Genomic DNA, 55,979 nt, shown 5'->3' on the forward strand with positions numbered 1-55,979 from the left:
TTCAAAGCCCTGCGCCGGGTCAGCCTCTGCCCCCGCCGCATCGGCGCCATCACCGCCGCTGCGCTCGTCGTCCTGCACCACGAACACGACCGCACAACATGATCAACGGCCTACTGAGAAAGGCTCAATATCTGGCCGATCCTAAGCAATTCGAGTCTGTTCAGTACCAATGAGCTGGGGAATTGCGCGGCAACTGGCCCGGATGGCACACGAACCAATGCTGATGTCGCCGCCTTCTGCCGCAGATCGAAATACAAGGTGCGAGCAGCCATGGCAGTGGAACCGTTGATAGACCGAGACACTGCGATCGCCATCCAGAGCATTAACGCCCTCCTAACCAGTATCGGATCATCGAGCTGATGCTGACTCCGACCGCTAAGCAGATTCTGATCCGCGATCACCAAAGCCTCGCTCTTCTCGTGACCGCACCAGCCGGATGCGGCAAGACAGAGGCTCTAGCTCTTAGAGTTCTTGGACTAGTTTCTCGGCAAAATATCAAACACCCGCAGAAGATTCTAGTCACAACGTTCTCAAATCGCGCGCGTGACAACGTTAGAGAGCGACTTCGTGCCCATCTTAGCGGGGCGGCTTTGCGTGACCGTGTAACGGTCTGCAATTTTCATGGACTCAGCGCTAGGATATTTCGTGCACACGCGAATGTTATTGGACTGAACCCACACGCCACCCTCCCAGAGAACGACTGGGTGGCAGAGCAGTGTCGGGCCCCGGAAGTTGACCTTCGCTGAAGCTGCCTATACACAAGAGGTCCTGCGAACTACAAAACAGCAGGGCCTCAACGACGACAACGTTGAGTCCGCCCTGGAAAGCATCGGAAACCAGCACGCGATCGAAATCGAAGCCCTCCGAAAATCGGAAGGCAGGCTGACGTACGATGATTTGCCTCGACTATCGGAGCTGATCCTCCAGAATCAACACGTCGCAGATCTGTATCGAAGCCACTTCGCCGCAGTGATTGTCGACGAATTTCAGGACCTGACACCGCAACAATTGCGGATAGTCAACAGTATCGGCTTCGGGAAGACCACATATGCGGGCGACCTCGCTCAGGGAATCTACAGCTTCGCTGGATCAGATCCAGTTTTCGTCTACGAGCGAATCCAAGAAGAGTGCCAGGGTAACCGGATTGAACTTGCTGAGTCGCACCGTTCTTCGCCCGCAGTTCTTGGGTTAGTAAATTCACTAGCTCCTATGACCAAGGGCCTAGCGCTCACTAGCGCTGATCCGCTCGCATGGCCAGGTGGTGGACTCGCCGCAGTGTTTGGGTGCGAAAGCACGGACAGGGAGGCAGCGTGGGCTACGTCGTTCGCTCGGTACACCCTTGAGCGTTCACCCTCACAGCGAATCGCTATCATAGCGAGGCTAAAGTCTCGGCGCCGCTTTGTTGACGCCGCATTCTCCGAGACGGAGCTTCCAGTACATCGATGGGACAGCGCTGTCCTCGACACCCAGACTGCGAAGATCGTGAAGTCACTACTTGCGCGGATCGATCCAGTGAGCTTCGCGAAAGCAGACGATCCCATCGAGACGCTGAGGCGTGAAGCTGGCTTCGAAAATGTTCAGGACCCCGCTGACCGAGAGTCACTAGCGGAGGCACTCGCCTGGTGTTGCGACCTACTACTCGAAGGCGAGACACCCAGTCAGATTCGCTCGAAGGTCTCCGTCGGAGATAAGGATGCGCTACTTGAGGCCCCTGGCGTGCACCTGCTAACTGGCCACATCGGCAAGGGCCAGCAGTTTGATTGGGTATTCGTGGTTGGCGCTGAGGAAGGGTGCATTCCAGACTTCCGAGCAAGTACGGAAGAGCAAATCCTTGAAGAGGCGAGGATCCTGTCTGTGATGATTTCCCGTGCGCGACACGGAGCAATTGTTACACACTCGGCCAAAGTAGCCGCACAAAACGGGACTATTTACTCCAAGCAAGGGTCACGCTTCCTAGACCTCCTCGCGTCTGCATCACCCTGTGATGGAGACGCAACAGTGAATTGGATGAAGACGACACCCTGGGACCATGCATCGGGCTAGTACGGGGAGTTGCCGCTGTGAGCGCTCAGAGCCTTGTGGAGGACATTGAGTCGGGTGAGAGGACTTAGCGACCACGCAGAGCTTCGGCATGGCCCGGATTTGCGAGGCGCCATCCGAGCCGCGTCGATCAGCCGCTCGCCGGACGGGGACCGGCCGGAGGCCGCATGCCCCGGCCGGCGGGAAGCGGCGCAGCGGCGGAGCCGTCGCCTTGAACAGGTAGAGAAAGTCTGAACCCCTCGGCTCTCGCGCGGTGTTGATCGTGGTTCGCCGCGCAGGGCGCGTTAGTCGACGCCGGACAGCAGGCCGCGGAGGATCCGGCGGAGCGCGGTCGGCAGGGGGTCGCCGCCTGCCGGGTCGGGGTTGAGCGCCGCAAGATGTGGGTGGCCGCCCTGCGCGACGACATGGGCGATGAAGCGGGCGCTGCGCATCATGTCGACGGTGGACGCCTCGGCCCGCGCGGCCGACGCGACGACGGCGTGCAGCATCGCCAAGGCCACCAATTTCTCGCTGTCCGACGCGGGATGGTCTGCGAGAACGGCGAGTACGTACTCGGTGGCCTCTATGCCGTTGGGTCCGGTCACCGGTCTGGTGAGGGTCAGCTCGGGCAGCCAGGGGTGGCGCCGATGGATCTCGCGGGCCTGGAGCCCGACGTCGACGAGGTCGTCGAGCCAGTCGCCGGTGGCGTTGTCGAGCGCGAACTCGCCCGCGACGTGATCGGCCATCAGGTCGAGCAGGTCGTCTCGGTTGTCGACGTAGCGGTAGAGGGTGCCCGCCCCCGTGCCGAGCTCGGCGGCGACGTTGCGCATCGAGACGCCAGGTAGGCCGTCGCGATCCGCCACCCGCACGGCCACCTCGGTGATCTCTTCCCGCGAACGACTTGCCGGCCGCCCCACGCCGGCACCTTCGGGCCTGAGCCAGATCAGCTCCGACGACTCCATGACACCCCCGTTTGCGAACGCCGTGCGCATACCCTGCTCTTGGGTACCGCGTTCGCGAACATTGATTGCGAACTAGCAGCGAGGAGCAGGTGGTGACTGGATCGATCAGCGTGCTCGGCTTCGGGCTTACCGTCGTCGGAGTCGGAATCGGCGTGGGGCTGGTCTTCATGGCGTTCATCAACGGGGTGGCGCGCCAGCCGGAAGCCCGCAGCGCCTTGCAGTCGGTGGCCTTCCTCGGGTTCGCCGGGATCGAGGCACTCGCGATGCTGGGCCTCGTCCTCGTGTTCGCCACTCCGGTGTAGCGAGCACACCCGTGAAGATCCTGATCCTCGCGCCCGGCACACGAGGCGACGTCGCACCGGCTACCGGGCTCGCCGCAGCGTTCATCGACGACGGTCACGCGGTCAGCATCGTGGCGAACGCGGAGTACGAGCACCTCGTGACCGCTGTAGGCGCCAACCACACCCCGATCACCGCGCCCATCGCGCCTCCGACGGACGGAGCGACCGGGAAGCCCGGCGTGCGCGGGTATCTCGGCACACTGCGCGCTTATATGGACCAGGCAGCTACCGCCGCCCTCACGGCGAGCCCCGGCGTCGGAGTCGTGCTGGCCAACGCCATCTCCCCGTACGGCCACGACATCGCCGCGGCTCTCGGTGTGCCCTCTGCCGAGGCGCTCCTTCAGCCCGCGCAGCCGAGCAGCGCCTATCCCCCAATGATCTTCTCCGGACGAGACCTCGGCGGGCTCGGCAACCGGGTCGCCGGACACCTCGCCGCCCGCATCCCGGCCCCCTACGACGCCGCCTGCGCACGGATCCGAGCCGAGCTGGGCTTACCGAAGGAACCGCGGGCGAAGGCGCAGCGCCGCCGACGAGCGCAGGGGATACGCGTCCACCACGGGATCAGCCCAGCCGTCCTCCCACGCCCGGCGGACTGGCCCGCGAGGCTGTCCCTCGACGGGTTCTGGTGGACACCGGACAGCGGCGAGCTGTCGGCCGAGCTGGAGGACTTCCTCGCCGCGGGACCGCCGCCGATCGTCGTGTCGCTGGGCAGCCTGCCCTCCGGTCACGACGCCGTAGCCGAAGCGCTACAGCGGTCCGGGATCAGAGCAGTCGTGCAGGGCATGGGCGACCTCCTCGCCGACGACCCGAACATCCTCTCCGTCGAAGACGTCCCTCACCATCTGCTCTTCCCGCGGGCCGCCGCGGTCGTGCACCAGGCCGGGGCAGGGGTCACCGCGTCGGCGCTGCGGGCCGGTGTCCCGTCGGTCCCGATTCCGATGCACACCGACCAGCCTTTCTGGGGACGACGCCTGGCAGCACTCGGAGCCGGTACCGCACCCCTGCCCGCCAAGAAGCTCCAACCCGGTGCCCTCGTCGCCGCTATCGAGACAGCACGAACCAGCAAGCAACTGCGTGCCGGTGCCCGAGCGATCGCGGCCGCGGTGCGCGACGAGGACGGAACACGGCCGCTTCGAGACTGGGTCAAGAACATCAACCGCTGACATCGGAGACCTCGCAGCGTGACCGACAGAGGGCCCGATGATCACGATGCATAGGTGTGAGCCGTCTTCGGATCTCGAACGAGACTAGGAGGCACGGACGAGCTCGATCATCGACGTTATCAAGGCGTCGGGCTCGAACGAGCCGAGCGCTCGCTCCTTGCCGGGCTTGTTCGCGTAGGCGATGACAGCGACTCCGGCGGCTCGCGCTGCCTGGATGTCCGTGATCGAGTCTCCGACGAGCACTGCCTCGGACGGCTTCGCCGCGAGGTCGTCCAGGGCTCGATAAAGCAAGACCGGATCCGGCTTCAGATCGTCGGCCCGCGCCCGAGTCCGACCGACCACCCCGTCCACCCGGCCATCAGGTCGTGACCCTCGACGAACGCACCGATCGCCGCCTCGGAGTTGTTGCTGACGATCGTGATCGTGTGATCGCTGACACGAAGGGCGGCTACGGCCTCGGCCGCACCGGGAGTGGGCGGCGCAACACGCACCGCATCAACTTCGTAGGCGGCGAGAGCGCGTTCGCCTGCCTCGGCCTGCTCGGGCTGCAGTCTCGTCCAGGCGTACCGCAGCACGTCGAACGGGTCCTCGGAATAGCTGGCGGCGTGGTCGCCCATGCGACGCCACTCCGCGACCCCGAGTGCACGACGCACCGCGTCGGCGGCGTGCCGGCTCCCCCTGCGTGCCGAAGACGGCGCAGACCGGGCCGCCGAAGTCGAGCAGGACGTGTCGCGGCTCCTCGAGGAGCCGGGTCAGGTCACCGGGAGAAGGGACGCGCGACGCTGGCCCACACGCTGTCACGGTCTCGCGCCTCGACTGGCTCGTCGTCGAGGTCCACGATCGCTTCGGCACAGCAGCCGCGAAGACGACCCGCACTGTGCTCAGCAGAATGATCCGCCTGGCCGTCCGGCACGACGTCCTGGAGCGCGACTTGGTGCGAGACGTCGGCCGGATGGAGAGCGACACCTCGTCGGCCCGCGCCCTCACCATGGACGAGGCACGTGACCTGCCGGCGCAGCTGCACGCCGATCAGCTGCCAGGACTGGGACCTGTTCGACTTCACCGACTTCATGCTCGCGACACGGATCGGCGAGGCGTCCGCGATGACCTGGGCCGCGCTCGACCTCGATGCGGCAACGGCAGAGGTCCGGGGCACTGTGGTCCGGATCAACGGTGAGCGCCTGGTGATCAAGCCGCGGCCGAAGAGCAAGAGCGGCTTCTGGAAGCTGGAGCTGCCGACCTGGGCGGTGGGGATGCTCGTGCGCCGTCGGGCCGCCGCCGCTCCGAACCGGTGGGACGCCGTGTTCACCTCGCCGAACGGCTCCGCGACCCGAGCAACACTCAGTCCGATCTTCGGAAGGTGTTCACCGACGCCGGCTACGACTGGGTGACCTCGCACGTCTACCGCAAGACCGTGGCGACGCTGATGGACCAGGCCGGCCTCACCGCCCGCCAGGCGGCCGACCAGCTCGGCCACTCCAAGGTCTCGATGACGCAGGACAACTACTTCGGGCGGAAGGTCGCGCGGACCGGAGCGGCAGCCGTCTTGGAGATCTTCGGGCCCGACACGCAGTTTGTCCGGACGAGCAGGTCGAATCCCGGATCGGGTGAACTGTCGGGTTAGCGGTGCCTGCTGCTGATCTTGTTGGTTCAAAGTTTCTCAGATGAAGCGCCTGCTCGTCGCAAGCCTGCTGACCCTTGGATTGATAGCAGCAGTGGCAGCCTGCGGCTCCAGCTCCTTCGCCCTTCGTGGCGCTGTCAGCATCGATATCAACGGCCGCTCCGTCATCGGAGGGCCGGAGATGTGCAGTGGGTTCTTCGGTTACGGCGATATCACCGAGGGCGCAGCGGTCACTGTGTACGACTCGTCGGGCAAGATCATTGCGACTGGCAAACTGCAGAAGGGAACAGCGCCCGACCGGCAGGTCTGCAGGCTCCCGTTCGAGGTAGCCAACGTGCCCGGCGGAGAAGACTTCTATCAGATTGAGGTCGCCCAGCGCGGGCGTGCGACCTTCAGCGCTGAGGAAGCCAAGTCGGGCAACATCAACATGGGCGCCGGCTAGGTCTGCATGCTCCCAGTGAAGCCAATACTGGGGTATTCCGGGGGGCTGATCATGGCCCGGACCCGGGGCCGAAGCCCTGACCTGGCGTTGGGGTGGGCCCCCAGGGGATCGAACCCTGAACCCGCGGATTAAAAGTCCGCTGCTCTGCCGATTGAGCTAGAGGCCCCGGCCGGGCCCGGGCGCTGCCCAGGTGTCGACCGCGGTCGAGCCTACTGGACGCGCGGGCGGTGGCCGGGGAGCGAAGGGCACCTCATGCGCAGAGCGGGGTCGTGGCGGCGATGGGGCGGTAGTCCAGGACTGCGCCGCCGGTCGGGAAGCCGGCGAGGTCGTCGGCCACCAGGGGCCTCACGCCTGCCACGTAGCCGTGCGCGCCGCCGGCGCCGAACGGATCATGACCGGCGTCCCAGCAGCGCGAGTCGAAGGTCGTGAACTGCCCGCCGCAGTGGGTACACGCTGAGCTCGTCGGAGACGCCGAGCTCGGCCTCGTCGACACGGCCGGGCAGGACGGTCCTGTGGCCGGGTGCTCGATCACCTGCGAGGGCACCGGCATCACTGTGCGGGAGGGAGCCGCCGCTGGGCTGGGTGCGGCGAGTTCGGGCGGTGCAGGGGAGGCCGAACAGGCGGCCGACAGCGCCAGACCGAGCCCGACCACCGTCCTTCGGCAGGCCCTCACCCCCTCGTCCCACACCGCCGTGACGCGCACGTGGACAATGGGATCCCGTGACACTGCTGGACATCCCTGAGAGCATCACCCGCCCGGTGCTGCCGCCGCTGCGCATCGGCCGCCACGAGGTGGCCACGCCGGTCGTGCTGGCGCCCATGGCGGGTATCACGAACCCGGGGTTCCGGCGGCTGTGCCGCGAGCAGGGGGCGGGTTTCTACGTCTGCGAGATGATCACCTCGCGCGGGCTGGTCGAGAAGAACCCGCTGACCTTCCGGATGATCGCCTTCGACCCGGACGAGCAGCCGCGGTCCATGCAGCTCTACGGCGTGGACCCGGCGGCGATGGGGCAGGCCGTGCGGATGATCGTCGAGCGCGATCTCGCCGACCACATCGACATGAACTTCGGCTGCCCGGTCCCCAAGGTCACGCGGCGGGGCGGCGGGGCCGCGCTGCCGTTCAAACGGCGGCTGTTCGAGCGGATCGTGCGGGCCGCCGTCGACAACGCCGGGGACCTGCCCGTCACCGTCAAGATGCGGATCGGCATCGACGACGACCACCACACCTACCTCGAGGCCGGCCGGATCGCGGCCGAGGCCGGGGTGGCGGCCGTCGCGCTGCACGCGCGGACGGCGGCGCAGCGCTACTCGGGCCAGGCCGACTGGTCGGCGATCGCGCGCCTGCGCGACCACCTGCCCGCCGGGCTCCCCGTCCTGGGCAACGGCGACATCTTCAGCGCCGACGACGCGCTCGCCATGGTCCGCGAGACGGGGTGCGACGGCGTCGTCGTCGGGCGGGGATGCCTGGGCCGGCCGTGGCTGTTCGGGGACCTCGAGGCCGCCTTCGCCGGCCGGCCGCTGCCCACCCCGCCGAACCTGGCCCAGGTCGCGGCCACGCTCCGCAGGCACGCCTTGCTGCTGTGCGAGCACATGGGTGACCACAAGGGCATCCGGGACGTCCGCAAGCACATCGCCTGGTACCTCAAGGGCTTCGCGGTCGGCGGCGAGCTGCGGCGCAGCCTCGGCATGGTCGAGAGCATCGACCAGCTCGACGAGCTCCTCGCCCAGCTCGACCTCGACCAGGAGTTCCCGGCCGACGCCGAGGGTCCGCGCGGGCGCCAGGGCTCGCCGGGCAAGGTCGTGCTCCCCGAGCACTGGCTCGACGACGCCGACGACCCGTCCGTGCCCTTCGGCGCGGAGCTGGAGCACTCCGGCGGGTGACCTCACGGGCGGACGCGCTGTGGATCACCGCTCGCCCGGACGGGTGGAGTGGGACGCGAACGGGTAGGAACGTCCCGTCCGTCTCAAGAACCACACCCGTCACGACGACGATAGGGGCAGCAGGGGGGTGATCGCGATGGACGGCATGACGACGGTGCGGACCTTGGTGCACGACGCACCGACGGTCACGGACACCCCGCCGGCGTCCCCGCGCAACCGCGCCGCCCTGCACACCGCCGCCGCCGAGCGCCTGGCCGCCGAGGGTGAGTGGGAGCAGGCCTACGGCCACCTCCACGCCGCGCTGCAGCTCCTGCACGGCGACGAGCCCCTGCCCGACGCGCACGACGAGCTCGACCGCCTGCGCCGCGAGCACGCCGAGGCCCGCGAGCAGAGCCGCCGGGACAGCCTCACCGCCAGCTACAACCGCCGCTACCTCGACGAGCGGCTCGCCGCCCTGCTGGCCGACCTCGACGGCACGCCCTTCCGCACCACCGGGCTGTGCCTGGCCCTGGTCGACATCGACCACTTCAAGCTGGTCAACGACACCCACGGACACCTCTTCGGCGACCGCGTCCTGCAACGGATGGTGACCGAGCTGGACGCCGCGCTACCCGAGGGCGGCTTCTGCGCCCGGTACGGCGGCGAGGAGTTCGCGCTGGTCCTCCCCGGCCGCGACCTCGCCCAGGCGGTGGAGATCAGCGAGCAGGCGCGGGACCGGATCGCCCGGCACGACTGGTCGGACCTGCACCCCGACCTCCGGGTGACCGTGAGCATCGGGGTGGCGCACGCGGCAGGGCGGATCGCCGAGGTCGAACGCCTGATCGGTGAGGCGGACATGCTGCTCTACACGGCGAAGGAGGCGGGGCGGAACGCCGTCGCGTACCGGGCCTCGCGCGGCGGCCGGGTGCGGCTCGCCGGAGCGGCCGGGGCGCGCCGGTCCATACCCCAGCCGGTTCGCACGACCGGCTGACCCTCCGCCGGTCGGAGCATCACGACTCCGTAAACTCGACCGCGGGGCGGACACTGCCGGTGACGGCTACTCCGCCCTTCCCGCTGTCGGTGGGCCGGAGGTGACGTGCAGGACGAGGACGACCGGCGGTCGCGGGGTTCCCGCGCGGGCCGGCGCGCCCGGGGAGACGGGCCTCCCCCTGCGGACGACGTCCTCGCCCGGCTCGGCATCCGCGCCGCGGAGGAACCCGGACCCGACCCGTGGCGCGCGCAGGGCGACCTGCCGCGGCGCGCCCCCGAGGACTTCTCCAACGGCTCCGGGGAATCCGGTGGGTACGGCAGCGCGTCGCGGGGTGACGGCCGGAACCCGGGCACCCCGGGTGCCCCGTGGTCCACCGCGCAGGCCGACGCCGACGAGCGAACCCGGCACCGCGGCGCCGCCGGCGATCGCTCCGCGTCCGGCCGCGAGCGCAGCGGCGACGCCTCCGCGAACGGGTACGGCGCGAACGGGACGTCGCACAACGGCACCGGACGGAACGACGTCGGCCGGAACGGATACGGATCCGACGGGAACGGACCCGCCCCGAACGACCGGACCGGGTACGGGCCCGCGAATGGCAGCCAGGCCGGGGACCCGCAGTTCGGGAGCCGGCGGAACGGCGCCGGGCTCGACGGCTACGGGTCGGCCGGCGGCGGGCAGCTCGCCGGCGGGCAAGGAAACGGGAGCCGGGGCGAGCGCCGCCCGGGGGCTCCGAACGTGCAGCCGTCGCGCACCGGCGGCGCTCCGCGCGGTGGGTTCCCGCCCCGGCCCGGCACTCCCGACCCCGCCGCGACCACCGCGATCCGCCGGCCGGGAGCAGAGCCGCGGCGGCCCGCCGATCCCGCGGCCGGCACCGTCGGCATCCCCACGGGCGCTGCCGGGACACCGACCCGCCCCCGCAACGGCATGCCCATCGACTCCGCGACAGGCACCGTCGGAATTCCCGGCACACCGACCCGCCCCCGCAACGGCACGCCCGCCGACTCGGCGGCGAGCACCCTCGGCGTCCCCGCGGGCACTGTCGGGGCACCGACCCGCCCCCCGAACGGGGCGCCCGACCCCACCACCGGGCCCCGGCGTCGAGCGGCCGGTAGCCCACCGCCGCCGACCACCCCTCGCACCCCCGGCCGTCCCGGCACTCCGGATGCTCCCGGCGCCGGACAGCCGAGCCAGCCGGGCCTGCCGACCGGCACGGGACCCCAGGCTCCCCTGCCCCCCACCGGGAACCCCGAGCGCCCGGCATCCTCGACGAACCCCGGCGCGCCGTCCCAGCCGGGGGAATCGACCACCCGTCTGCGCGCGCGATCGGGACCGGACACGCCCGGCCACCCCCTCCGTCCGCCCCGCGGTGACGACACCGCCCTCGTCCCCCCGGTCGGCGACGACGACCCGGCCGACGGCGACGGCGACGACGCACTCGCCGACCGCACCCGCGCGATCGACGCGAGCCTCACCCGACTGACCGCCGCCCACGCCGGCGTCGACCTCGAGGACGACGACGGCGATGAGGACACCGACAGCGACACCGAGGAGGACGAGGCCCCCCGGACGCGGCGCGCCGACCGCCGGGCCGCGACGGACACCCCGACGACGCCCCCGTCCCGCCTCGCCCTCGCCGGCCGGATCACCGCGGCCGCGCTGGCGCTCCTGACCTTCCTCGGCGTCGCGCTGAGCTGGGGCGCCACCCGCTGGATGGACTCGACGATCCGCTCGGTCGCCGCGCTCGATCCCGAGGCCGGGGTGATCGACGCCAAGGGCCAGGCCGGCGACGACAACGTGCTGGTCCTCGGCACCGCCTCCGGCAGCTCGGGCACCCCGGCGGCCACGGGCGAGCGCACGGACACGTTGATGCTCGCGCACATGGCGGCGGGCGGGGACCGGGTCGTCGGCGTCTCCTTCCCGTTGGACCTGGAGATCAACCGGCCGCCCTGCCCGCGCTGGGACCCCGCGGCCGCGACCTACCTCGACGAGACCGTCCCCGCCGAGACCCGCACCGCACTGTCGTCGGCCTACGCCGTGGGCGGACCGCGGTGCCTCGTCCGCACGGTGCAGCAGCTGACCGGGATGTCCGTGACCCGCTTCGTCGCACTGGACCTGCCGGGCATCGCGGGCATGGTCGACGCGATCGGGGGCGTCGACGTCTGCGTCGAGCAGCCCGTCGACGACCGCACGCTCGGCACCGTGATCCCGCGGCCCGGCACCACCCGTCTCGACGGGGCGCAGGCCGTCCGGTTCGCCGAGGCGGCGTCCGTGCCGACCGACCCCTCCCCCGCGCTGGGCCAGCTGCAACGCCAGCAGCGGCTGCTCGCGGCCACCTTCCGCGAGGCCCTCTCCGCCACGACCCTGCTCTCCCCGAGCACGACCCGGGACTTCGCCGGTGCGCTCGGCCGCAGCATGCTGGCCGACGACGTCGGCGTGCACGAGATGGTCCGGCTGACCTCGGCGCTCGACCGGCCGAATGCCGACGGCGTGACCTTCCTGCCGCTGCCCGTCTCGGCGGTGCCGAACACGCGCGGGAACCTGGAGCTGCGCGACACCGAGTCGTCCCGGCTGTTCTCCGCGCTGCGCAAGGACCAACCGCTGCCCACCACCACGACACCGGTGGCGTCCGCCGAGGGGCCGAAGCCCGCCGACGTCACGGTCGGGGTGGTCAACGCCGCCGGCCGCGACGGGCTCGGCCGCCAGGTCGGCGACGCGCTGCGGTCGCTCGGCTTCGGCGTGGGCGAGGTCGGCAACGCCGCGCAGCCCGCCGCCGACACGGTCCTGCGCTTCTCCCCGGACCGCGCCGACGCCGCCGAGCTGCTCGGCGAGGTCGTCCCGGGCGCCCGGCTGGTCCAGGACCCGGGCAGCACGGGCACGCTGCAGCTCGTACTCGGCAGGTCCTTCGACGGCACCGTCCGCGCCCCGGTGACCGACACCGCCGCCCCGGCCGCGCAGGCCGCTCCGGCCGCGTCCTGCGGCTGAGCGCGCCCCGAGCGTTCATCGCCGGTTCACGTCCTGATGCTGTGCGCCCGATGGCACCCCTTTACCCTCGGACCATGCGCGACGCCTACACCGAACAGCTCGACGAGCTCGCCGACGCCCTCGCGGGGATGTGCGAGGACGTCGCGACGGCCATGGAGAAGGCGACCCGCGCACTCCTCGACGCGAACCTCCGGCTGGCGGAGGAGGTCATCGACGAGGACATCCGGATCGACGAGATCCGGCACTCCGCCGAGGAGCGGGCCTTCGCCCTGCTCGTCCTGCAGGCCCCGGTCGCGACGGACCTGCGGATCGTCGTCTCCGCGATCCACGGCGCCGGGGATATCGAGCGGATGGGCGACCTGGCGCTGCACGTCGCGCAGGCCGCGCGGCGCCGCCACCCCCAGCCGGTGCTGCCCGAGGAGATCGCGCCGTACTTCGCCGAGATGGGCCGGGTCGGGGTCGCGCTGGCCCGCAAGGCCGGCGCGGTCATCCGCAGCCGCGACCTCGCGGCCGCCGCCGAGCTCGAGTCGGACGACGACGCGATGGACGACCTGCACAAGCACATGTTCACGGTGCTGATGGACCGGAACTGGGACCACGGTGTGGAGGCGGCGGTCGACGTCACGCTGCTCGCCCGGTTCTACGAGCGCTACGCGGACCACGCCGTCGCCGTCGCGCGGCGGATCGTCTACGTCGTCACCGGACAGATGCCGGGGCCGCTCGCCGTCTGATCGCCGCCCCCGCGTTTGGGGCACCCCGTGATCGGGCTACACAGGTGCATGTCGGATCATGTGTACCGCGTCACCGAGATCGTCGGCACTTCCCCCGAGAGCGTCGAAGCGGCGATCTCCAACGGTGTGAGCCGTGCCCACGAGACACTCCGCGGGCTGGACTGGTTCGAGGTCACGGAGATCCGCGGGAACCTGCAGGACGGGACCGTCGACTACTTCCAGGTCGGCCTCAAGGTGGGCTTCCGCCTCGACGCGTAGGACGTCCGCCGTTCATCGGCCGTTCACGCGGACCCGGCCGTGGTCGTCCGTCCCGTTTCCTAGGCTGACCCGGTGGCACGGGAGACCCTGGACGGCAACACCGCCCAGCTACAGGCGCTGCTCGGCGAGATGGGCGACGCCGTCGTGGCCGCGTTCCGGGCGGCCTGCACCGCTCTTCTCGACCGGCACCCCCGGCTCGCCGAGCGGGTGATCGAGGGCGACCCCGCGATCGACGACCTGCGGGCGCGGATCGAGGTGCTCGCCACCGAGACGATCACGATCTTCGCGCCCGTCGGGCCGGACATGCGCGTGGTCGTGGCGGCGATCCAGTCGGCCCACGAGCTGGAGCGGGTGGGCGACCTCGCCCAGCACATCGCCGAGGCCGCGCGGCGTCGGCACCCGGACTCGTGCGTCCCGGAGGAGGCGCGGGACATCCTCGTGGAGCTCAGCACGCAGGTCGGCGCGATGATGAGCAAGGCCGTGACGGTGCTCCGCACCCGCAACGTCATCCTCGCCCTCGAGCTCGAGTCCGACGACGACCGGGTCGACGCGCTGCACCGCGACCTGTTCACGCTGATGTTCGGCGAGCGCTGGACCTGTGGCATCCCCGCCGCCGTGGACCTGACGCTGCTCGCGCGCTTCTACGAGCGCATCGCCGACCACGCGGTGTCGCTCGCCGAGCGCACCGTCTACGTCGTCACGGGCCGGCACCCCGAGGCGCTGCAGCTCTGACGCGCAGCCCCGAGAACGCCGGACGCCGGCGGTGGTGCACCGCCGGCGTCCGTTCGCGCAGGTCCTCGGTCGGCTCAGCCGAACCGGCCGGAGACGTAGTCCTCGGTCGCCTTCTGCTTCGGCTGCGAGAAGATCGTCTTGGTCTCGTCCATCTCCACGAGGTGCCCGGGCTTGCCGGTGCCCTCGATGTTGAAGAACCCGGTGAAGTCGCTGACCCGTGCCGCCTGCTGCATGTTGTGGGTCACGATGACGATCGTGTAGTCGGTCTTCAGCTCGTTGATCAGGTCCTCGATCGCGAGCGTGGAGATCGGGTCGAGCGCCGAGCAGGGCTCGTCCATGAGCAGCACGTCGGGCTGCACCGCGATCGCGCGCGCGATGCAGAGCCGCTGCTGCTGGCCACCGGACAGGCCCGAGCCGGGCTTGTCGAGGCGGTCCTTGACCTCGTTCCACAGGTTGGCGCCGCGCAGCGAGCGCTCGACGAGCTCGTCGGTCGCCTTCTTGCCGGCGCGCTTGTTGTTGAGCTTCTGCCCGGCGATGACGTTCTCGTAGATCGACATCGTCGGGAAGGGGTTCGGCCGCTGGAAGACCATGCCGATCTGCCGGCGCACCCCGACCGGGTCGACGCCCGGGCCGTACAGCTCCTTGCCGTCCAGGGTCAGGCTGCCCTCGACGCGAGCGCCCGGGATCACCTCGTGCATGCGGTTGATGGACCGCAGGAAGGTGGACTTGCCGCAGCCGGACGGGCCGATCAGCGCCGTCACCGTCTTGGGCTTGATCTCGATGTCGACGCCCTCGACGGCGAGGAACGAGCCGTAGTAGATGTTCAGGTTCTTGGCGTGGACCGCTTTGCTCACGTCGCTACCTCTGTCAACGGGTCTTGGGGGCGAACAGCTTGGCGACGAGCCGCGCCAGCAGGTTCAGGACGAGGACGATGATGATCAGCACGAGGGCCGAGGTCCACGCGCGGTCGACGAAGGGCTCGCGCGGGACGCCGGGGGCCGCGTAGGAGTTGTACGCGAACACCGGCAACGTGGTCATGCGGCCGCTGAACGGGTTGAGGTTCACCCCGGTCGTCAGGCCCGCGATGATCAGCAGCGGGGCCGTCTCGCCGATGACGCGGGCGATCGCCAGGGTCACGCCCGAGGCGATGCCGGCGATCGACGTCGGGATGACGACCTTGACGATCGTGCGCCACTTCGGCGTCCCGAGCGCGTAGGCCGCCTCGCGCAGCTCGTTCGGGACGATCTTGAGCATCTCCTCGGTCGAGCGCACGACCACCGGGATCATCAGGATCGACAGGGCGACCGCGCCGCCGAAGCCGAAGCGGATGCCCGGGCCGGCGAAGAGCGCGAAGAAGGCGAAGGCGAACAGGCCGGCGACGATCGACGGGATGCCCGTCATGACGTCGACGAAGAACGTGATGGCCCGCGCCAGCCGGCCCTTGCCGTACTCCACCAGGTAGACGGCGGTGAGGATGCCGATCGGGATGGACATGACGGCGGCCAGCGCCGTGATGATCAGCGTGCCCATGATCGCGTGGTAGCCGCCGCCACCCGCGCCGACGACGCCGCGCATCGAGTTGCCGAAGAAGGCCCCGTCGAAGCGGGCCAGCCCGTTCTGGATCACGGTGACGACCACCGAGATCAGCGGGATCAGGGCGATCAGGAAGGCGACGGTCACCACGATGGTGACGACGCGGTCCGTGGCCTTGCGACCGCCCTCGACGAAGCGCGAGACCACGTACGTCGCGCCGGCGTAGAGGAGCGCGCCGAGCACCAGCGTGAGCCCGATGCCGAAGTTGCCGGTGGCGGCCAGGATGCCGCCCACCACGACCAGGGAGGCGACGAGGATGCCCCACGGGGCCCAGCGCGGGAGCTCACCGCGCACGAGCGGCATCGGGACGACGGCCTGCTCGGTGAGCTCGCCGTCCGTCCGGGCGCGGTCGGTGTCGGTGCGGGTGTCGCTGGTCATCAGTTCGCCCCCGAGAACTCGCGCCGCCGGTTGATGATCCAGCGGGCGATGGAGTTGACGAGCAGGGTGATCACGAAGAGCACCAGGCCGGACGCGATCAGGGTGTTCACCGCGACGCCCGTGGAGTCGGGGAACTGCAGGGCGATGTTCGCCGCGATCGACGACGGGTTGCTCGAGCTGATCAGGTTGAAGGTGATGATGCCCGAGCCGGACAGGATGATCGCGACGGCCATCGTCTCGCCGAGCGCGCGGCCGAGGCCGAGCATGGCGCCGGAGATGATGCCGGAGCGGCCGAACGGCAGCACGGCCATCCGGATCATCTCCCAGCGCGTGGCGCCGAGGGCCAGGGCGGCCTCCTCGTGCAGCTTCGGCGTCTGGAGGAAGACCTCACGGGAGACGGCGGTGATGATCGGCAGGATCATCACCGCGAGCGTCACGCCGACGACGAGCATCGTGCGGCCGGTGGCCGACACCGGCCCGGCGAACAGCGGGATCCAGCCGAGGTAGTCCTGCAGCCAGGTCATGAACGGCAGGGAGGCGGGGGCGAGGACGGCCACGCCCCACAGGCCGTAGACGATGCTGGGCACCGCCGCGAGCAGGTCGACCACGTAGCCGAGCCCCTGGGCGAGGCGGCGCGGCGCGTAGTGGGTGATGAAGAGGGCGACGCACACCGCCAGCGGCGTCGCGATCACCAGCGCGATCAGGGCGGAGAGCAGCGTGCCGAAGACCAGCGGGCCGATGTAGACGGCCAGGTTGCGGCCGCCGGGCAGCTCCTCCGGCGAGGCGGTGAAGGCCGGGATCGCCTGGGCGATCAGGAAGACCGCCACGCCGGCGAGAACGATGAGGATCAGCACGCCGGCGCCCGTGGCGGACCCGGCGAAGATCCGGTCGCCGAGTTGACGGACGGGCCTGGTCGACGGGGTCACCGTCGTCGGGGTCGTGGTTGGGGCGCTCACGGCGTCCTCTCTGCGAACGGGTGGGGGGCACCGGCCGGGGCCGGGCGGTCGCGGTCAGACCCCCCGGCCCCGCCGGCTCACGTGCTCATCAGGCGATGGAGCTGACCGCCGGCGTGATCTGCTGGCGGATCGCGTCGGTCAGCGGGGCCGAACCGGCGGCCTGCTGCGCGGCCTGCTGCCCCTCCGGGCTGATCACGTAGCTCAGGTACGCCTTGACCAGCCCCGACTTGGCGGCGTCGGAGTACTTGCTGCACGCGATCGCGTACGAGACGAGCGAGACCGGGTAGGCGCTCGCGTCGGTCACGGTGCGGTTGAGCTTGAACGCGAAGGCGTTCGGGCCGCCGTCGGAGACCCGCTCGGAGGACTCGAGAAGCTTGGCCGCCCCGTCCGGGGTCGGGCCGACGTACTGGTCGCCGACCTTGATCTTCGCCTGGCCGAGTCCCTGGGCCTGGCTCTCGTCCGCGTAGCCGATGGTGCCCTGGCCCGCCTTGACCGCGCCGACGACCCCGGAGGTGCCCTGCGCGGCCTCGCCGCCCTGGACCGGCCAGCTGTCGCTGACGTCGTGCGGCCAGTCGGCGCCGGCCGCGGCCTTCAGGTAGTCGGTGAAGTTCTGCGTGGTGCCGGACTTGTCCGACCGGTTGACCGGCGCGATCGCGGTCGACGGGAGGGTCACGCCCGGGTTGTCCGCGGCGATGGCCGGGTCGTTCCAGGTGGTGATCTTCTTGTCGAAGATCTTCGCGAGGGTGGCCGGCGAGAGCTGCAGGTTGTCCACGCCCGGCAGGTTGTAGACGACCGCGATCGGCGAGACATAGACCGGGACCTCGACGATGTCGCCGCCGCAACGCTGCTGGGCCTTGGCCACCTCGTCGCCCTTGATGTAGGCGTCGCTGCCCGCCCAGTCCACGCCGCCGGCGATGAACTGGGTACGGCCCGCGCCCGAGCCGGACGGGTCGTAGTTGATCGTGGCGCCGGGGTTGCTGCCGGTGAAGCCTGCGACCCAGGCCTGGGTGGCGGCCTGCTGGGTGCTGGCGCCGGCGCCGGAGATCGTGCCCGACACGTTCGCCGACGGGGCGGCGGACGCCCCGCCCGACGACGAGCCCTCGTTCGCCGCGCCACAGCCGGCGAGCACGATGGCTCCACTGGCCGCCAGGCCGACGGCGGCGATCCGCGCGCGCTTCGGGCGCATGGTCTTCACTGCTGGTTCCTCCGTGTTCGGGTTGCCGGTCGGAACCGGCCGCACAGACGACCCGGGAGGGCCGCTCGGCGACGAACGCTAAGTGCGTCCGGTGGACGCTCGGCCCACTGCGAATGAACGGAGGATGAACAGGTAACCCGAACGGCACGGGCTTCATCCCGTGCCCGACTCCACGTGACCGGCCCGTGACCTGCGGCGTGACGTGCCGCACGGACCGGTGACACCCGGCTAGGTTCGGATCACGAGGAGTACATGACGTCCGAGGTGTGGACGGCGAAGCCGAGCTTCTCGTACACCCGCACGGCGGGCGCGTTGTCCGCTTCGACATAGAGCAGCACGGTGTCGAGCCCGCGCCCGGCGAGGTGGTGCAGGCCGGCCAGGGTGAGCACCCGGCCGAGGCCCCGGCCGTGCGCGGCCGGGTCGACGCCGAGCACGTAGACCTCGCCCATCGACGGCTCGGTCGCCGTCGGCGGGTGCACCTTGGTCCAGTGGTAGCCGAGCACCGTGCCCGCCGGGTCGTTCGCGTCGACCGCGAGCAGGAAGCCCTCGGCGTCGAACCACTCCTCGGCCTCGCGCTCGCGGACCTGGTCGACGGTCCAGCCGCCCTGCTCGGGGTGCCAGTCGAACGCGGCGTTGTTCACGCGCAGGAACTCGGCCTCGTCCTCGCCCACGACGAAGGGCCGGATCGTGACGCCTTCGGGCACGGTCAGCGCGGGCAACGGGCCGGCGTCGGGCGTGCGTCGCATCTGCCACAGCACCCGGGCGCGCTCGAGGCCCCGGGACGCGGCGAGAGCCGCGGCGGCCGGGAGGTCGCCGTGCGCCCAGACGTCGAGCTTCGCGGCCCGGGCGGTCAGCTCGGCGAGCAGCGCCGCGCCGATCCCGCGGCGGCGGTGGTCGGGGTGGACGGCCAGCTCGGCCGACGTGCCGTCGAGCTGGGCGTACCCGGCGACGACGTCCTCGGCGCCGGTGAACTCGCTGCCCGCCCGATCGGTCGCGGCGGCGGTCCCGACCACGAGGTGCACGACGCCCTCGCGCGCGCCCCCGCGAAGGTTGAGCAGGAACTGCTCGGAGAAGGGCTCGCGCCCGTCGGCCCGCTCCGCCGCCTCGGCCAGGGCGCGGACGCCGGCCGTGGTGACGGTGTCGATCTCGGACAGGACCCGGACGGCGCTCACCGGGACGACCCTACCCGCGGGCCGACGCGGCGCGCCCTGCGCGAAGGACCGGTGCCGACGATCGGTGGCGACGGTCAGCGCATCGGGTGGAGGCCACGGAGGGCGGCTCGGTCGCCGTCGTCGTCCGTGTCGGTGTCGCTCTCCTCCGGGATCCCGCCGGCCGGCACGCCCAGCCCGGCACGGCCGGGGCGGACGAACTTGTAGCCGACGTTGCGCACGGTGCCGATCATCTGCTCGTGCTCCGGGCCGAGCTTCGCTCGCAGCCGCCGCACGTGGACGTCGACGGTGCGGGTGCCTCCGAAGAAGTCGTAGCCCCAGACCTCCTGCAGCAGCTGGGCGCGGGTGAACACCCGGCCAGCGTGCTGCGCGAGGTACTTGAGCAGCTCGAACTCCTTGTAGGTCAGCTCGAGCAGGCGCCCGCGCAGCCGCGCCGCGTAGGTCGCCTCGTCGATCACGAGCTCGCCCAGGACCAGCGCGCCGCCCGCGTTCGCGGAGTCGGCGCCCGGGCGGGACTTGAGCAGCCGCAGGCGCGCGTCGACCTCCGCGGGTCCCGCGGACGGGAGCAGGATCTCGTCGACCACCCACTCACCGGAGACGGCCACGAGTCCGCCTTCGTTGAGCACGGCGATGACGGGAACGTCCGTGCCCGTGCTGCCCAGCAGCCGGCACAGGCTCCGGGCGGCGACCAGGTCGGACCGTGCGTCGACGAGGACCGCGTCGTGCGGGCCCGCGTCGAGCAGGGCCGCCACCTCGGGCGCCGCGGTGCGCACGCCGTGCGGGAGCAGGGTCAGCGCGGGGAGCACCGAACCGGGGTCCGTATCCGCTGTCAGCAGTAGCAGTTCCACCGCTGCCTCCTCTCCAACCGGGGATATCGACGGCGGACACCACGCCCGGCGTCCGTCGTTCGCATCACGGGGGGCGACGCCGACCTCCGTTCCGCACCGCGCGACCCGGCGGGTCCGTCACGCGGATCGGTCAAGAATAGGCGAGCGGCGGGCGCGGGCACGAGTTCCGCGAGCCAGCTCACCCCGTTCGACGGGCCCGTGCGCTGCGGAAATACCGGTGCATGAGCAATTCGCCCACCCGGACGCGGGTCTGGTTTCACCCGCGTTACGCCGCCGTCAAAGCGGTGTGACGGACGGCGGGTGGCAGGCCCGGCGTACGCGCCGTCGGCGGGGGTCTCTAGGTTGGCTCGCGCGACGCGTGCGAGCCGGAGGTCCGAGAGTGAAACGCCTGATCGTCGCGGTGCTGGTCCTCGCCGGGGTCCTGGTCGCCGCGGACTACGCCACCGCGGCGGCCGCGGAGTCGGTGGTGTCCCGCGAGCTGCGGGACCGCCTCGGCCTGGCCGACGACCCCTCCGTCCGGATCAACGGCTTCCCCTTCCTCACCCAGGCGGTGTCGGGTGAGTACCGCTCGGTCGAGGTCCGCGCGGACCGCCTCCAGGTCGGCGACCTGCACAACGTGCAGTTGCGCGCCGACCTGCGCGACGTCGAGGCGCCGCTGTCGGGCCTGCTCGGCTCCGGCACGCCCGGGCTGCGGGTGACCAGGGCGGAGGGCGCGGCCCGGGTCGGCGCCGACGACCTGCAGCGGATGCTCCCGGGCGTCGAGCGGTTCAGCGTCGGCAACATCGACGCCAACGGCATCGCCGACGTCGTGGACAAGGGCGGCGACCCCACGATGCGCCAGCTCGACCCGGACTCCGTCGCGCGGCTCTCCGGCACGGTGACGATCGCCGGGAAGGAGTACCAGCCCGTCGTCCTGGCCGAGCTCCAGGTCGCCGACGGCGTGATGCGGATCGTGCCGCGTGACGTCCGGGGCAGCGACGGCGACCCGCTGCCCGACGCGATCACCGAGCTGGCGAAGCAGACCTTCGCGCTGCGCATCGACCCGGGCGGTCTGCCGTTCGGCGTGGTGCCCACGAAGCTCCAGGCCCGCGACGGCACGCTCGAGATCTCCGGCGAGACGCGCGACGTCGTCATCGGGGCCCTCCCCGGATCGGGTGCGGCCGGCTGACCCGGGAACATCGCGGCGGGCGGCCGGGTTGGCCCGGGACATGAGCGGCACGGGACTCGTGGTCCTCCTCGCGGCGCTGGCCCTGGCAACCGCGGTGGGGCTGGTGCTGCGGGCCCGCAACGGCCGGGTGCGGACCACGACCGGCGCCGGCTCCCCGGACGGCTGGGCCCTCACCGGGGCGGCCCCCGACGGGGCGGAACAGGTGCTCCTGCTGCAGCTCTCGTCGCCGGTCTGCACGCCCTGCCGGCAGACGGCGGGCGTGCTCGGCGAGCTGGCCGCGACCGAACCGGGCGTGCGGCACGTCGAGATCGACGTCGCCGACCGGCCCGACGTGGCCCGGGCCCTCTCGGTCATGCGGACACCCACCACGATCGGCTTCGACCGCGCCGGCCGTGAGCTGCTGCGGGTGTCCGGTGTGCCCCGCCGTGCCGAGCTCGACGCGGCCCTGGCCCCCGAGCTGCGCGGACGTCCGGCGTGACGGGCGTCCATCTTCCGGGACGCCGCTCCCGCCGACCGGACGTTTCGGTTACCCTCGCTGCCGTGAACTGGCCGCTGACCCGACGCCGCGCAGTCGACCTGTGCCGCGTGGCCGGCTGCCTGTGTCGGCCCTCCTGAACCGACCACTCTCGTCGAGAACCTCAGGAGTACCCGCATGTCCGCACCGGACGGGTCCGGCGCGCCCGCGCGCTCGACCGACCCGCCCCTGGATCCCCGTGGCGTCCGCTTCGCCGCGGGACTGACCACCGTCGTCCTGGCGCTGGTCCTCGTCAGCGGCAGCGGCTGGCTCGCCGCCGCGCAGGCACTGGTGTTCGCGGCGGGCGCGTTCGCCGGCATGCGGTTCGCGCCCTACGGCGTGCTCTACCGGCTGGCGGTCGCGCCCCGCCTGGGCCCGCCGGCCGAGCGCGAGGCGGCCGCACCGGTCCGCTTCTCCCAGACCGTCGGCTTCGTCTTCGCCACGGTCGGCGCGGTCGGCTACCTCTCCGGGCTGACCGTGCTCGGGATCGTCGCCACGGCGTTCGCGCTGGTGGCGGCGTTCCTCAACGCCGCCTTCGGCTTCTGCCTGGGCTGCGAGATGTACGGCCTGCTCGCCCGGGCGCGCGCCGCACGCGCCTGACCCCACCACCGTTCACCATCGACACCGACACACAGGAGTGACACAACCATGAGCCGCGAGGACGTCCTGGTCACCGCCGACTGGGCGGAGAAGAACCTGGGCACCGAGGGCGTCGTGTTCCTCGAGGTCGACGAGGACACCACCGCCTACGACGGCGGCCACCTCCCCGGTGCCGTCAAGATCAACTGGACGACCGAGCTGCAGGACCCGGTCCGCCGCGACATCGTGTCGCAGGAGCAGTTCGCCGAGCTGCTGTCGAGCAAGGGCGTCGCCAACGACGACCTGGTCGTCCTCTACGGCGGCAACAACAACTGGTTCGCCGCCTACGCGTACTGGGAGTTCAAGCTCTACGGCCACGAGAAGGTCGTGCTGCTCGACGGCGGCCGCAAGAAGTGGGAGCTCGACGGCCGCACGCTGACCACGGACGTGCCCGAGCGTCCCGGCACGAGCTACACCGCCAAGCCGGCCGACGCCTCCATCCGCGCCCTGCGCGACGAGGTCGTCGAGGCGATCGGGACCAAGAACCTGGTCGACGTCCGCTCGCCCGACGAGTTCTCCGGCAAGATCCTCGCCCCGGCGCACCTGCCGCAGGAGCAGTCGCAGCGGCCGGGCCACATCCCGTCGGCCATCAACATCCCGTGGTCGAAGGCGGCCAACGAGGACGGCACCTTCAAGTCCGACGAGGAGCTCACCGCCCTGTACGGCGAGGCGGGCTTCGACGCCGGCAAGTCGACCATCGCCTACTGCCGCATCGGCGAGCGTTCCAGCCACACGTGGTTCGTGCTGCGCGAGCTGCTGGGGCACGCGGACGTGAAGAACTACGACGGCAGCTGGACCGAGTACGGCTCGCTCATCGGCGTGCCGATCGAGCTGGGGAGCAAGTGACCTATGTGTGGAGCACCTGACCAGGCGGCGCTGCTGCCCGCCGGGACCGACCTGACCAAGGAGACCGTGCTGGCCGGGCGTGTCGTGTCCGGCGACAAGCCGGTCGGCGGCGCGTTCGTGCGGCTGCTCGACGGGACCGGCGAGTTCACGGCCGAGGTCGTGTCGTCGGCCTCCGGCGACTTCCGGTTCTTCGCCGCGCCGGGCACCTGGACCGTCCGGGCGCTGTCCCGCAGCGGCAACGGCGAGGCCACGCTCTCGCCGGAGTCACCGGGCCTGCACCGCACGGAGATCGCCGTCGCCTGACGGACCCGCGACATCCACCGCCCCGGCCACCCCCGTGGTGACCGGGGCGGTGCCGTCTCCGCGAGTCGGGGTCCGGGCTTCCGCGAGTCGCGGTCAGACCGCCGGGGGCGCCGGGGCCAGGCGCGCGGCGGTCACGTGCGCGACGACGACCGCGACGATGACCAGCGGCATCACGACCAGCCCGTCCGTGCCGAGCAGCAGCGTCGCCAGCAGCACCGAGGTGAGCGGCAGGCGCAGCATCACCGTCGCCATCGCGCCGATGCCGATCGCCACCCCGGCCACGAGCGGCAGCCCGGGCAGGTGCGACAGCAGCAGACCGCCCGAACCACCGATGAAGAGCGCGGGGAAGATCGGGCCGCCGCGGAAGCTCGCGAGACAGAGCGCGTACGCCAGCGCCTTCGCGACGAGCACGACGGCCAACGCGGTGGGCGCCCAGCCGGCCTGGCCGGCCAACAGCCGGCCCAGGCCCTCCTGCCCCGAGAACAGCACGAACGACGCGTCGTGCCCGCTCAGGGCCGCCGCCAGCACCGCCAGCCCGGCCACGACCACCCCGATCACCGGGCCTGCCACCACGATCCGCGGCTCGGCCTGCCGCCGCACCACCGCGGTCAGGCGGTGGATGCCGGTGCCGACCAGGGCCGCCAGCAGGCCGGCCAGCACGGCCCACCCGAACTGGACGATGTCGGTCCGGCCGAAGGGCGGGAGGCCGGGGAGGGTCAACGAGGCCGTCCCGAGCCCCGTCAGCGAGTCCAGCCCGAGGAAGATCAGCGACCCGATCCCGGCCGCCAACAGCCCGGGCAGCAGGATCACGCCCAGAGCCGCGCCCGCGGCCAGGGACGCCTCCATCAGGAGGAACGCCCCCGGGATCGGCGAGCCCAGCAAGGTGCTGATCGCCGCGAAGCTGCCCGTGGCGGCGAGGACCGCGGCAGCGCGGCCGTCGGCGCCCTTGCGGGCGGCCTGCAGCGCCAGCACGCCCAGGCCGCCGCCCAGCGCGATCAGGGGCGCCTCCGGGCCCAGGACCACCCCGAGTCCCAGTCCGACGAGCGCCGCCAGCAGGATCCCGGGCAGCTCGCGCGGGACCGGCGTCGTGCCGGTGTGGAAGCCGTCGGCCGGAGAGTGACCGCCATGCCCCGGCAGGTAGCGGATGACGACGCCGACGGCCAGGCCCGCGACGGCCAGGAGCAGGAACGGCCACCACACCGGCGCGGCGGCGAAGCCGAGGGCGTGCGGTAGATCGGTGTACGTCCACCGCTGGAGCCCGGTGACGAGCTGGAGGAAGAAGTACGCCGCCGCCGAGATCGGCACCCCGACGATCGCGCCGAGCAGCAGAAGCCGGGTGTAGCCGGCCGAGCGGAGGACGGCCTCGGGGGAGAACGGTGCCGCCGCCCCCGTCCCGGTGCCCGTCCTCGCGGCCTCGTCCGCCTGGGCCATCACCGCACTCCCGTCGTCGCGCCGGTCGCCCACCCTCTCGGAGCGGACGCGCGGGCGGCACCGCCCGGAGCGGGTGACTCAGCCGTCCTCGGCGGCCGACGCCGCGGTCCGGTCGCGGGCCCGCACGGCGGCGGCGGCCATCCGTTCCGGGCCGCTCGTCAGCGCCCGCCGCCAGGGCGGGACGCCGTCGATCTCGATCTCCAGCGAGAAGCTGAGGAACGTGCGGATCGCGACGATCAGGCCGAGGATGCCGACGTTCTGCAGGGTCGGCTCGACCGCGATCGTGCGGAGCAGGTCCGCGGCGACCAGCACCTCGATCGCGAGCAGGAGCGTGCCGCCGAACGTCTCGCGCAGCGTCTGGTAGCCGTCGCGGCCGCGGCCGGTCGTGATCCACACGCGGGCGACACCACCGCCGACCAGACCAGGCCGAGCACCAGGACCGCGGCGCCGAGCACCTCGAAGGCCACCGCCGCGCCATCCATCAGCCGGACGACCGTCGTCTCCGGCTCGGCCGCGAGCCCACCCATTCCGCCTCCCGCCCGGCAGCCTGGTCCGGACGGAGGCGCGCCGCCCTCACCCGGGGCGGGCGAACGGGGGGTCGGCGGGACTATGCTCGCCCGCCGTGCACTGGTTCTTCACCGTGCTGCTGATCGCGGCGAGCGCCGGCACGGTCGCCTTCACCGGCTTCCTGCTGCGGCGCCTCTTCACGACGGCGCCCGACGCCGCCGCCGCGCTCGCGGCTCGACCGACCGAGGAAGTCCCGGAGGAGCCCTCCGCATGACGCAGCCCGACGGCAACGACGTCCCCACCACGATCACCGGCCCCGTCAACGCCGCGCCGGACTCGCCGCAGCGCAACCGGCCGCAGTGGGACGACCTGCCGGTGCCCGACGACACCGCCAACCTCCGGCAAGGTCCGGACCTGCACGAACAGTGCGTCGGCCTGCTCCCGCTGATCGGCGTGTGGCGCGGGACCGGCGAGGTCGTCTACCCGACGATCGACGGGCCCTTCCACTTCGGCCAGCAGCTCGTGTTCGCGCACGACGGCCGTCCGTTCGTCTCGTACGAGGCCCGGGCCTGGCTGCTCGACGAGGACGGGAAGGTGATCCGGCCCGCCGCGCGCGAGACGGGGTTCTGGCGCCCCCAGCCCGACGGCTCGCTCGAGGTCCTCATCGCCCACGCGACCGGGATCATCGAGGCCTGGTACGGCGAGAAGGGCGACCTGCGCTCCTGGCAGATCGAGACCGACGCCGTGGTGCGCACGCCGTCGGCGAAGGACGTCGTCGCGGCCAAGCGTCTCTACGGCCTGGTCAACCAGGGCGACCTCGCCTACGTCGACGAGCGGGCGATGGAGGGCCAGCCGATGCAGCCGCACATGTCGGCGCTGCTGCACCGGGTGGCGGGCTGAGGGTGAGCTGTCGCCTGCGGTGATCGTTGACGGGAGTCGTTCGACGGTGATCGTTCCGGTGGTGGTCCTTCCGGCGGTGATCCTTTCGGCGGTGACGGTGGCGCTGGGTGCTGCTGCGCTGCGGTCACTGTCGGTCCGATCGTGCCGCGGCTGATCGTTCTTACGGTCACGCCAGTGCTGCCGCTCGCGCGCTCCCGTAACTCTGGCTGGTGATCCCTCCGGCGGTGATCCTTCCGGCGGCGATGGTGGCGCAGGGTGCTGCTGCGCTGCGGTCACTGTCGGTCCGGTCCTGCCGCGCCTGATCGTTCTTACGGTCACGCCAGTGCTGCCGCTCGCGCGCTCCCGTAACTCTGGCTGGTGATCGTTCTGGCGGTCACGCCAGTGCTGCCGCTGGAGCGTTCCTGTCACACTCGCCGTGATCATGGCACCAGGTGATCATGCTGAGCGCCACGCTGGCGCTGCTCGCGGAGCACTCCTGCAGCACTCACCGCGATCGGGCGACGGACCGTGATCGTTCCGATGGTCACCATGATGCTGTTGCTGGAGCGTTCCCGTCCCGCTCGCGACGATCTTGCCCATGTGATCGTTCTGGCGGTCACGTGAGCGCTACCCGTCGAGCGCTGCTGTATCGCACGCAGCGATCAAGCGGTCTCGCCGTGGTAGTTCCTGCGAGGGCCTGAGCGCTGCCCGCAGCGTTCTCTCGCGCCGCGAGCAGCGATCAAGCAAGTGAGCCCATGATCGTTCTGGGGTCACCCCAGTGCTGCCGATGGAGCGTTCCTGTCGCACTCGCGGCGGTCATCGCGCAGGTGATCGTTCTGACGGTCGCCCCAGTGCTGCCGCTGAAGCGTTCCTGTCACACTCGCGGCGGTCATCGCGCAGGTGATCGTTCTGACGGTCGCCCCAGTGCTGCCGCTGAAGCGTTCCTGTCACACTCGCGGCGGTCATCGCGCAGGTGATCGTTCTGACGGTCACGGGAGCGGGGTCGGTGTTGCGCTCCTGTCCCTCTCGGAGTGATCCTGCCCGGCCTGCGGGTCAGGGGCGCTGGGGCTGGTTCAGCATGCGGTCGACCTCGGCGCGGTCGAGGCCCGCGAGCTTCGCGACCTGGTCCGGGGCGAGGCCGGCGGCGGCCAGCCGACGGACGACGGAGCCGAGTTCCTCGCGCCGGTGCCGCATCTCCTCCGCGAGCCTGCTCAGCTCCTCCTGCTGGCTCTGCAGCTCGACCGTCGCGCCGACCGCGCGCACCGGGTCGTCGAGGAGCACGGCGAGGAGCCGGTCGCGGGCGTCGCCACGGCGAGGGTCGATCACGCCGTGGGGCTGTGCGGCCCGCGCCCGCGCCGCAAGGGCGTGCTGGACGGCTGCGGCGACGGTCCGGCTGGACCCCGCCTCCTCCGGTCCTGGCTGCTCCGTGGTGAGCGGCTCGAGCGCACCGCTGTGCGCCGCGTCCTGCTGGTCGGTGGCCGGCCGCTCGGGCCCCGGGTGCTCGGAGTCCGGGTGCTCGGAGTCCGGGCGCTCGGAGTCCGGGCGCTCGGAGTCCGGGCGCTCGGACGCGGCGTACGAGTCGAGGGTCCCGCTCTGGGAGGCAACCGTGGGCGCGACGGGTCCCTGCTCGGCCGGGCGCTGCCCGTCCTCGGCTGCGAGCCCGTCCTCGGCTGCGAGCCCGTCCTCGGCTGCGAGTCGGTCCTCGGCTGCGAGCTCGTCCTCGCGCGGGGTGTCGACCGGTCGGGCTGCCTCGGCCGCGGCATCTTCGGGTGCTCGGTCGGCGTCGTCGGCAGAGCCGGCGGCCGCGGTGGAGGTGGAACCAGCTGTGGCAGCGACGTCGGCCGGTCCGGCCGCTCCGGCGCCGGGCGCGGTGGTCGAGTGCGGCGGCGCCGTGGCGTCGACGGGGCGGCGGGCTCGTGCTGCGGGATCGGCTCCGCCGAGAGCACTCTCGGCCGTGGCACTCGCGGGACGGGGCTCGGCATCCGAGGGCGCCGCACCTGTCGAGGCGGCCTCCTCGTCGCCGACCGGCGTACGGAGCCCGAGTGCGGCAGCGCCGAGACCGACCGCTCCGAGCGCCGCGAGCTGGGCGGTGGTGGGGCGCTCGTCTGCCGGGGCGACTGCATCGGCGACGGCCCCCTCCCGCCCGTTCCGCTGGTCGGCGACACCCTGCTCGGCAGTCCCCTGCTGCACGGTCCCTCGCTCGGCGACCCTCTGCTCGGCAGGTCCCTGCTCGCCCCGCTCGACGACGCCCTGCTCGACGACGCCCTGCTCCGCGGCCGCCCCCTGCTCGGCGGCCCCGGGCGCAGCCTCTCCCTGCTCCGCGGCGCGGGCCCGGGCGTACGGGGTCGGCGCGCCCTTGGCCGCCTCGGTCAGCCGGGCGGCGCGGGCCTCGGGCGTGAGCACGGGGGCGTCGGCCACCTCGTCCTCCTGGACGGGCCGGGCTCCTGCCGGGTCCGCCACCGCCCGCTCGGCCTCGGCCGAAGCGGGAGCCGCCTCGTCCGCCGCGGCGGCGACGTCTGGCGCCACTGCATCCGCCTCCGGACCGCGGTGCGGCGAGGCGGCCCGGGGGCCGGCTGCCGCGCCCAGGGCGTCGGACGCCCTCGCCTGCCGCGCGTTCGCGTCGGTCTCGGCGTCGGCCTCGACCTCCGCCGCGCCCCGGTCGGCGAGCGAACGGGCCGGCGCGGGCTGCGCACCGTCGGCGGTCGCGCGGCCCCCGGTGCGCGCCGCGCCGGCCCCGCCCGCGGTACCCGGCACATCGGCGGGCGACTCCGCCGAGCCGGGATCGCCCGTCGCGGCGCGGCGGGCCTCGGCCTGGATGGCGGCGGCGTGCTCGGCCGCCGCGCGGTGGGCGCGGGCGCGGGCGAGCAGGACGTCGGACTGCACGGGGAGCGGCGCGGTGTCGGCCTCCTGTACGGCCACGGCGTCGGCCACCGTCCGCGGGCGCGACTGCTCGGCGCTCCCGACGCCCGCCGCCACCGCGACCGGGACGGCCTCGGGGGCGGGGCGCGGAGCGGGCATCTCGCCGACCGACTCGCCGGTCCAGTCCGCGTGCGTGGGCTCGGCCACGGGGCGGCTCTTCGCCTTGCCGCGCACCGCACGAACAACGACGATCACGACCGCGATCACCAGTGCCGCGGCCCCGACGCCCAGCGGCACGAGGACGTCAGCCGAGAACGCCTGCTCCATGGGCGCGCACGCTACGCCGATCTACGTCACGGTGCGCAGTCGTTCTATCCGGAGCGTGACCCCGAGGTCGACCGGTCCGAACGGGGCGCGTCGTCGCTGTCGGACGGTCGTCCGGAGCCGGACGAGGACGTGCCCGCGCCGTTGCGCTCGCCGTTCGACTGACTGCCGCGCGGTTCGTCGGAAGGCCCTGACCTGCCGTTTCGACCCTTCGATGCATCGCCGGGGGCGGCGGGAGCCGGCCGGACCGCGCCAACCTTGACCGTCTCCGACACCTCGTCGGACCCGGTCTTCGCCGCAGGCTCGGCCCCGGACGTGGGCGTGTCACCGGGCGTGTCCGACCCCGCCGACGACGTGGTGACGCCGGACTTTTCAGCCGATCCGGTGTCCCCGGATCGCTTCACCGAGGGCCGCGCCGAGACCGCGGAGACCGCGACGGTGCGATCCGGTTCCACCTGCCGCGCAGGCGGTCCGGGCTTCTCGCCGTCCTCATCGGACGACGCGAGCGGCACCATGGCGGTGGCGGGCTCGGCCTCGTCGTCGGGCTCCGGGCGGTTCTCGCCGCGGGCCTCGGAGGCGGGCCGGAAGAGATCGCCGGGCGCGGAACCGGGCCCGGACTCGGGACGACGGACCACCGTCGTCTCCTCGACGGGCGAGCCGGCCTTCACCCCGGACTGCGAGGGCGTCTGCGACGGGGCGGCACCCGGCAACGGCTGGGCGGCGGCCCCTGCGGCCGGGCCCTCGGCGGGCGCGGGCTTGGGACGCGGGCTGGGCCGGCCCGGCCGCTCGGTCCGGGCGTCCTCCCCCTTCGGCGGCGAGGACGTACCGGATGCCGGCGGGGTCACGGCGAACCGGGCGGTCGGGGCGCCGAGCAGGCCCTCGAGCTGGCCGCGCAGCCGCGTCAGCTCGGCGACGACGGCATCGCGCTGGCGGCTCAGCTCGGCGAGCTCGGTCCGCGCGCTCTCCTGCTGCTTGCGCAGCGACTCGGCCTCGTTCCGGGCGTCGCGCCGAGCGGCGGAGCGGATCTCCTCGGCCTCCTCCTCGGCGGCCTGGAGGATGCTCTGCATCCGGTCGGTGAAGGAGCCGATCATGTCGGGCGAGTCGGGTCCGCCCGGGCGCGGCCGCGGGGTGGGACGCGGGCGGCCCCCCGGGGGCGGCCCCGGCGGCGGGCCCATCGGTCCGCCGGGCCCCGGGGGCCGCTGCGGGCCCATGCCCGGAGGGGGCGGCCCCACGACCGGGAAGGGATGGCTGCGAGCGGCGTCGAGGTCCGCGCGCATGCGGGCCAGGACCCGCTGCAGGCGCGCCACGTGCTCGTCGACCTGCCTGCGGTCGTAGCCGCGGAGCACGACGTCGAACCTCGGGGCACCGAGCGAACGCTCTCCCCCGTCAGCCGTCATGTCCCGACCCTTTCCGTCGCCGCCCCGCCACTCACCTCGCCGAGGGTAGGGAGATCCGTACTCGCGTTCAGAAGCGTTCACCCTAACGGAGCACGACTCCACCCGGCCAGTCGACTTGCGACAGCGGGCCGTGGAGCACTCACCCTCGCCACGGTCCCACGAGCCCCGACGCGCCTACCATCGGGTCCGTGGACACCTCGCTCAAGTCGACGCTGCACCGGCGCGGCCTGCGGATGACGCCCCAGCGCCAGCTGGTCCTCGACGCGGTCCGCGAGCTGGGGCACGCCACGCCCGAGCAGATCTGCACCCAGGTCCAGCGCGCGGCGCCCGCGGTGAACATCACCACCGTGTACCGCACGCTCGATCTGCTGGAGGAGCTGCGGCTCGTCCGGCACACGCATCTCGGGCACGGTGCGCCGACCTATTCGGAGCGCGAGCACGAGCACGTCCACCTCGTGTGCCACCACTGCGGCGCGGTGAGCGAGGCACCCACGGCCCTGATGGAGGCGCTGGCCGACCAGCTGCGCGCGCAGGAGGACTTCGAGCTCGACGTCACGCACGTCGCGCTCTCCGGGCGGTGCGCGCGCTGTCGCGAGGCCGACCGGAAGGCCGCCGACGAGCTCGAGGAGAAGGAGACACACGCGTGACCGAGGTACCCGAGGTCCCCGAGGGGCCGGCCGGGCAGCCGGACCCCGACGCCGCCGTTCCCGCGCACCGTGGCGACCCGCTCGCCGAGCAGCGCGCCATGGCCCGTTCGGCCGCCGTCGTCGACCGTTCCCACCGCGGCGTGATCGCGGTGCCGGGCGAGGAACGCCTGAGCTGGCTGCACCTGCTGCTGAGCCAGCACGTCAGCGAGCTGCCGGAGGGCGCAGGCACCGAGGCGCTGATCCTCGACGCACAGGGGCGGGTGCTCCACCACGCCCTCGTCTCGCACGTCGGCGACACGGTCTGGCTCGACACCGAACAGGACGACCTGGCCGAGCTGCTCGCCTACCTGCAGAAGATGGTGTTCTGGTCGAAGGTCGAGCCGCGCGACGCGACCGCCGAGCTGGCCGTGCTGTCGCTGGTGGGCCCGGACACCGCCGCCGTGCTCGCGGCGGCCGGTCTCGCGGTGCCCGAGGGCGCCCACGCGAGCGCCGCGATCCCGGAGGGCGGGCTCGTCCGGCGCATGCCGTGGCCCGGGCCCGACGCCGCCGACGTGCTCGTCCCCCGCGGCGGGCGTGACGCCTGGTGGGCCCGGCTGACGGCCGCGGGCGCCCGCCCGGCCGGGACGATGGCCTTCGAGGCGCTCCGGGTGGAGGCCCGGCGCCCCCGCGTGCACCTCGACACGGACGACCGGACCATCCCGCACGAGGTCGACTGGATCCCGTCGGCCGTGCACCTCACCAAGGGCTGCTACCGCGGCCAGGAGACCGTCGCCCGCGTCGCCAACCTCGGGCGCCCGCCGCGCCGGCTGGTGCTGCTGCACCTCGACGCCGGCGACGAGGAGCTGCCCGTGACCGGCGACCCCGTCCAGAAGGACGGGCGCACCGTCGGGCGTGTGGGGAGTGTCACACAGCACCACGAGCTGGGCTCGGTGGTGCTGGCCCTGCTCAAGCGTTCGGTGCCCGCCGACGCCGAGCTGGTCGCGGGAACCGGGGAGCGGGCCTCGCCCGCGGCCATCGACCCGGACTCCTACGCGCCCGACGACGGTGCCCCGCCGCCCGGGCGGGCCGCTCAGCTCCGCGTGCGCTAACCGTCCCGCTGCCGGGCCGCGACCCGGCCCCAGAAGTCGCGGAGCCGGTTGTAGCACTCCGTGGCCCCGTCGAGGTCCCCCGCGCGCAGCAACCGCAATGCGCGCCGGACCTCGGCGGCCGAGTCGTCGGCGCGCAGGGCGGCATCGTCGAGCAGGTCGACGAGACCGCCGTAGTCGAGCTCGACGATCGAGTTCCGGTCGAACCGCTCGAGCCAACCGTGCGTCTCGGCGAGCACCTCGGCGGGCCCCTCGTCGCCGAGGGCGGCGCGCACCACCCGCCCGGCCTGCGCCGCCCGCCCGAGCGCCTTGGTGATCGGCACCCGCCACCACACACGGCGCTGCGCATCCAGGCTGACCTGCCGTTCCTCGGCGTCGACCAGGGCGAACCAGGGCAGCGGGACGGTCCACGCGGCCGTGACGACGTGGGCCGCGGAGTCCCCGAGCTCGGCCACGGCCCGCTCCGCCCGGCGGCGCGCGGCGGACTCGGGCACCACGAGCGCGGAGGACCGCAGCACCGGGTCCTCCTCGGCCAGGAAGCCCAGCACGGCCGCTGCTGCCCGCGGGCGGGTGTCGAGCGGACAGACGAACGGTTCGCCGCCCTCACCGCCGAGGACCAGCACGTCGACCGGGGCGCCGGCCCCACCGCCGGCGTCGCCCGGCAGGAGCCGCCCGTGCAGCATCGCCCGCAGGCAGAGCTCGCGCTCCCGCCGGCCCGCCCGGTCCGGCCGGACGGCCCCGCGCGCGAGCCCCGCCCGCACGGCGGCGCCCGACGCGCCGTCGAACGCACGCAGCGGCTCGTAGACCCGCAGGTAGGAGAGGAACGGCGACGGCACGGTCCGAGATCCTTCCGCACCGGCCCGCCCGGCGGACACGGCCTCCGCACGATCCGGTGGCCGGTGCGGCGCGGACCGCGCACGGAAGTCCGTCACACCGTGGATGCCACGTCGCACGCTCGCGGTCCCGCACGGTACTGTGGGTCCCAGGACAGTGATGACACAGACGGGGCCGCCGAGACATCCGGCCGCCCCTTCCCTGTTGTAAGGGGGACCAGCCATGGGGCGCGGACGAGCCAAGGCCAAGCAGACGAAGGTGGCCCGAGCGCTCAAGTACAGCTCCCCCACCATGGATCTCGATGCGTTGCAGCGGGAGATCGGCAGTGGGACGGCGGTAACCGACGACGACGAGTCGTACGACGAGTACGCCGAGCGCTACGGGTCGTACGCCGACGACGAGGACGACGAGCGCCGCTAGCGCGGTCCTCCCGCCCGCCGCCGGGGCGGCTGTTCAGCACCACCGCACGTCACCGACGCACCCTCCCACCCGTCGTCGGACGGGTGGGAGGCGTTCGTCGGGGCGGCGCGACTCTCGTGCCTGTGCGCGAGACGTGAGTCTTCCCACGCCCGTCGCGCCACGCCCGGGCGATGGACGCGTACGGGCACCGGTCACGCTCCGGCGTCACCGGGTTCCGCTGCAGGTCAGCGGCGTTCCGTGGACATCCCCGGACACGGGATCGGACGTACCGCCCACCCTGCGGCGATCGATCTTCACCCGATAGCATCACACCGACGAGAAGGCGGTGTGTGATGCGCGGGAACCTGTTCGCGGTGGCGGTCGACCTGGTGATCCTGACCGTGCGCCGTGACCAGCTCAACGTGCTGCTCGTCCGGCGCGGGGAGCGGCCCTACGAGAGCCACTGGGCGTTGCCCGGCGGTTTCGTCCGCGCCGACGAGGACCTCGGGGACACCGCGGCGCGGGAGCTGGCCGCGCAGACCGGCGCAGCCACCCAGGGCGCGGTGCAGGGGCACCTCGAGCAGCTGAGCGGGTACGCCGCACCGGACCGGGACCCGCGCGGCCGGGTGCTCAGCATGGGCTACCTCGCGCTGCTCCCCGACGTGCCGGACCCCGAGCCGACCGGCGGCCCGTCGGCGGCGTTCCTGCCCGTCGAGGACGTCTACGGGCTGGCCTTCGACCACGACACGATCCTCGCCGACGGCGTCGAGCGCGCCCGGGCGAAGCTGGAGTACACCACCCTCGCCGCGGCCTTCTGCCCGCCGGAGTTCACGGTCACCGACCTGCGCCGGGTCTACGAGGCGGTGTGGCGCACCGAGATCGACCCGCGCAACTTCCAGCGCAAGGTGACCTCCACGCCGGGCTTCCTCATCCCCACCGCCACCCGGGTCACCGGGGGCCGCGGGCGGCCGCCGCAGCTCTTCCGCCGCGGCCCGGCCACCGCGCTGCACCCGCCGATGCTGCGCGAGCCGGTCTCCGTGGCCCACGCCTGAGCGGCGGGGTCCGCCCGTCAGAAGCGGGGGTGCTCGCCCACCAGCTGCACCCGGGCCCCGGCCCTGCCGGAGGCCTCCCCGTCCGCGCGCCGGACGTCGCCGAGCACCCAGGCCGGCACGTGCCGGGCGGTGAGGACGGCGAGGGCGCGGTCGACGTCGTCGGGCGGCAGGACCGCCACCATGCCGACGCCCATGTTGAAGGTCTTCTCCATCTCGCCGCGCTCGACCCGGCCGCGGCCCTGGATGAGCTTGAACACCTGGTCCGGGGTCCAGGACCCGCGGTCGGCGACCGCCACCAGGCCGTCCGGCAGCACGCGCTCGAGGTTGCGGGCCAGTCCGCCGCCGGTGATGTGCGCGAAGGTGCGCACCCCGGTCTCGGCGGCCAGCGCCAGGCAGTCCCGGGCGTAGATGCGGGTCGGGACCAGCAGCTCCTCGCCCAGGGTGTGGCCGAACTCCTCGACGTGCCCGTCGAGCGGCATCCGGGCGATGTCCAGCAGCACGTGCCGGGCGAGCGAGTAGCCGTTGGAGTGCAGACCGGAGGACTCCATCGCGACCAGCACGTCGCCGGGGCGGACGCGCTCGGGCCGCAGCATGGCCTCGGCCTCGACGATCCCGACCCCGGTGGCCGACAGGTCGTACCCGCCGGCCTCCATCAGGCCGGGGTGCTCGGCCGTCTCGCCGCCGAGCAGCGCGCAGCCCGCCTGCTGGCAGCCCTCGGCGATGCCCTTGACGATCGTGGCGACCTGCGTGGGCACGAGCTTGCCGACGGCGATGTAGTCCTGCAGGAACAGCGGCTCCGCTCCGCAGACCACCAGGTCGTCGACCACCATCGCGACCAGGTCGAGGCCGATGGTGTCGTGCTTGTCCATGGCCTGCGCGATGGCGACCTTGGTCCCCACCCCGTCCGTCGACGCGGCCAGCACCGGCTCGGTGTACTTGCCGAGCTTGGGCGCGAACAGCCCGGCGAACCCACCGATCCCGCCCAGCACCTCGGGGCGCGTGGCCTTCTCGGCGTAGGGCCGGAGCTGCTCGACGGCCTCCTCACCCGCCTCGATGTCCACGCCCGCGGCGGCGTAGCTGGCGTGCGGGTCCTGCTCGGGGGTCGACGGGGAGGTCGGCATGGGTCGGGCTCTCGTTCCTGGAGGGAGGTCTCGGACGCGGGGGCACCCGCGTCCGCCGGGTCGGCGGGCGTGCGCCGCCCCGGCCGCCCGGCCCGCGGTGGCGGACCGGGCCGGCACAGGCCTCAGGGCCTGTTCAGGGCTTCCGCAGCACCGTAGCCGACGGACAGCGGCGTCGGGGTGTCCCGGCCGTTCTCCCGCAGCGGTCCGGGGTCGCCGGACGCCGCGCCCGCGGCCTCGAGCGCCGGGGCCTCGAGGAGGTGCTTGCCCAGCCGGGCCTCCTCGGGCAGCGGGATCGGGTACTCGCCGTCGAAGCAAGCGCAGCACAGCCGGCTGCGCGGCTGCTCGCTGGCGGCGACCATGTTGTCCACCGACACGTACGCGAGGGAGTCGGCCCCGATCGAGCGCCGCACGCCCTCGGTGTCCAGCCCGCTCGCGACGAGCTCCGCCCGGCTGGCGAAGTCGATGCCGTAGAAGCAGGGCCAGCGCACGGGCGGCGAGGCGATCCGGACGTGCACCTCGAGCGCCCCGGCCTCGCGGAGCATCCGGACGAGCGCGCGCTGGGTGTTGCCGCGGACGATCGAGTCGTCCACCACGACCAGGCGCTTGCCGCGGATGACGTCGCGCAGCGGGTTGAGCTTGAGCCGGATGCCGAGCTGGCGGATGGTCTGCGAGGGCTGGATGAAGGTCCGGCCGACGTAGGCGTTCTTGACCAGGCCCTGGCCGTAGGGGATGCCCGAGCCCTGGGCGTAGCCGATCGCGGCCGGGGTGCCGGACTCGGGGACCGGGATCACCAGGTCCGCCTCGACCGGGGACTCCTGGGCCAGCCGGCGCCCGATCTCGACGCGCGCGCCGTGCACGGAACGGCCCACGATCGTGGTGTCCGGGCGGGCCAGGTAGACGTACTCGAAGACGCAGCCCTTGGGCTCCGGGGCGGCGAACCGCGCGCTGCGCATGCCGTCCGCGTCGATCGCGAGCAGCTCGCCCGGCTCGACCTCGCGGACCATCGAGGCGCCGACGATGTCCAGTGCCGCCGTCTCGCTCGCGACGACCCAGCCCCGCTCCAGCCGGCCGAGGACCAGCGGGCGGACGCCGTGCGGGTCGCGGGCGGCGTAGAGGGTGCTCTCGTCGGCGAAGACGAAGGAGAAGGCACCGCGCACCCGCGGCAGCAGCCGCATCGCGGCCTCCTCCAGGCCGGTGTCGGCGGCGGAGGCGGCGAGCAGCTCGGCGACCAGGTCCGAGTCCGTGGTGGCCTGCACCCCGGAGTCGCGGCCCTTGTCCTGGAGCTTCCCGACCTCGTCGCGCAGCTCCGCGGTGTTCACCAGGTTGCCGTTGTGCCCGAGGGCCAGGCCGCTCCCGGTGGCGGTGGTGCGGAAGACCGGCTGCGCGTTCTCCCAGGTCGTGGATCCGGTGGTGGAGTACCGGCAGTGGCCGACGGCCACGTGGCCGCGCAGCGAGGACAGGGTCTGCTCGTCGAAGACCTGGCTGACCAGCCCGAGGTCCTTGAAGACGACCATCCGGCGGCCGTCCGACACGGCGATGCCGGCGGCCTCCTGCCCGCGGTGCTGCAGGGCGTAGAGGCCGTAGTACGTCAACTTGGCCACGTCCTCCCCGGGAGCCCAGACGCCGAAGACGCCGCACTCCTCCTTGGGGGAGTCGTCGACCGCGGGGTCGGCGGTGGCGGAGGGGGTGTCGGAGTGGACGGGGGTCTCGTTCCGGCTGGAACTCAACGCACTCGCTCCTCGGGGAACTCGGGGTGGCGGCTACTCGATGGTACGCCGCCGCAGGCCCGGAACCCATCCAGCGGGACCGGCGTCACCGAACCACCGGCCCTGCCCGAGGTCGCAGCCGAGCCGCCGGAGCCGCTCCGCCTGCAGGTCCGTCTCCACCCACTCGGCGGTGACCTCGAGGCCGAGGGCGTGGGCCATCGCGACCAACGAGCCCACGATGCTCTCGTCCACCGGGTCCGGGCGCTCGTGCCGGAGCCCGTCGATGAACGAGCCGTCGATCTTCAACGCGTGCACCGGCAGCCGGCGCAGCCAGGCGAGGCTGGAGTAGCCGGTGCCGAAGTCGTCGAGGGCGAGCCGCACGCCCGCGGCGCGCAGCGCGGACAGCGCGTCCATGGTGGCGGGTTCGTCGCCCAGCACCGCCTGCTCGGTGATCTCGAGCTGCAGCCGGTCCGGGGCGAGCCCCGTCTCGGCGAGCCGGGTGACCACCTCCTCGACGAACCCGGGCTCCGGCAGCTGCACCGGGGAGACGTTGACGCTCACGTAGGGCGCGTCGACGCCCAGCTCCTGCTGCCAGGAGGCCGCCTCCCGGCAGGCCTCGGCCAGCACCCACCGGCCGAGCGGGACGATCGCGCCGCTGCGCTCGGCGAGCTCGATGAACCGGCCGGGCCCGAGCAGCCCCTGCTCGGGGTGCTCCCACCGCACGAGCGCCTCGACGCCGCGCACCGACCGGTCCGCCAGCCGCACCAACGGCTGGTAGGCCAGCCGGAACTGGTCCCGCTCGACGGCCCCGCGCAGGCTCGCGAGCAGCGCGAACCGGGCCGCCTCGCCCGCGTCGCGCTCCGGGTCGAACACCGCGCGGGTGCCGCCGCCCTGACTCTTCGCCCAGGACAGCGCCACGCCCGCCGCGCGCTGCAGCTCGGCCGGGCACTCCGACGCCGTGCCGCCCTCGGCGATCCCGATGCTGGCCGTGACCCCGATCCACCGGCCCGAGACGTGGAAGGGCGCGGCGAGGGCCTCCAGCAGCCGGTCGGCCACCGCCGACACCTCGCCGACGCCCTCGGGGTCGGTCAACAGCACGGCGAACTCGTCGCCGCCGGTCCGGGTGACCAGGTGCGGGCCGGCCGCGGTGCGCAGCCGGTCGGCCAGCGCGGCCAGCAGCTCGTCGCCCACGGCGTGCCCGTGGATCTCGTTGACCCGGCGGAAGTCGTCCACGTCGATCGCGCACAGCCCCACCCGGGTCGCCGAGCCGGCGAACGCCTGCTGCACGGCCTCCTCGGTGATGTCCCGGTTCGGCAGCCGGGTGAGCCGGTCCCGCGACGACGCCTCGACGAGCCGGGTCCGCAGCCGGTACCGCTCGGAGACGTCCTCGATCACGCCGATGAGGTGGCTCGGCCGGCCCGTGTCGTCCCGGATCAGCGAGCCGGTGACGTGCCCCCAGACGTACATCCGGGTCGGCCCGGCGAACCGGACGTCGATGCTCACGGTGTCCGGGGTGCCGGAGACCAGACGGCGGTAGGCGGCGTCGAACGCCTCGTAGTCGTCCGGGTGGATGAAGTCGGACACCGGCCGCGGCAGGGTGGGGCGCTCCGCCATGCCCAGCATCCGGCAGGCGGCCGGGTTGAGGTCGACCACCTCGCCCTCGAGCGTCGCGATGGCGATGCCGACCGGGCCCTGGGTGTAGATCGTGCGGTAGTGCGACTCGCTCTCCGCGAGCGCCTTCTCGACGTCGCGGCGGGCCCGCAGGGTGGCCCGCATGAGGTCCTCCTGCGCCTGGTGGGCGCGGAACCGCAGAGCACCGGCGAACCCGGCGGCCAGCTCGTCGAGCGCGAGGGACAGCCGCTGCCGGTCCGCCGGCGAGGTCATCCCGAAAGCGCCCGGGGCGGCCTCGCGCAGCAGCCGGACGGTGCCGGGCAGGACGTCCTCCGGCGCCGCCCCGACCAGTCCGGCCCGGTCCCCGCAGAAGCCCGACGCGGCCAGGTCCGACCCGATCCCCCGGACGGCCAGCGGCCAGAAGGGTTCGGCCCGCAGCGAGGCCCCCAACCGGGTGAGCAACGACGCGAGCACGCCGGCGTCCTCGACCCCTGCGTTCGGCAGCAGCTCGGCCCAGCGCTCCGCGAGCGAGCGGATCTCGGGTCCCGGCTGCTCGCCGAGGATCCCGCCGAGCCCCCCGACGGCCCCGGCCGCCGCCGTGCGCAACAGTGCGGCCGGCAGGTCGTCGGGGCCCGGGAGGCTACCCACTGCCACCACGCAGCCACCTCCCGTCGCCCGTCAGGCCCGTCCGTGTGCCGATCGGGGCAATCTTCGACCTCGAGACGCCGTTTCGCCACCAGGACGGCCCAGGCATCGCCCGTTCCGGGGACGCGGCGGGCACCCCGGACGGTGGTCCTCAGCGCAGCGGGAGCAGCGCCCCGACCTCCGGGGCGCGGGACCCCGACGCGCTCACCGTGCCCGATCCCACAGCGTTCGTCCAGTTCAGACGGCCCGTCGCGAGCGCGAGCCAGGTGCGGGCGTCCGTCTCGACGATGTTCGGCGGGGTGCCGCGGGTGTGCCGCGGCCCCTCGATGCACTGGATCGCCGCGTAGGGCGGGATCCGGACCTCGACGCTGTGGCCGGGCGCCCGCTCGGCGAGGGCGGCGAGGGACTCCTTGACGGCCTCCTTGATCACGCTGCGTGGCGGGGCGGCGCCGCCGGCCAGCCACGCGTCGAGCAGGTCCGCCTCGCCGGCCGGGTCGGTCACGCGCTCGATCACAGCGTCTCGGCGCCCGCCCGGGCCTCGCGGTCGGCCTCGAACAGCGCGGGCAGGGTGCCCTCCCACGCCGCGCGCAGCTCGGCGAGCGGCAGCGGGGCGACGTCGTCGATCGCGAGCCCGGCGCCCGCCGCCTCGCTCGCGCCGACCGTGCCGAGACGCTCGGCGGGGACACCGGCCTCGGCCGCCGCGGCGAGCAGCTCGTCGGCCGCCTCGGGGGCCACCGTGACCAGTACGCGCCCGGTGCTCTCCGAGAACAGGGCGACGAACGGGTCCACCGCCAGCGCTGCCGGCAGCGCGACGGTCGCACCGTGCCCGCCGACCAGGGCCGCCTCGACCAGGGCCTGGGCCAGGCCGCCCTCGGACAGGTCGTGGCTGCCGGTCAGCACGCCGGCCTGCGCGACCAGCAGCTGCGCCAGCCGCTGCTCGTGCGCCAGGTCGACCGCCGGGGGCTCGCCGCCGAGGTGCCCGTGCACCACGTGCGCCCACTCGCTGCCGCCCAGCTCGTCGGCCGTCGACCCGAGCAGGACGACGACGTCGCCCTCGCGGCGGAAGCCGGAGGGGACGCGGGCGGCCACGTCGTCGATCACGCCGAGCACGCCGACGACCGGGGTCGGCAGGATCGCCTGGGTACCCGTCTGGTTGTAGAAGCTGACGTTCCCGCCGGTGACAGGGATGCCGAGCTGTGCGCAGCCGTCGGCCAGACCGCGGACGGCCTCGGAGAACTGCCACATGACGTGGGGGTCCTCCGGCGAGCCGAAGTTCAGGCAGTTGGTCACGGCGAGCGGCACGGAGCCCGAGGTCGCGACGTTGCGGTAGGCCTCGGCCAGGGCGAGCTGCGCCCCCGCGTAGGGGTTCAGGGCCGCGAACCGGGCGTTGCAGTCGGTGGCGACGGCGATCCCGCGGCCGGTGGACTCGTCGACCCGGACCACGCCAGCGTCGGCGGGCTGCGCGGCGGCGGTGTTGCCGCGGACGTACCGGTCGTACTGGTCGGTGACCCACGCGCGGCTGCAGAGGTTCGGCGAGGCGGCCATGCGGAGGATCTCCGCGCGCAGCTCGGAGGGCGCCGACGGCCGGGGCAGCGCGGCCGGGGTGTCGGCCACCAGCTCGTCCTGGCCGGGGCCCCGTTCGACGGGCCGCCGGTAGACGGGGCCGTCGTGCGCGACGGTGCGCGGCGGCACGTCGACCACGGTCTCGCCGTGGAAGTCGATGACCAGCCGGTCCCCGTCGGTGACCTCGCCGATCACCGTGGCGATCGTGTCCCACTTGCGGCAGACGGCCATGAACGCCTCGACGTTCTCCGGCGCCACGACCGCGCACATCCGCTCCTGCGACTCGCTGGAGAGGATCTCGGCGGGGGTCATCCCGGCGGCGCGCAGCGGGACGGCGTCGAGGTCGATGTGCATGCCACCGTCGCCGGCGCTGGCCAGCTCGGAGGTGGCGCAGGAGAGGCCGGCGCCGCCGAGGTCCTGGATGCCGACCACCAGCCCGGCGTGGAACAGCTCCAGGCAGCACTCGATGAGCACCTTCTCGGTGAACGGGTCGCCCACCTGCACGCTCGGCAGCTTCTTGCGGCCGGTGCCCTCGCCGAAGGTCTCGCTGGCCAGCACCGAGACGCCGCCGATGCCGTCGAGCCCGGTCCGGGCGCCGAACAGGATGATCTTGTTGCCGGTGCCGGAGGCGAAGGCCAGGTGCAGGTCCTCGGTCCGCATCGCGCCCACGCACAGGGCGTTGACCAGCGGGTTGCCGGCATAGCTGGCGTCGAACACGACCTCGCCGCCGACGTTGGGCAGCCCCAGGCAGTTGCCGTAGCCGCCGATCCCGGCGACCACGCCGGGCAGCACCCGCGCGGTGTCCGGGGCGTCGGCAGGGCCGAAGCGCAGCGGGTCGCCGACCGCGATCGGCCGCGCCCCCATCGCCATGATGTCCCGGACGATGCCGCCCACACCGGTCGCGGCGCCCTGGTAGGGCTCGACGTACGACGGGTGGTTGTGCGACTCGACCTTGAACGTGACGGCCCACCCGTCGCCGATGTCGACCACGCCGGCGTTCTCGCCGATTCCGGCGAGCATCTTCTCCTTCATGGCGTCGGTCGTGGTCTCCCCGAAGTAGCGCAGGTGGACCTTCGAGGACTTGTAGGAGCAGTGCTCGCTCCACATCACCGAGTACATCGCCAGCTCGGCGTCCGTGGGCCGACGGCCCAGGATCTCGCGGATGCGGGCGTACTCGTCGTCCTTGAGGCCGAGCTCGCGGAAGGGCTGCGGCTGGTCGGGCGAGGCCGCGGCGTTCGCGACGGTGTCGATCGGGATGTCGGTGACGGTGCGGGCGTCGAGCTCGGTCACGGGTACCAGCGTAAACGCCGCGGAGGACTGGTCTCGCGAGCCGTCCGTCACCCGGGCACGTGACGCGCTTCGTCCGGTTCGCGACGATCCCGACGGACGAGGGGACGGCCGTGCGCGCCGAGGCCTGGTCACCGGCCGTTCGACCCGGTCCGCCGCGGCCGGATCCCGGGTAACGTCGGTCACGAGGGGCGGGTGCGGAGGAGGCCGGTCGTGTCGAAGGTCGTGCTGCGGATCGCGCAGATCGTCGGGGTGCTCGTGCTGGCGGGGATCGCGATCAGCGTGGCCGTCGGGCTGGTGCAGTGGCTCCTGGGGATCGCGCTGATCGTCGCGATCCCGGTGGGGGCCTACTGGATCTACAAGCAGGTCAAGGCGCGCAGGCAGCCGCCGGCGCTGGCCACGGGCGCTCCCGTGACGCTCGGCCCGGGCTCCACGGCGAGCGGGACGGCCCGCGCCACCGACCGGCGGGCGGAGCTGGAGGGCCGCGCGGTGCTCGACGCCTCCGGCCGCTGCGGGTGGTGCGGCTCGGCGACCCTGCACAAGGACGAGTTCGGCTTCCCGACCACGCCGCTCAACTACCACCGCGCCGAGATCGACGCGATGCTCTGACCCGCCCGGGCGGACCTCAGGTGCCGGGCAGCTTGACCACGCTGACGAAGAAGTGGTCGATCTGCTTGATGGCCTCGATGAAGCCGTCGAAGTCGACCGGCTTGGTCACGTAGGCGTTCGCGTGCAGCTGGTAGCTGCGCAGCACGTCCTCCTCGGCCTGCGAGGTGGTGAGCACGATGACCGGGATCGAGCGCAGCTCCTCGTCCGCCTTGACCTCGGCGAGCACCTCGCGACCGTCGCGGCGGGGCAGGTTGAGGTCGAGCAGGATCAGGTCCGGCCGCGGGCTGTCCCGGTAGGGCTCCTCGTTGCGCAGGTAGGCCAGCGCGGCCGCGCCGTCGGTGACGACGTCGAGCCGGTTGTGCAGGTGCTCCTCGAAGGCCTCGCGGGTCATGAGGACGTCGCCCGGGTCGTCCTCGACCAGCAGGACGTTGACGACGCGGGCGGGATCGGTGAGGGCTTCGCTCACGAGGACTCCTTGCTCGGGACCGCGCCGGCGAGGGCCGGGTCGGCGGGGGGCGGGGCGGCCGGGGACACCGGCAGGGTCAGGCGGAAGGTGGTGCCGGGCTCGTCCGCCGCGCCGTGGTCGACCCAGATTCGGCCACCGTGGAACTCGACGATCTTCTTGGCCAGGGCCAGCCCGATGCCGGTCCCGGCGTAGACCTCCCGGCCGTGGAGCCGCTGGAAGATCACGAAGATCTTGTCGACGAACTCGGGCTCGATCCCGATGCCGTTGTCCGACACCGAGATCTCCCACTCGTCGCCGCGCAGCACGGCGTCGACGCGCACGAGCGGCGGCACGTCGGCGCGGTGGAACTTCAGCGCGTTGCCGATCAGGTTCATCAGCAGCTGCTGAATCAGCGACGGATCGCCCGGCACGGTCGGCAGGCCGTCTGCGATCGCGACCTCGCCGCCCGTCTCCTCCACGGCGGAGGCCAGCTGGGTCGCGGCGGCCCGGGCGACCTTGTTCAGGTCGACCGGCTCGAAGCCGGTGGTGGTGCGGCCGACGCGGGAGAAGGCCAGCAGGTCGTTGATCAGCCGCTGCATGCGCTGCGCGCCGTCGACCGCGAACTCGATGTACTGGTCGGCCCGCTCGTCGAGCTTGCCGCCGTAGCGCCGCTGCAGCAGCTGGCAGAAGCTCGACACCTTGCGCAGCGGTTCCTGCAGGTCGTGGCTGGCGACGTAGGCGAACTGCTCCAGATCGCGGTTGGAGCGCTCGAGGTCGCGGGTGCGGTCGTCGAGCTGCGCGTTGGCCTCCTGCAGCTCGTCGACCTCGCGCTGGATGTGCGAGCGCATCGCCTCGACGTCGGCGCCGAGCTCCACGATCTCCCGCGGGCCGCTGCCGAGCACCCGCGTGCCGACCGAACCCTGGACCACCTGCCGGGTCTGCCCCGCGAGCCGGCGGATCGGGCTGAGGATGACCTTGCGCAGCCCGATCGCGGCGAGGAGCAGGAACACCGCGGCCACGACCGTGATCGCGATCCCGACGACGGCCAGGAAGGTGATCGACGAGTCGAGCCGCTGCCGGGCGGCCAGCCGCTCGTCCTGCAGACCGACCAGCAGCCCGGCAGAGGCCGCACGGACCTCGTTGAACAGCTGCCGGCCCTGCTGGGCGTCCGGGATCGGCGCGCCGGTCCGGGCCGCGGCGATCGTGGGTTCGGCGTAGTCGCGCCGCCAGGTGTCCGCCGCGGTCTCGACCCGCTGCAGCGCCGTGCCGAGACCGGCGCCCGGGAAGGTCCGGTCGAACGGCCGGAGCACGTCGACGGCCGCCGCTTCGGCGGCCCGGCCGTTCACGTACGGGGCGAGGAACTCGTCGTTGGCCAGGATGGTGTAGCCGCGGACGCCGGTCTCCTGGTCGAGCAGCGCCGCGGACAGGTTCTGCCCGGCGGTGACGGCCGGGGTGACGTCGTCGTAGAGCGCGGTGCGGGCGCCGGCGATCCGCATGACTGCCCACGCGCCGAGCGCGACCGCGAGCACGGACAGCAGCCCGAGGATCGTGGCGCCGACGGTGAACCAGCGGCGCAGCGTCCAGCGCTGCTGCGCGTCCTCCATCGTGGCCGGGTCGAGGCGCAGCCGGACCGGTCGACGCCGGCGGGCGGGAGCGGGCGCGGTCACTCGTCGCCCGCGAGGTCGGTGAGCAGCAGCATGGCGACGTCGTCGGCGAGCGGACCGCCGTTGATCCGCTCGACGTGCTCGACGAGCCTGCCCGGAAGCTCGGACATCGGGGTGTCCCGCTCCTTCCCGAGCACCTCGATCAGCCCTTCCTGCCAGAGCAGCTCGTCGGGCCGGGCGCCCCGGCCCTCGATCAGCCCGTCGGTGAACAGGAGCAGCGCCCATCCCGGCGCCAGCTCGACCACCTCGGGTTCCCACTTCGCGTCCCGCAGTACCCCGAGCGGCACGCCGACACGCGGGCGCAGCGACACCGGCTCGGGCCGCAAGGCGACGGGGGGCGGGTGGCCGGCCGCGCGGATCAGCACCCGGTCGCCGCCCGCGGGGGCGGGGTCGAACGTGAGCGTGCAGACGGTGGTGAACAGGGTGCGCTCGTGCCGCTCGCTGACCAGCACCTCCTGCAGCTTCGGCAACACCTGGGGCTCGTCGACGCCGGCCAGCACCAGCGCGCGCCAGGAGACCCGAAGCAGGGCACCGAGCGCGGCCTCGTCGGGGCCGTGGCCGGAGACGTCGCCGATGATCGCGTGCACGGTGCCCGACGGCCCGCGGACGGCGTCGAAGAAGTCCCCGCCGATCACGGCGCGGGTACGCCCGGAACGGTAGAAGGAGCGGCCGCGCACGGTGCTGCCGTCGAGCAGCAGCGAAGGCAGCAGGCCGCGCTCGAGACGCACCGACTCCGCGGCCACCAGCTGCTCCTCGCGCAGCCGCACCATGCTCGCCTCGGCGCGGCGGCGCTCGACGGCGTAGCGGATCGCCCGGATCAGCACGGCGCCGTCGGCCTTGTTCTTCACCAGGTAGTCCTGCGCGCCGACGCCGACCGCGGCGATCCCGAGGTGCTCGTCGTCGAGCCCGGTGAGCACGCACACGGCGGCGGACGGATCCGCCTGCAGCACCTCGCGCAGCCCGTCGAGCCCGCTCACCCCGGGCAGGTTGAGGTCCAGCAGCACGCAGTCCGCGGCCGGCAGCAGGTTCCGCTCGACGACCGCGCGCACGGACTCCGCGACGATGACCCGCACGGACGGGTCGACCTCGGCGAGCAGTTCCTGCACGAGGAAGACGTCACCGGGGTCGTCCTCGACCAGCAGGACCCGGTGGCTGGCCGCACCGGGCAGGGGTCGGGTCACGAACGGCCTCTCGGTCGGTGGAGCGGACCGCCAGCCTAATGGGGCGCAGTCGATCTCAGGCCGCGGGAGCACCCGCGAGCGTGCCCAGGACCGAGGTGAACAAACCCAACCCCTGCTCGGAGGGCCCGGTGAGCAGGTCGATGGCGTGCTCCGGGTGCGGCATGAGGCCCACGACCCGGCCGTTCTCGGAGGTGACGCCGGCGATGTCGGCCGCGGAGCCGTTGGGGTTGCCGCCGACGTAGCGGAACACCACGCGGCCCTCGGCCTCCAGCGCCTTCAACGTGTCCGGTGCGGCGACGAAGCGGCCCTCGGCGTTCTTCACCGGGACGAGGATCTCCTCGCCCCGGGTGAAGCCGCTGGTCCAGGCGGTCTCGGCGTTCTCGACGCGGAGCCTCTGGTCCCGGCAGACGAAGTGCAGCTTCTCGTTGCGGGTCAGCGCACCCGGCAGCAGCCCGGCCTCGCAGAGGATCTGGAAGCCGTTGCAGATGCCGAGCACCGGCAGGCCCTTGGCTGCCCCCTCGACGACCTCGCGCATGATCGGCGCGAGGCTCGCGATCGCGCCGGCGCGCAGGTAGTCGCCGTAGGAGAAGCCCCCGGGGACCACGACGGCGTCCACGCCCTGCAGGTCGTGGTCGCCGTGCCAGAGGGCGACGGGCTCGGCGCCGGCGTAGCGGACCGCGCGCGAGGCGTCGACGTCGTCGAGCGTGCCGGGAAACGTGATGACGCCGATCCGGGTGCTCATACCCGCGTCACCGTCCAGTCCTCGATCACCGGGTTGGCCAGCAGGTCGCCGGCGATGCGGTGCAGGGTCTCGTCGTCGACCGAGTCGTCGACCTCGAGCTCGAAGTGCTTGCCCTGCCGCACCTCGATGCCGGACACGCCGATCCGGGTGAGCGCGCGCGAGACCGCCTGGCCCTGCACGTCCAGGATCTCGGGCTTGGGCATCACGTCCACGACCACTCTCGCCACGCCGTCAAGCCTACGGTGAACTGGGACGACGACGCCGCCCCGCCCGGGTGAGGCTGCTGACACGCGGCGGGCACCCGGCCGCGCATGCCGCCCGCGCCGGGGCGGAGCAGGCTGGGGGGTATGCAACTCACGCACTACGGCCACGCCTGCGTGCTCGTCGACACCGGTTCCGCGCGCCTGCTGTTCGACCCGGGCGCCTTCTCGACCGGCTTCGAGCCGCTGACCGGCCTCGACGCGATCCTCGTGACCCACCAGCACTTCGACCACCTCGACGCCGACCGGCTCGCCGCGCTCCTGCGGGCCAATCCGGACGCCAGGCTGATCGTCGACGACGGCACCGCCGGGCAGCTCAACGGCCCGGAGTACGAGACCACCGCCCCCGGCGCGGTGCTCGAGGTCGCCGGCGCGCGGATCGAGGTGGTCGGCGACGGCGACCACGCCGTGATCCACCCGGACATCCCGGTCATCCGCAACAACGGCTACCTGGTCGACGACACCCTCCTGCACCCGGGCGACGCCTACGTCCCCCTGCCCGAGGGCCGCGACCCCGTCGACACCCTGCTGCTCCCGACGGGTGCGCCGTGGCTCAAGGCCGGCGACGCCGTGGACTACCTGCGGGCCATGACCCCGCGCACCGCCGTCCCGATCCACGAGGCGGTGCTCGCCAACCCGGCGATGCACTACGGCCTGTTCACCAACCTCGCCCCGAAGGAGACCACGGTCGCGGTGCTGGACCGGGAGAAGCCGACCGCCGTCTGACCCCTTGACCTCGACCCGGCTTCAGCTCCGAGGGTGGGCACGTCGACGACCCGAGGAGGAGACGTGCTGGTCATCAGGGTGGACGAGTTCGGCGGTCCCGAGGTGCTGCAACCGGTCGAGGTGCCGGACCCGGTCCCGGGTCCCGGCGAGGTCGTGGTGGAGGTCGAGGCAGCGGGGGTGCTCACCCTCGACACCCTGATCCGCCGCGGCGGGGCGCCGGGGCCCCGGTTCGCCACCCCGCTCCCCTACTTCCCCGGGCGCGGGGCGGCGGGCCGGATCCGGGCCGTCGGCGCGGGCGTGGACCCCGGCCGGCTGGGGCAGCGGGTCCTGGCCGACGTCGAGGGCGGAGCCTACGCCGAGCAGCTCGTGGCCCCGGTCGGCGCCCTCCTGCCCGTACCCGAGGGGCTGGAGGCCGCCGAGGCGATGGTGATGCTGCACGACGGCGGCACGGCGCTCGCGGTCTTCGGCGACGTCGGCGTGCGCCCCGGCGAGCTCGTGCTGGTCCTCCCGGCGGCGGGCGGCGTGGGCAGCCTGCTCGTCCAGCTCGCACGCAGCACCGGGGCGCGGGTGCTCGCCGCGGCACGGGGTGCGGAGAAGCTCGCGCTGGCCCGGTCGCTCGGCGCGGACCTCGCCGTCGACTACGGCGAGGCCGGGTGGGCCGACGCCGTCCGCCGGAGGGTCGGCCTGGTCGACGTCGTCGTGGACGGGGTCGGCGGCGCGCTCGGGCGGGCCGCGTTCGGCCTGGTCGCCGAGGGCGGCCGCTACTCCAACTACGGCATGGCGGGTGGCCCGCCGACCGAGGTGGACCCGGCGGAGGCGTACTCCCGGGGTGTCTCGGTGCGGGGCCTCGAGCAGCTCGCCGGGTCCGGGGGCGGCCGCCGGGCGCGTCAGGAGCGGATGCTGCGGGAGGCGGCCGCCGGGCGGATCCGGCCGGTGGTCGGGCGGCGGTTCCCGCTGGCGAAGGCGGCCGACGCGCACACCGCGCTGCAGGACCGCGAGATCGTCGGCAAGGCCGTGCTGGTCCCCTGAGTCCCCGGGCCGGCACCTCCGAACCGCACGTCCCGCGACGACGGGGACGTGCGGTTCGGGCGCCCGGAGGTGCCGGCTCGCGCCCTACTTCCGGGCGATGTCCAGCCAGGCGTACTCACCGACGAAGCGCTCCAGCACCGTGGCGTCGATGTTGTCCTTGGCCCACTGCCGGGCGACCACGTCGGCGGCCTCGGCCTCCGCCTGCGACGCCCAGGCGCTCATCGAGATGATCCTGCCCTCCTGGGTCATCACCCCGTAGGCGAGGTAGCCGGGCTGGGCCTGCATGAGCGGCAGGACACCGGCCTTCGCCTTCTCGATCATCTCCTGCTCGTCGCCGGCGAACGAGTAGATGACACAGCGACCGTGCGCCATGGCCCTCTCCCTTCTCGCGGTCGTGCGCGAGCCGGACAGGGTCCTCCGACGATCGAGGGAGCGCCAGGGCCTCGGTGCCCCGGGTGCCACCGGGGCCTCCGTGTCGCCGGGGTCTCCGTGTCGCCGGGGTCTCAGGCGGTGCGGGCGGCCGGGGCGGTGGCGGGCAGCGCGGCGTAGGTCGTGGGCCATGCTCCGACGGCGAGCACGGCGTCGACCGTCTCCAGCACGGTACGGACCCGGTCGGGGCGACGGAGGTCCTTGGCACGCACGCCGATCCGCACCACGCCGGCGCGCCGGGCGACCCGGATGGCCTCGGCGTGCAGGACGCGGCAGCGCCAGGACTCGGCCCGCCTGCGCTCCTCGCCGGACACCACGGCGTCCAGCCGGAAGCCGAGGGCGCGGGCCCGCAGCAGCACGTCGTCGTCGAACAGGTGGACGCCGACCTCGTCGAGGCACATGCGGAAGCCCTGCTCCCGCACCGCCTCGACGGTCCCGGGCGAGGCCAGCCAGCGCGGGGCGGCGAACACCGCGGTGCCGAGGCCGAGCCCGGTGAGCGCGCGACGAGCGGCGGTGAGCCGCAGCCGCGCCTCGTGCCGGGGCAGGGCGGCGAACTCGCCCTTGCGCCCGACGCGACCCCGGCGGGCCGGATCGGGGGTGTGGTCGTAACCGTGCAGGGCGAGCTCGTCGGCGCCGCGGGTGCGCTCGCGCAGCCACGACAGCAGCGGCGGCGCGGGCGGTCCCTCGGGCGAGGCGGGTTGCACCAGGTGGGTCAGCGGGACGCCGCGCAGGTCCAGGTCGGCGGCCAGCGCGCGGGCGCGGGGCAGGGCCTCGTCCCGGGCGTCGGTGAGCCCGGAGAGCGAGACGACCAGTCGGGCGGGCATGCCCCGAAGGGAACGCGCCCGATGTGAACGCCCGACGACCCCGGTGTGAGAACCGTGTGATGGTTCCCCGACGTGCGAAAACCGGGTCGAGGCCAGCGTTATGGAACCATACTGCGCTGAAACCGGCGTCAAGATCGCGTTATGGAACCATACTGCGCCCGGGGCCGGTCTCGATCACCGCCAGGGCGTGCCGGTGATCCGCTCGTAGACCTCGGCGTAGCGGGCCCGGACCGCGGCGACCACGTCCGGCGGGACCTCGGGGCCGGGCTCGGTCTTGTCCCAGCCGGTGGAGAGCGCCCACTCCCGCGCGTACTGCTTGTCGAAGCTGTACTGCGGGCGCCCCGGCTCCCACTGGTCGGCGGGCCAGAACCGGGACGAGTCCGGGGTGAGCACCTCGTCGCCCAGCACGATCCGCCCGTCCGCGTCCCTGCCGAACTCCAGCTTGGTGTCGGCGAGGAGGATCCCGTTCTTCTCCGTGATCGCCGCGCCCATCCGGTAGACCTCGAGCGTGAGGTCCCGGATGCGGGCGGCGGTCTCGGCGCCGACCAGGTCCTCGACGTCGGCGAACGTGATCGCCTCGTCGTGCTGCCCCTTCGGCGCCTTGCTCGACGGCGTGAAGATCGGCTCGGGGAAGCGGGACCCGTCCTCCAGACCCGGCGGCAGGGCGATCCCGGACACCGTGCCCTTCTCGCGGTACTCCACGAGGCCCCCGCCGGTCAGGTACCCGCGGGCGACGCACTCGACCGGCAGCATCTCCAGCCGCCGGCACCGCACGGCCCGCCCGGCGAACTCCTCCGGCACGTCCGTCGCGCTCAGGACGTGGTGCGGCACGAGGTCGGAGACCTTGTCGAACCACCACAGCGACAGCGAGGTGAGGATCTTGCCCTTGTCCGGCACCGGCGTCGGGAGGATGACGTCGAACACCGACAGCCGGTCCGACGCGACCAGGACGATGTCGCCCCGGTCGGAGTAGATGTCCCGGACCTTGCCCGAGTGCAGCAGCTTCACAGGATCGCTCCGGGGGTGTACGCGGCGGCCTCAGGATGCGCGTCGGTGATCTCCGCGACCTGCGCGACGACCGCGGCGACCTGCGCGGTCGCGGCCCCGGTGAAGGACAGCGGGTCCGCGAGCAGCCCGTCGAGCAGGCCCGCCGGGAGCCCGAGGCGCTCGTCGGCCTGCAGGCGCTCGACCAGGTCGTTGTCCTGCTGACCCTTCTCCCGCATCGCGAGCGCGACGCCGACGGCGTGCTCCTTGATCACCTCGTGCGCGGTCTCCCGCCCGACGCCGGCCCGCACGGCCGCCATCAGCACCTTGGTGGTGGCGAGGAAGGGCAGGTAGCGGTCCAGCTCGCGGGCGATGACGGCCGGGTAGGCGCCGAACTCGTCGAGCACGGTCAGCGTGGTCTCGAACAGGCCGTCGAGGGCGAAGAAGGCGTCGGGCAGCGCGACCCGGCGGACGACGGAGCAGAACACGTCGCCCTCGTTCCACTGCGCCCCGGCCAGCTCGGCGGCCATCGACGCGGTGCCGCGCAGCACCACCTGCAGCCCGTTGATCCGCTCCGCCGAGCGGGTGTTCATCTTGTGCGGCATCGCGCTCGACCCGACCTGGCCGGGCTTGAAGCCCTCGGTCGCGAGCTCCTGGCCCGCCATGAGCCGGATCGTGGTGGCGAGCGACGACGGCGCCGCGCCCAGCTGCACGAGCAGCGAGCAGACGTCGTGGTCGAGCGAGCGGGGGTACACCTGCCCGACGCTGGTGAACACGCCGGCGAACCCGAGGTGCTCGGCGACCCGGGACTCCAGCCGAGCCAGCTTGGCGGCGTCGCCGTCGAGCAGGTCGAGCATGTCCTGGGCGGTCCCGACCGGGCCCTTGATGCCGCGCAGCGGGTACCGCGCCCGCAGCTCCTCCAGCCGCCGGTAGGCGACGAGCAGCTCGTCGGCGGCGGAGGCGAAGCGCTTGCCGAGCGTGGTGGCCTGGGCCGCGACGTTGTGGCTGCGGCCGGCCATGACCAGCTCGGCGTACTCCGACGCCCGGCGCGCCAGCCGGGCCAGCACCGCGACCGTGCGGTCCCGCACCAGCTCCAGCGACAGCCGCATCTGCAGCTGCTCGACGTTCTCGGTGAGGTCGCGGCTGGTCAGGCCCTTGTGGACCTGCTCGTGCCCGGCGAGGGCGTTGAACTCCTCGATCCGGGCCTTCACATCGTGCCGGGTGACGCGCTCGCGCCCGGCGATCGACGCGAGGTCCACCTGCTCGACGACGCGCTCGTAGTCCGCGATCGCCTGCTCCGGCACCTCGACACCCAGGTCGCGCTGCGCCTTCAGCACCGCGATCCACAGGCGGCGCTCCAGCACGATCTTGTACTCGGGCGACCAGATCTCGACCAGCTGCGGGCTGGCGTAGCGGGCGGCGAGGACGTTGGGGATGACCACGTTGTGCCAGCTTACGTCGCTACAGAACGCGCAGGAGCGCCGCCCGCGCGGTGGCCCGCGGATCGGGGTCGGCCTCGATCAACGCGGACAGCACCGCGCCGTCGACGACCTCGACCACGCGCCGCAGCCGGTCCGCCTCGAGCCGGTGCCCGGCGCGGGCCAGGGCCTCGGTGAGCAGGCCGTCGAGCTCGGTGCGCAGAGTGCGCATGAGCGGGGCGAGGTAGGGCCGGCGCCCGGCCCCGACGAGCTGCTCGTAGCGCAGCAGCACCGCGTCGAGCCCGCCCTTGCGCGACTCCCGGCCCAGGAGCTGGTCGAGGACGAGGTCGAGCGGGTCCGCCTCGGCGCAGGCGTCGAGCTCCGCGCGCCCGGCCGCGAGGTCCTGCCGGCTGGTGAGCTCGACCGCGGCCGTGACCAGCTCGTCGAGCGAGTCGAAGTAGTACGTCGTGGAGGCCAGCGGGAGGCCGGCCCGGTCGGCGACGGCACGGTGCCGGATGGCGTCGAAGCCGCCCTCGCGCAGCAGCGCGCCCGCGGCCTCGGTGAGCGCCTGCTTGCGGCGCTCGCCCTTCTCCGTCGTCACACCGCCAGTCTGCCCTGTGCCCCCGACGACGCCGGGGACCCGGGCTCAGAGCCGCGGGCCGAGCGCCTCCGCCAGCGGTCGGACGTCGTCGGCGAGGGGGACGCCCCCGGAGTCCGCGGCGCCCCGCGAGGTCACCACCACGGTGCCGCCCGAGGCGGTCGGTGCCTCCGCCGTGACCCATCCGACGGCCGTCGCCGTCTGCGCGGGCGGCGCGCCCGCCGGGGTGTAGACGACGGTGAACAGGCCGGTCAGGGCGCCGTCGGCCACCTCCAGGTTCACCTCGCGCCCACCGCCGGGCCGGCAGATCGTCGTGGTCGGCGCCTGCTGCGCGCCGGCCAGCGCGGGCAGGGCCGCGTCGACCAGGGCCCGCAGCTGCGGGTCCTGCGGGTTCACGCAGTCCCCCGTGGCCGGCCCCAGTGGGGCTCCCGACCGCGGCGCCGACGGGGCCGCCGCCGCTCGCGGCGCCGATGCGTCCGTCGCCGATCCGGGTCCCGCCCGTTCGGGCGCAGGAGCCGCCGCCGAGGTCACCGCGCCACCGTCGCGGCTCAGCACCACTCCCGTGGTCACCCCGCCGACCAGCACGATCACCGCGGCGGCGATCCCGCCGGTGACCTGCATCCGGCGGCGCCGGGCGAGCCGGCGCGAGCCCGCGAGCACGTCCTCGCGGTCGAAACCGGCCTCCGGGGCGTCCTGCACGGCGGCCCGGAACGCGGCCGCCAGCCGCTCGTCGTCGTTCTCCATCCGGATCACCTCACCCCGCTGCGCTCAGGTCGTCGAGCGTGTCGCCGAGGACGGCCCGCAGCGCCGCCAGCCCGTGCGCGGTCTGGCTCTTCACCGTGCCCGTCGAGCAGCCGAGCGCCGCCGCCGTGGCCGCGACGTCGAGCCCCTCCAGGTACCGCAGCACCAGGACCGCACGCTGCCGCGCCGGGACCGCGCGCAGGGCGTCGACCAGCGCCGCCCGCGTGGCGACGCCGTCGGCCGTCGATCCCGTGTCCGCGCGGTCCGGCGTGACCTCGACCGGACGCTCGCGGCGCCACGGCCGTCGGGACTCGTCGACGACGGCGCGCACCAGCGTCCGCCGCACCCACGCGTCGAGTGCCTGCGGGTCGCGGATCCGCTGCCAGTGCCGGTGCAGCGCCACGAACGCCGACTGCGCGTGGTCGTCGGCCCGGTGCCAGTCCCCGCACAGCAGGAAGGCCGTGCGGCGCACGGCGTCGCGGCGCGCACGGAAGTACTCCGCGAACGCGCGCTCGGCGGCGTCGTCCACCCGATGCCCTCCCTCCGTCACCCCGGGGACGGTGCGGACGCCGACCACGGTTGCATCCCGCCGTGGACCTCACCCGTCCGGCCCAACGTCGTGACCGTTTCGTGACCCGGCGGGACCGAGAGTGGCGGGGGCTGACAGAATTCCGCCCGATGCGGACCCCGACGCGATCCCGGCGCCCTGCGGCGAGAGCAGTCTCCTCGGCCGTCTCCTCCGCCCGGGCCAAGGTGAGCAAGCCGGCTCCGGACGCACCGATCGACCTCCGGTCGGACACCGTCACGCGGCCCACCCGCGAGATGCGCACGGCGATGGCCGGGGCCGAGGTGGGCGACGACGTCCTCGACGGCGACCCCACGATGCGCGAGCTGGAGGAGCGGGTCGCCGGGATCCTCGGCGCCTCCGCCGCCCTGTGGACGCCGAGCGGGTCGATGGGCAACCTCATCGCGCTGATGTCGCACCTGCAGCGGGGCGACGCGTTCCTCGCGCCCCGGGGCGCGCACGTGCTCGACGCCGAGCTGGGCACCGCCGCGTGGCTGGCGGGCGGCATGCCGCAGCCCCTCGACCACGACGCCGGGCCCGGCAAGGTCTCCGCCGCCGCGGTCCGCCGCGCCGCGGGCACCGCCGGCCCGTACTACACACTGCGGACCCGGCTGCTGTGCCTGGAGAACACCCACAACGCCGCGGGCGGCACGGTCACCCGGCCCGAGGAGCACGCGCAGGCCGCCGGCGCCGCGCGGGCCGCGGG

The 55,979-nt window shown here is 73.1% G+C and carries 60 protein-coding genes, 1 tRNA gene and 1 pseudogene (1 of these 62 running past the window's edge); 30 read left to right on the plus strand and 32 right to left on the minus strand.

Annotated elements, in window-relative coordinates; all coding sequences use genetic code 11:
- From LWC35_RS23320 to LWC35_RS23325, 3 genes and pseudogenes are all read left to right on the plus strand, one after another.
- Positions 1–102: pseudogene (locus LWC35_RS23320) on the plus strand (IS5/IS1182 family transposase); the annotation flags it as partial.
- A gap of 257 nt (positions 103–359) precedes the next feature.
- Entirely contained in the window at positions 360–746 is a 387-nt protein-coding gene (locus tag LWC35_RS41030) for a UvrD-helicase domain-containing protein (protein WP_372463084.1), read from the plus strand.
- A complete protein-coding gene (locus LWC35_RS23325) occupies positions 733–2,043 on the plus strand; it encodes a UvrD-helicase domain-containing protein (protein WP_232872383.1) in 1,311 nt (436 codons plus the stop codon). Before LWC35_RS41030 ends, LWC35_RS23325 begins: the two co-directional genes overlap by 14 nt.
- A 281-nt stretch (positions 2,044–2,324) precedes the next feature.
- On the opposite strand, the gene LWC35_RS23330 is transcribed toward LWC35_RS23325, so the two are convergent.
- Positions 2,325–3,011 carry a TetR/AcrR family transcriptional regulator gene (locus tag LWC35_RS23330; protein ID WP_308194642.1) on the minus strand — a complete coding sequence of 229 codons (687 nt, stop codon included), beginning with the start codon at positions 3,009–3,011 and terminating at the stop codon, positions 2,325–2,327.
- 62 nt (positions 3,012–3,073) lie between these two features.
- On the opposite strand from LWC35_RS23330, the gene LWC35_RS23335 reads away from it, so the two are divergent.
- Entirely contained in the window at positions 3,074–3,283 is a 210-nt protein-coding gene (locus LWC35_RS23335) for an ATP synthase subunit C-like protein (RefSeq protein ID WP_372463085.1), read from the plus strand.
- Between the two features lie 11 nt (positions 3,284–3,294).
- On the plus strand, positions 3,295–4,485 hold the full coding sequence (locus LWC35_RS23340) for a glycosyltransferase (RefSeq protein WP_232872386.1): 1,191 nt from the start codon (positions 3,295–3,297) through the stop codon (positions 4,483–4,485).
- 84 nt (positions 4,486–4,569) lie between these two features.
- Here the strand turns inward: LWC35_RS23340 and LWC35_RS23345 are convergent, their stop codons facing one another.
- Both LWC35_RS23345 and LWC35_RS23350 read right to left on the minus strand, forming a co-directional pair.
- Entirely contained in the window at positions 4,570–4,836 is a 267-nt protein-coding gene (locus LWC35_RS23345; protein WP_308194643.1) for an HAD family hydrolase, read from the minus strand.
- Entirely contained in the window at positions 4,791–5,102 is a 312-nt protein-coding gene (locus LWC35_RS23350; RefSeq protein WP_232872388.1) for an HAD family hydrolase, read from the minus strand. The genes LWC35_RS23345 and LWC35_RS23350 overlap by 46 nt, the downstream gene beginning before the upstream one ends.
- Positions 5,103–5,486: 384 nt before the next feature.
- On the opposite strand from LWC35_RS23350, the gene LWC35_RS40430 reads away from it, so the two are divergent.
- From LWC35_RS40430 to LWC35_RS23365, 3 genes are read left to right on the plus strand one after another with little or no spacing between them, the layout of a single operon-like run.
- The gene (locus LWC35_RS40430) at positions 5,487–5,876 is read left to right on the plus strand and encodes a site-specific integrase (RefSeq protein ID WP_232872389.1); all 390 of its coding nucleotides are present in this window, start codon (positions 5,487–5,489) and stop codon (positions 5,874–5,876) included.
- Complete coding sequence (locus tag LWC35_RS23360; protein WP_232872390.1) at positions 5,846–6,109, plus strand: tyrosine-type recombinase/integrase; 264 nt, start codon at positions 5,846–5,848, stop codon at positions 6,107–6,109. The genes LWC35_RS40430 and LWC35_RS23360 overlap by 31 nt, the downstream gene beginning before the upstream one ends.
- Before the next feature lie 40 nt (positions 6,110–6,149).
- Positions 6,150–6,548, plus strand: coding sequence for an LPS-assembly lipoprotein LptE (locus tag LWC35_RS23365; RefSeq protein WP_232872391.1), 399 nt, complete (start codon positions 6,150–6,152; stop codon positions 6,546–6,548).
- A 93-nt stretch (positions 6,549–6,641) separates the two neighbouring features.
- On the opposite strand, the gene LWC35_RS23370 is transcribed toward LWC35_RS23365, so the two are convergent.
- Positions 6,642–6,714, minus strand: a tRNA-Lys gene (locus tag LWC35_RS23370).
- A gap of 554 nt (positions 6,715–7,268) precedes the next feature.
- Here LWC35_RS23370 and dusB point away from each other — a divergent pair.
- The 6 genes from dusB (at position 7,269) to phoU (LWC35_RS23400) (ending at position 14,102) form a co-directional block, all read left to right on the plus strand.
- A complete protein-coding gene (gene dusB / locus LWC35_RS23375; protein ID WP_372463086.1) occupies positions 7,269–8,429 on the plus strand; it encodes a tRNA dihydrouridine synthase DusB in 1,161 nt (386 codons plus the stop codon).
- Between the two features lie 136 nt (positions 8,430–8,565).
- The gene (locus tag LWC35_RS23380) at positions 8,566–9,399 is read left to right on the plus strand and encodes a GGDEF domain-containing protein (RefSeq protein WP_372463087.1); all 834 of its coding nucleotides are present in this window, start codon (positions 8,566–8,568) and stop codon (positions 9,397–9,399) included.
- Between the two features lie 105 nt (positions 9,400–9,504).
- Complete coding sequence (locus LWC35_RS40435) at positions 9,505–12,381, plus strand: LCP family protein (RefSeq protein WP_232872392.1); 2,877 nt, start codon at positions 9,505–9,507, stop codon at positions 12,379–12,381.
- A gap of 74 nt (positions 12,382–12,455) precedes the next feature.
- Positions 12,456–13,112 carry a phosphate signaling complex protein PhoU gene (phoU, locus tag LWC35_RS23390; RefSeq protein WP_232872393.1) on the plus strand — a complete coding sequence of 219 codons (657 nt, stop codon included), beginning with the start codon at positions 12,456–12,458 and terminating at the stop codon, positions 13,110–13,112.
- Between the two features lie 48 nt (positions 13,113–13,160).
- Positions 13,161–13,370 carry a dodecin gene (locus LWC35_RS23395; RefSeq protein ID WP_232872394.1) on the plus strand — a complete coding sequence of 70 codons (210 nt, stop codon included), beginning with the start codon at positions 13,161–13,163 and terminating at the stop codon, positions 13,368–13,370.
- A 72-nt stretch (positions 13,371–13,442) separates the two neighbouring features.
- The gene (gene phoU, locus LWC35_RS23400) at positions 13,443–14,102 is read left to right on the plus strand and encodes a phosphate signaling complex protein PhoU (RefSeq protein WP_232872395.1); all 660 of its coding nucleotides are present in this window, start codon (positions 13,443–13,445) and stop codon (positions 14,100–14,102) included.
- A gap of 74 nt (positions 14,103–14,176) precedes the next feature.
- Here phoU (LWC35_RS23400) and pstB read toward each other — a convergent pair whose 3' ends face one another.
- The 6 genes from pstB to LWC35_RS23430 form a co-directional block, all read right to left on the minus strand.
- Positions 14,177–14,956 carry a phosphate ABC transporter ATP-binding protein PstB gene (gene pstB, locus LWC35_RS23405; protein WP_232872396.1) on the minus strand — a complete coding sequence of 260 codons (780 nt, stop codon included), beginning with the start codon at positions 14,954–14,956 and terminating at the stop codon, positions 14,177–14,179.
- Between the two features lie 13 nt (positions 14,957–14,969).
- On the minus strand, positions 14,970–16,073 hold the full coding sequence (gene pstA, locus LWC35_RS23410) for a phosphate ABC transporter permease PstA (RefSeq protein WP_372463088.1): 1,104 nt from the start codon (positions 16,071–16,073) through the stop codon (positions 14,970–14,972).
- Positions 16,073–17,029, minus strand: a complete 957-nt coding sequence (gene pstC / locus LWC35_RS23415) for a phosphate ABC transporter permease subunit PstC (RefSeq protein WP_232872397.1) — start codon at positions 17,027–17,029, stop codon at positions 16,073–16,075. The genes pstA and pstC overlap by 1 nt, the downstream gene beginning before the upstream one ends.
- 88 nt (positions 17,030–17,117) lie before the next feature.
- Complete coding sequence (gene pstS, locus LWC35_RS23420; RefSeq protein WP_232872443.1) at positions 17,118–18,215, minus strand: phosphate ABC transporter substrate-binding protein PstS; 1,098 nt, start codon at positions 18,213–18,215, stop codon at positions 17,118–17,120.
- Positions 18,216–18,463: 248 nt separating this feature from the next.
- Complete coding sequence (mshD, locus tag LWC35_RS23425; RefSeq protein WP_232872398.1) at positions 18,464–19,396, minus strand: mycothiol synthase; 933 nt, start codon at positions 19,394–19,396, stop codon at positions 18,464–18,466.
- A gap of 74 nt (positions 19,397–19,470) precedes the next feature.
- Positions 19,471–20,241, minus strand: a complete 771-nt coding sequence (locus LWC35_RS23430; protein WP_232872399.1) for a winged helix-turn-helix transcriptional regulator — start codon at positions 20,239–20,241, stop codon at positions 19,471–19,473.
- A gap of 379 nt (positions 20,242–20,620) precedes the next feature.
- Between LWC35_RS23430 and LWC35_RS23435 the strand changes: the two genes are divergently transcribed.
- The 6 genes from LWC35_RS23435 to LWC35_RS23455 all read left to right on the plus strand — a co-directional run bounded on the left by LWC35_RS23435 (position 20,621) and on the right by LWC35_RS23455 (position 23,711).
- Complete coding sequence (locus LWC35_RS23435) at positions 20,621–21,409, plus strand: LmeA family phospholipid-binding protein (RefSeq protein ID WP_232872400.1); 789 nt, start codon at positions 20,621–20,623, stop codon at positions 21,407–21,409.
- 40 nt (positions 21,410–21,449) lie between these two features.
- Complete coding sequence (locus LWC35_RS23440) at positions 21,450–21,887, plus strand: thioredoxin family protein (RefSeq protein WP_232872401.1); 438 nt, start codon at positions 21,450–21,452, stop codon at positions 21,885–21,887.
- Between the two features lie 62 nt (positions 21,888–21,949).
- Complete coding sequence (locus tag LWC35_RS41035; protein ID WP_358202161.1) at positions 21,950–22,024, plus strand: Ms5788A family Cys-rich leader peptide; 75 nt, start codon at positions 21,950–21,952, stop codon at positions 22,022–22,024.
- Between the two features lie 37 nt (positions 22,025–22,061).
- The gene (locus tag LWC35_RS23445; protein ID WP_232872402.1) at positions 22,062–22,523 is read left to right on the plus strand and encodes a DUF4395 domain-containing protein; all 462 of its coding nucleotides are present in this window, start codon (positions 22,062–22,064) and stop codon (positions 22,521–22,523) included.
- A gap of 48 nt (positions 22,524–22,571) precedes the next feature.
- On the plus strand, positions 22,572–23,408 hold the full coding sequence (locus tag LWC35_RS23450) for a sulfurtransferase (protein WP_232872403.1): 837 nt from the start codon (positions 22,572–22,574) through the stop codon (positions 23,406–23,408).
- Positions 23,409–23,411: 3 nt separating this feature from the next.
- Positions 23,412–23,711 (plus strand): DUF1416 domain-containing protein, encoded by a 300-nt coding sequence (locus LWC35_RS23455; RefSeq protein WP_232872404.1) that lies wholly within the window; start codon positions 23,412–23,414, stop codon positions 23,709–23,711.
- A gap of 93 nt (positions 23,712–23,804) precedes the next feature.
- Here LWC35_RS23455 and LWC35_RS23460 read toward each other — a convergent pair whose 3' ends face one another.
- Positions 23,805–25,142: a chloride channel protein gene (locus LWC35_RS23460; protein WP_232872405.1), complete on the minus strand. Its 1,338-nt coding sequence runs from the start codon at positions 25,140–25,142 to the stop codon at positions 23,805–23,807.
- Positions 25,143–25,220: 78 nt separating this feature from the next.
- Positions 25,221–25,538: a DUF1622 domain-containing protein gene (locus LWC35_RS23465; protein ID WP_232872406.1), complete on the minus strand. Its 318-nt coding sequence runs from the start codon at positions 25,536–25,538 to the stop codon at positions 25,221–25,223.
- Positions 25,539–25,764: 226 nt separating this feature from the next.
- Here LWC35_RS23465 and LWC35_RS23470 point away from each other — a divergent pair, with 226 nt between their 5' ends.
- Both LWC35_RS23470 and LWC35_RS23475 read left to right on the plus strand, forming a co-directional pair.
- Positions 25,765–25,923: a hypothetical protein gene (locus LWC35_RS23470; protein ID WP_156067801.1), complete on the plus strand. Its 159-nt coding sequence runs from the start codon at positions 25,765–25,767 to the stop codon at positions 25,921–25,923.
- Positions 25,920–26,549 (plus strand): heme-binding beta-barrel domain-containing protein, encoded by a 630-nt coding sequence (locus tag LWC35_RS23475; protein WP_232872407.1) that lies wholly within the window; start codon positions 25,920–25,922, stop codon positions 26,547–26,549. The genes LWC35_RS23470 and LWC35_RS23475 overlap by 4 nt, the downstream gene beginning before the upstream one ends.
- A gap of 1,032 nt (positions 26,550–27,581) precedes the next feature.
- On the opposite strand, the gene LWC35_RS23480 is transcribed toward LWC35_RS23475, so the two are convergent.
- Positions 27,582–29,714, minus strand: a complete 2,133-nt coding sequence (locus LWC35_RS23480; RefSeq protein ID WP_232872408.1) for a hypothetical protein — start codon at positions 29,712–29,714, stop codon at positions 27,582–27,584.
- A 44-nt stretch (positions 29,715–29,758) separates the two neighbouring features.
- Positions 29,759–31,108, minus strand: coding sequence for a hypothetical protein (locus tag LWC35_RS23485; protein WP_232872448.1), 1,350 nt, complete (start codon positions 31,106–31,108; stop codon positions 29,759–29,761).
- A gap of 188 nt (positions 31,109–31,296) precedes the next feature.
- Between LWC35_RS23485 and LWC35_RS23490 the strand changes: the two genes are divergently transcribed.
- Together LWC35_RS23490 and ygfZ are read left to right on the plus strand one after the other, a co-directional pair.
- Positions 31,297–31,755, plus strand: a complete 459-nt coding sequence (locus LWC35_RS23490; protein WP_308194644.1) for a Fur family transcriptional regulator — start codon at positions 31,297–31,299, stop codon at positions 31,753–31,755.
- Entirely contained in the window at positions 31,752–32,843 is a 1,092-nt protein-coding gene (gene ygfZ, locus LWC35_RS23495; protein WP_232872409.1) for a CAF17-like 4Fe-4S cluster assembly/insertion protein YgfZ, read from the plus strand. The genes LWC35_RS23490 and ygfZ overlap by 4 nt, the downstream gene beginning before the upstream one ends.
- Here the strand turns inward: ygfZ and LWC35_RS23500 are convergent.
- On the minus strand, positions 32,840–33,676 hold the full coding sequence (locus tag LWC35_RS23500; protein ID WP_232872410.1) for a DUF8083 family protein: 837 nt from the start codon (positions 33,674–33,676) through the stop codon (positions 32,840–32,842). The genes ygfZ and LWC35_RS23500 overlap by 4 nt on opposite strands.
- A gap of 220 nt (positions 33,677–33,896) precedes the next feature.
- Here LWC35_RS23500 and LWC35_RS23505 point away from each other — a divergent pair, with 220 nt between their 5' ends.
- Both LWC35_RS23505 and LWC35_RS23510 read left to right on the plus strand, forming a co-directional pair.
- On the plus strand, positions 33,897–34,094 hold the full coding sequence (locus LWC35_RS23505) for a DUF3073 domain-containing protein (RefSeq protein WP_037049508.1): 198 nt from the start codon (positions 33,897–33,899) through the stop codon (positions 34,092–34,094).
- Between the two features lie 332 nt (positions 34,095–34,426).
- The gene (locus tag LWC35_RS23510; RefSeq protein ID WP_232872411.1) at positions 34,427–35,125 is read left to right on the plus strand and encodes an NUDIX hydrolase; all 699 of its coding nucleotides are present in this window, start codon (positions 34,427–34,429) and stop codon (positions 35,123–35,125) included.
- A gap of 17 nt (positions 35,126–35,142) precedes the next feature.
- Here LWC35_RS23510 and purM read toward each other — a convergent pair whose 3' ends face one another.
- The 5 genes from purM to purL form a co-directional block, all read right to left on the minus strand.
- Positions 35,143–36,246 carry a phosphoribosylformylglycinamidine cyclo-ligase gene (gene purM / locus LWC35_RS23515; RefSeq protein ID WP_232872412.1) on the minus strand — a complete coding sequence of 368 codons (1,104 nt, stop codon included), beginning with the start codon at positions 36,244–36,246 and terminating at the stop codon, positions 35,143–35,145.
- A gap of 122 nt (positions 36,247–36,368) precedes the next feature.
- Entirely contained in the window at positions 36,369–37,973 is a 1,605-nt protein-coding gene (gene purF, locus LWC35_RS23520; RefSeq protein WP_232872413.1) for an amidophosphoribosyltransferase, read from the minus strand.
- A gap of 33 nt (positions 37,974–38,006) precedes the next feature.
- Positions 38,007–40,217 (minus strand): putative bifunctional diguanylate cyclase/phosphodiesterase, encoded by a 2,211-nt coding sequence (locus tag LWC35_RS23525; protein WP_232872414.1) that lies wholly within the window; start codon positions 40,215–40,217, stop codon positions 38,007–38,009.
- A 142-nt stretch (positions 40,218–40,359) separates the two neighbouring features.
- Positions 40,360–40,710: a sterol carrier family protein gene (locus LWC35_RS23530; protein ID WP_232872415.1), complete on the minus strand. Its 351-nt coding sequence runs from the start codon at positions 40,708–40,710 to the stop codon at positions 40,360–40,362.
- Positions 40,711–40,718: 8 nt separating this feature from the next.
- Positions 40,719–43,061 carry a phosphoribosylformylglycinamidine synthase subunit PurL gene (purL, locus tag LWC35_RS23535; protein WP_232872416.1) on the minus strand — a complete coding sequence of 781 codons (2,343 nt, stop codon included), beginning with the start codon at positions 43,059–43,061 and terminating at the stop codon, positions 40,719–40,721.
- Between the two features lie 210 nt (positions 43,062–43,271).
- On the opposite strand from purL, the gene LWC35_RS23540 reads away from it, so the two are divergent.
- On the plus strand, positions 43,272–43,667 hold the full coding sequence (locus tag LWC35_RS23540) for a hypothetical protein (protein WP_232872417.1): 396 nt from the start codon (positions 43,272–43,274) through the stop codon (positions 43,665–43,667).
- Between the two features lie 16 nt (positions 43,668–43,683).
- Here LWC35_RS23540 and LWC35_RS23545 read toward each other — a convergent pair whose 3' ends face one another.
- The 5 genes from LWC35_RS23545 to purS are packed head-to-tail and all read right to left on the minus strand — an operon-like array spanning position 43,684 to position 47,926.
- Positions 43,684–44,133 (minus strand): response regulator, encoded by a 450-nt coding sequence (locus LWC35_RS23545; RefSeq protein WP_308194645.1) that lies wholly within the window; start codon positions 44,131–44,133, stop codon positions 43,684–43,686.
- Positions 44,130–45,779, minus strand: coding sequence for a sensor histidine kinase (locus LWC35_RS23550; protein WP_232872418.1), 1,650 nt, complete (start codon positions 45,777–45,779; stop codon positions 44,130–44,132). The genes LWC35_RS23545 and LWC35_RS23550 overlap by 4 nt, the downstream gene beginning before the upstream one ends.
- Positions 45,776–46,957, minus strand: coding sequence for a PP2C family protein-serine/threonine phosphatase (locus LWC35_RS23555; protein WP_232872419.1), 1,182 nt, complete (start codon positions 46,955–46,957; stop codon positions 45,776–45,778). Before LWC35_RS23555 ends, LWC35_RS23550 begins: the two co-directional genes overlap by 4 nt.
- Positions 46,958–47,012: 55 nt before the next feature.
- On the minus strand, positions 47,013–47,699 hold the full coding sequence (gene purQ / locus LWC35_RS23560; RefSeq protein ID WP_232872420.1) for a phosphoribosylformylglycinamidine synthase subunit PurQ: 687 nt from the start codon (positions 47,697–47,699) through the stop codon (positions 47,013–47,015).
- Positions 47,696–47,926 (minus strand): phosphoribosylformylglycinamidine synthase subunit PurS, encoded by a 231-nt coding sequence (gene purS, locus LWC35_RS23565; protein ID WP_037049488.1) that lies wholly within the window; start codon positions 47,924–47,926, stop codon positions 47,696–47,698. Before purS ends, purQ begins: the two co-directional genes overlap by 4 nt.
- A 120-nt stretch (positions 47,927–48,046) precedes the next feature.
- Between purS and LWC35_RS23570 the strand changes: the two genes are divergently transcribed.
- Together LWC35_RS23570 and LWC35_RS23575 are read left to right on the plus strand one after the other, a co-directional pair.
- Entirely contained in the window at positions 48,047–48,685 is a 639-nt protein-coding gene (locus tag LWC35_RS23570; RefSeq protein WP_232872421.1) for an MBL fold metallo-hydrolase, read from the plus strand.
- A 63-nt stretch (positions 48,686–48,748) separates the two neighbouring features.
- The gene (locus LWC35_RS23575; protein ID WP_232872422.1) at positions 48,749–49,714 is read left to right on the plus strand and encodes a zinc-binding dehydrogenase; all 966 of its coding nucleotides are present in this window, start codon (positions 48,749–48,751) and stop codon (positions 49,712–49,714) included.
- 84 nt (positions 49,715–49,798) lie between these two features.
- Here the strand turns inward: LWC35_RS23575 and LWC35_RS23580 are convergent, their stop codons facing one another.
- From LWC35_RS23580 to LWC35_RS23610, 7 genes are all read right to left on the minus strand, one after another.
- On the minus strand, positions 49,799–50,086 hold the full coding sequence (locus LWC35_RS23580) for an antibiotic biosynthesis monooxygenase (RefSeq protein ID WP_232872423.1): 288 nt from the start codon (positions 50,084–50,086) through the stop codon (positions 49,799–49,801).
- Positions 50,087–50,217: 131 nt separating this feature from the next.
- Positions 50,218–50,967, minus strand: a complete 750-nt coding sequence (locus LWC35_RS23585; protein WP_232872424.1) for a DUF2334 domain-containing protein — start codon at positions 50,965–50,967, stop codon at positions 50,218–50,220.
- A 174-nt stretch (positions 50,968–51,141) separates the two neighbouring features.
- On the minus strand, positions 51,142–51,975 hold the full coding sequence (locus LWC35_RS23590) for a phosphoribosylaminoimidazolesuccinocarboxamide synthase (protein ID WP_232872425.1): 834 nt from the start codon (positions 51,973–51,975) through the stop codon (positions 51,142–51,144).
- The gene (gene purB, locus LWC35_RS23595) at positions 51,972–53,393 is read right to left on the minus strand and encodes an adenylosuccinate lyase (RefSeq protein WP_232872426.1); all 1,422 of its coding nucleotides are present in this window, start codon (positions 53,391–53,393) and stop codon (positions 51,972–51,974) included. Before purB ends, LWC35_RS23590 begins: the two co-directional genes overlap by 4 nt.
- 19 nt (positions 53,394–53,412) lie before the next feature.
- Positions 53,413–53,970, minus strand: a complete 558-nt coding sequence (locus LWC35_RS23600; RefSeq protein ID WP_232872427.1) for a TetR/AcrR family transcriptional regulator — start codon at positions 53,968–53,970, stop codon at positions 53,413–53,415.
- A gap of 45 nt (positions 53,971–54,015) precedes the next feature.
- Entirely contained in the window at positions 54,016–54,711 is a 696-nt protein-coding gene (locus tag LWC35_RS23605) for a hypothetical protein (protein WP_232872428.1), read from the minus strand.
- A gap of 10 nt (positions 54,712–54,721) precedes the next feature.
- Positions 54,722–55,237 (minus strand): SigE family RNA polymerase sigma factor, encoded by a 516-nt coding sequence (locus tag LWC35_RS23610; RefSeq protein ID WP_232872429.1) that lies wholly within the window; start codon positions 55,235–55,237, stop codon positions 54,722–54,724.
- A gap of 224 nt (positions 55,238–55,461) precedes the next feature.
- On the opposite strand from LWC35_RS23610, the gene LWC35_RS23615 reads away from it, so the two are divergent.
- Positions 55,462–55,979, plus strand: the start of a protein-coding gene (locus LWC35_RS23615; RefSeq protein ID WP_308194646.1) for a threonine aldolase family protein. It continues 541 nt past the right edge of the window; 518 of the gene's 1,059 nt are visible here — the first part of the coding sequence; its start codon is at positions 55,462–55,464; its stop codon lies off the right edge, out of view.

The sequence above is a fragment of the Pseudonocardia kujensis genome (genome assembly GCF_021283305.1).
GTDB lineage: Bacteria > Actinomycetota > Actinomycetes > Mycobacteriales > Pseudonocardiaceae > Pseudonocardia > Pseudonocardia kujensis.

Excerpts from the sequence above, each read along its gene's own strand:
- LWC35_RS23365 (WP_232872391.1), top strand. The coding sequence starts at position 6,150 with ATGAAGCGCCTGCTCGTCGCAAGCCTGCTGACCCTTGGATTGATAGCA.
- LWC35_RS23475 (WP_232872407.1), top strand. The coding sequence starts at position 25,920 with ATGACGCAGCCCGACGGCAACGACGTCCCCACCACGATCACCGGCCCC.
- LWC35_RS23580 (WP_232872423.1), bottom strand. The coding sequence starts at position 50,086 with ATGGCGCACGGTCGCTGTGTCATCTACTCGTTCGCCGGCGACGAGCAG.
- LWC35_RS23460 (WP_232872405.1), bottom strand. The coding sequence starts at position 25,142 with ATGGCCCAGGCGGACGAGGCCGCGAGGACGGGCACCGGGACGGGGGCG.
- purQ (WP_232872420.1), bottom strand. The coding sequence starts at position 47,699 with ATGAGCACCCGGATCGGCGTCATCACGTTTCCCGGCACGCTCGACGAC.
- LWC35_RS23350 (WP_232872388.1), bottom strand. The coding sequence starts at position 5,102 with ATGGGCGACCACGCCGCCAGCTATTCCGAGGACCCGTTCGACGTGCTG.
- LWC35_RS23455 (WP_232872404.1), top strand. The coding sequence starts at position 23,412 with ATGTGTGGAGCACCTGACCAGGCGGCGCTGCTGCCCGCCGGGACCGAC.
- LWC35_RS23330 (WP_308194642.1), bottom strand. The coding sequence starts at position 3,011 with ATGCGCACGGCGTTCGCAAACGGGGGTGTCATGGAGTCGTCGGAGCTG.
- LWC35_RS23505 (WP_037049508.1), top strand. The coding sequence starts at position 33,897 with ATGGGGCGCGGACGAGCCAAGGCCAAGCAGACGAAGGTGGCCCGAGCG.
- LWC35_RS23510 (WP_232872411.1), top strand. The coding sequence starts at position 34,427 with ATGCGCGGGAACCTGTTCGCGGTGGCGGTCGACCTGGTGATCCTGACC.
- LWC35_RS23480 (WP_232872408.1), bottom strand. The coding sequence starts at position 29,714 with ATGGAGCAGGCGTTCTCGGCTGACGTCCTCGTGCCGCTGGGCGTCGGG.
- LWC35_RS23440 (WP_232872401.1), top strand. The coding sequence starts at position 21,450 with ATGAGCGGCACGGGACTCGTGGTCCTCCTCGCGGCGCTGGCCCTGGCA.
- LWC35_RS23445 (WP_232872402.1), top strand. The coding sequence starts at position 22,062 with ATGTCCGCACCGGACGGGTCCGGCGCGCCCGCGCGCTCGACCGACCCG.
- LWC35_RS23605 (WP_232872428.1), bottom strand. The coding sequence starts at position 54,711 with ATGGAGAACGACGACGAGCGGCTGGCGGCCGCGTTCCGGGCCGCCGTG.
- phoU (WP_232872393.1), top strand. The coding sequence starts at position 12,456 with ATGCGCGACGCCTACACCGAACAGCTCGACGAGCTCGCCGACGCCCTC.
- LWC35_RS23450 (WP_232872403.1), top strand. The coding sequence starts at position 22,572 with ATGAGCCGCGAGGACGTCCTGGTCACCGCCGACTGGGCGGAGAAGAAC.
- LWC35_RS23570 (WP_232872421.1), top strand. The coding sequence starts at position 48,047 with ATGCAACTCACGCACTACGGCCACGCCTGCGTGCTCGTCGACACCGGT.
- LWC35_RS23585 (WP_232872424.1), bottom strand. The coding sequence starts at position 50,967 with ATGCCCGCCCGACTGGTCGTCTCGCTCTCCGGGCTCACCGACGCCCGG.
- LWC35_RS23395 (WP_232872394.1), top strand. The coding sequence starts at position 13,161 with ATGTCGGATCATGTGTACCGCGTCACCGAGATCGTCGGCACTTCCCCC.
- LWC35_RS23380 (WP_372463087.1), top strand. The coding sequence starts at position 8,566 with ATGGACGGCATGACGACGGTGCGGACCTTGGTGCACGACGCACCGACG.
- purM (WP_232872412.1), bottom strand. The coding sequence starts at position 36,246 with ATGCCGACCTCCCCGTCGACCCCCGAGCAGGACCCGCACGCCAGCTAC.
- LWC35_RS23485 (WP_232872448.1), bottom strand. The coding sequence starts at position 31,108 with ATGACGGCTGACGGGGGAGAGCGTTCGCTCGGTGCCCCGAGGTTCGAC.
- LWC35_RS41030 (WP_372463084.1), top strand. The coding sequence starts at position 360 with ATGCTGACTCCGACCGCTAAGCAGATTCTGATCCGCGATCACCAAAGC.
- pstA (WP_372463088.1), bottom strand. The coding sequence starts at position 16,073 with ATGACCAGCGACACCCGCACCGACACCGACCGCGCCCGGACGGACGGC.
- pstS (WP_232872443.1), bottom strand. The coding sequence starts at position 18,215 with ATGCGCCCGAAGCGCGCGCGGATCGCCGCCGTCGGCCTGGCGGCCAGT.